The organism is Streptomyces sp. NPDC058373, from assembly GCF_042723275.1.
Taxonomy (GTDB): domain Bacteria; phylum Actinomycetota; class Actinomycetes; order Streptomycetales; family Streptomycetaceae; genus Streptomyces.
The window spans coordinates 37,847-94,674 of record NZ_JBHXJE010000012.1 but is presented as its reverse complement, the minus strand read 5'-3'; the positions used below and the strand labels follow the sequence as shown (position 1 = coordinate 94,674).

The 56,828-nt window shown below is 73.5% G+C and carries 47 protein-coding genes and 1 pseudogene (1 of these 48 cut by a window edge); 25 read left to right on the top strand and 23 right to left on the bottom strand.

Translation table 11 applies throughout. From position 1 onward, the window contains the following. The 3 genes from ACFWMZ_RS10665 to ACFWMZ_RS10655 all read right to left on the bottom strand — a co-directional run. Positions 1-588, bottom strand: the 5' portion of a protein-coding gene (locus ACFWMZ_RS10665; RefSeq protein WP_383177915.1) for a Rieske 2Fe-2S domain-containing protein. 465 nt of this gene lie to the left of the window's left edge; the window shows 588 of its 1,053 coding nt (coding positions 1-588); the start codon lies at positions 586-588; the stop codon falls past the left edge of the window. Further along, positions 585-1,394 (bottom strand): c-type cytochrome, encoded by an 810-nt coding sequence (locus tag ACFWMZ_RS10660; RefSeq protein WP_383177912.1) that lies wholly within the window; start codon positions 1,392-1,394, stop codon positions 585-587. The genes ACFWMZ_RS10665 and ACFWMZ_RS10660 overlap by 4 nt, the downstream gene beginning before the upstream one ends. Positions 1,395-1,468: 74 nt before the next feature. Further along, entirely contained in the window at positions 1,469-2,089 is a 621-nt protein-coding gene (locus ACFWMZ_RS10655; RefSeq protein WP_023419811.1) for a heme-copper oxidase subunit III, read from the bottom strand. 337 nt (positions 2,090-2,426) lie between these two features. Here ACFWMZ_RS10655 and ACFWMZ_RS10650 point away from each other — a divergent pair, with 337 nt between their 5' ends. Next, complete coding sequence (locus ACFWMZ_RS10650; protein WP_383177908.1) at positions 2,427-2,828, top strand: hypothetical protein; 402 nt, start codon at positions 2,427-2,429, stop codon at positions 2,826-2,828. Between the two features lie 127 nt (positions 2,829-2,955). On the opposite strand, the pseudogene ACFWMZ_RS10645 reads toward ACFWMZ_RS10650, so the two are convergent. The 4 genes and pseudogenes from ACFWMZ_RS10645 to coxB form a co-directional block, all read right to left on the bottom strand. Next, positions 2,956-4,215 (bottom strand): annotated as a pseudogene (locus ACFWMZ_RS10645) (Ig-like domain-containing protein); the annotation flags it as partial. 192 nt (positions 4,216-4,407) lie between these two features. Next, positions 4,408-4,806: a cytochrome c oxidase subunit 4 gene (locus ACFWMZ_RS10640; RefSeq protein WP_383177902.1), complete on the bottom strand. Its 399-nt coding sequence runs from the start codon at positions 4,804-4,806 to the stop codon at positions 4,408-4,410. Beyond that, a complete protein-coding gene (ctaD, locus tag ACFWMZ_RS10635) occupies positions 4,803-6,539 on the bottom strand; it encodes a cytochrome c oxidase subunit I (RefSeq protein WP_383177900.1) in 1,737 nt (578 codons plus the stop codon). The genes ACFWMZ_RS10640 and ctaD overlap by 4 nt, the downstream gene beginning before the upstream one ends. After that, the gene (coxB, locus tag ACFWMZ_RS10630) at positions 6,536-7,501 is read right to left on the bottom strand and encodes a cytochrome c oxidase subunit II (protein ID WP_383177897.1); all 966 of its coding nucleotides are present in this window, start codon (positions 7,499-7,501) and stop codon (positions 6,536-6,538) included. The genes ctaD and coxB overlap by 4 nt, the downstream gene beginning before the upstream one ends. 697 nt (positions 7,502-8,198) lie before the next feature. Between coxB and ACFWMZ_RS10625 the strand changes: the two genes are divergently transcribed. After that, positions 8,199-9,575, top strand: coding sequence for a cysteine desulfurase/sulfurtransferase TusA family protein (locus tag ACFWMZ_RS10625; RefSeq protein WP_383200775.1), 1,377 nt, complete (start codon positions 8,199-8,201; stop codon positions 9,573-9,575). A gap of 42 nt (positions 9,576-9,617) precedes the next feature. Here ACFWMZ_RS10625 and ACFWMZ_RS10620 read toward each other — a convergent pair whose 3' ends face one another. After that, complete coding sequence (locus tag ACFWMZ_RS10620; RefSeq protein WP_383177891.1) at positions 9,618-10,592, bottom strand: carbohydrate kinase family protein; 975 nt, start codon at positions 10,590-10,592, stop codon at positions 9,618-9,620. A gap of 176 nt (positions 10,593-10,768) precedes the next feature. Between ACFWMZ_RS10620 and ACFWMZ_RS10615 the strand changes: the two genes are divergently transcribed. From ACFWMZ_RS10615 to ACFWMZ_RS10605, 3 genes are all read left to right on the top strand, one after another. After that, positions 10,769-10,978, top strand: coding sequence for a hypothetical protein (locus tag ACFWMZ_RS10615; RefSeq protein ID WP_383177889.1), 210 nt, complete (start codon positions 10,769-10,771; stop codon positions 10,976-10,978). Positions 10,979-11,132: 154 nt separating this feature from the next. Then, positions 11,133-12,584 (top strand): hypothetical protein, encoded by a 1,452-nt coding sequence (locus tag ACFWMZ_RS10610; RefSeq protein ID WP_383200773.1) that lies wholly within the window; start codon positions 11,133-11,135, stop codon positions 12,582-12,584. Positions 12,585-12,788: 204 nt separating this feature from the next. Beyond that, the gene (locus ACFWMZ_RS10605; RefSeq protein WP_383177883.1) at positions 12,789-13,817 is read left to right on the top strand and encodes a sodium:calcium antiporter; all 1,029 of its coding nucleotides are present in this window, start codon (positions 12,789-12,791) and stop codon (positions 13,815-13,817) included. A gap of 158 nt (positions 13,818-13,975) precedes the next feature. Here ACFWMZ_RS10605 and ACFWMZ_RS10600 read toward each other — a convergent pair whose 3' ends face one another. After that, a complete protein-coding gene (locus ACFWMZ_RS10600; protein WP_003947659.1) occupies positions 13,976-14,332 on the bottom strand; it encodes an iron-sulfur cluster assembly accessory protein in 357 nt (118 codons plus the stop codon). 315 nt (positions 14,333-14,647) lie between these two features. On the opposite strand from ACFWMZ_RS10600, the gene nadA reads away from it, so the two are divergent. Then, positions 14,648-15,850, top strand: coding sequence for a quinolinate synthase NadA (gene nadA, locus ACFWMZ_RS10595; RefSeq protein WP_383177880.1), 1,203 nt, complete (start codon positions 14,648-14,650; stop codon positions 15,848-15,850). A gap of 241 nt (positions 15,851-16,091) precedes the next feature. Here nadA and ACFWMZ_RS10590 read toward each other — a convergent pair whose 3' ends face one another. The 5 genes from ACFWMZ_RS10590 to ACFWMZ_RS10570 all read right to left on the bottom strand — a co-directional run bounded on the left by ACFWMZ_RS10590 (position 16,092) and on the right by ACFWMZ_RS10570 (position 23,058). Continuing rightward, entirely contained in the window at positions 16,092-19,271 is a 3,180-nt protein-coding gene (locus ACFWMZ_RS10590; RefSeq protein WP_383200770.1) for an efflux RND transporter permease subunit, read from the bottom strand. Positions 19,272-19,556: 285 nt separating this feature from the next. After that, entirely contained in the window at positions 19,557-20,240 is a 684-nt protein-coding gene (locus tag ACFWMZ_RS10585) for a response regulator (protein WP_383177875.1), read from the bottom strand. Continuing rightward, positions 20,237-21,556 carry a sensor histidine kinase gene (locus ACFWMZ_RS10580; protein WP_383177872.1) on the bottom strand — a complete coding sequence of 440 codons (1,320 nt, stop codon included), beginning with the start codon at positions 21,554-21,556 and terminating at the stop codon, positions 20,237-20,239. The genes ACFWMZ_RS10585 and ACFWMZ_RS10580 overlap by 4 nt, the downstream gene beginning before the upstream one ends. Before the next feature lie 429 nt (positions 21,557-21,985). Further along, positions 21,986-22,264: a hypothetical protein gene (locus ACFWMZ_RS10575; protein WP_383177869.1), complete on the bottom strand. Its 279-nt coding sequence runs from the start codon at positions 22,262-22,264 to the stop codon at positions 21,986-21,988. Positions 22,265-22,281: 17 nt separating this feature from the next. Further along, the gene (locus ACFWMZ_RS10570; protein WP_383178027.1) at positions 22,282-23,058 is read right to left on the bottom strand and encodes a PspA/IM30 family protein; all 777 of its coding nucleotides are present in this window, start codon (positions 23,056-23,058) and stop codon (positions 22,282-22,284) included. A gap of 285 nt (positions 23,059-23,343) precedes the next feature. Here ACFWMZ_RS10570 and ACFWMZ_RS10565 point away from each other — a divergent pair, with 285 nt between their 5' ends. Together ACFWMZ_RS10565 and ACFWMZ_RS10560 are read left to right on the top strand one after the other, a co-directional pair. After that, the gene (locus tag ACFWMZ_RS10565; protein WP_383177866.1) at positions 23,344-23,964 is read left to right on the top strand and encodes a DUF3043 domain-containing protein; all 621 of its coding nucleotides are present in this window, start codon (positions 23,344-23,346) and stop codon (positions 23,962-23,964) included. Positions 23,965-24,149: 185 nt separating this feature from the next. Continuing rightward, complete coding sequence (locus ACFWMZ_RS10560; RefSeq protein ID WP_383178024.1) at positions 24,150-24,860, top strand: class I SAM-dependent methyltransferase; 711 nt, start codon at positions 24,150-24,152, stop codon at positions 24,858-24,860. 66 nt (positions 24,861-24,926) lie between these two features. On the opposite strand, the gene ACFWMZ_RS10555 is transcribed toward ACFWMZ_RS10560, so the two are convergent. Next, positions 24,927-25,142, bottom strand: coding sequence for a hypothetical protein (locus ACFWMZ_RS10555; protein ID WP_003947667.1), 216 nt, complete (start codon positions 25,140-25,142; stop codon positions 24,927-24,929). 156 nt (positions 25,143-25,298) lie between these two features. Between ACFWMZ_RS10555 and ACFWMZ_RS10550 the strand changes: the two genes are divergently transcribed. Beyond that, the gene (locus tag ACFWMZ_RS10550) at positions 25,299-26,552 is read left to right on the top strand and encodes a bifunctional adenosylcobinamide kinase/adenosylcobinamide-phosphate guanylyltransferase (RefSeq protein ID WP_383200767.1); all 1,254 of its coding nucleotides are present in this window, start codon (positions 25,299-25,301) and stop codon (positions 26,550-26,552) included. On the opposite strand, the gene ACFWMZ_RS10545 is transcribed toward ACFWMZ_RS10550, so the two are convergent. Then, positions 26,545-27,480 (bottom strand): methyltransferase domain-containing protein, encoded by a 936-nt coding sequence (locus ACFWMZ_RS10545; protein ID WP_383177860.1) that lies wholly within the window; start codon positions 27,478-27,480, stop codon positions 26,545-26,547. The genes ACFWMZ_RS10550 and ACFWMZ_RS10545 overlap by 8 nt on opposite strands. Before the next feature lie 624 nt (positions 27,481-28,104). On the opposite strand from ACFWMZ_RS10545, the gene cobT reads away from it, so the two are divergent. After that, on the top strand, positions 28,105-29,235 hold the full coding sequence (gene cobT / locus ACFWMZ_RS10540; RefSeq protein ID WP_383177858.1) for a nicotinate-nucleotide--dimethylbenzimidazole phosphoribosyltransferase: 1,131 nt from the start codon (positions 28,105-28,107) through the stop codon (positions 29,233-29,235). Between the two features lie 561 nt (positions 29,236-29,796). Here cobT and ACFWMZ_RS10535 read toward each other — a convergent pair. Further along, on the bottom strand, positions 29,797-30,567 hold the full coding sequence (locus tag ACFWMZ_RS10535; RefSeq protein WP_383200764.1) for a hypothetical protein: 771 nt from the start codon (positions 30,565-30,567) through the stop codon (positions 29,797-29,799). Positions 30,568-30,660: 93 nt separating this feature from the next. Here ACFWMZ_RS10535 and ACFWMZ_RS10530 point away from each other — a divergent pair, with 93 nt between their 5' ends. The 8 genes from ACFWMZ_RS10530 (at position 30,661) to ACFWMZ_RS10495 (ending at position 43,099) form a co-directional block, all read left to right on the top strand. Beyond that, positions 30,661-31,497 carry an adenosylcobinamide-GDP ribazoletransferase gene (locus ACFWMZ_RS10530; protein ID WP_383177852.1) on the top strand — a complete coding sequence of 279 codons (837 nt, stop codon included), beginning with the start codon at positions 30,661-30,663 and terminating at the stop codon, positions 31,495-31,497. 314 nt (positions 31,498-31,811) lie between these two features. Next, positions 31,812-33,347 (top strand): leucyl aminopeptidase, encoded by a 1,536-nt coding sequence (locus tag ACFWMZ_RS10525; protein ID WP_383177849.1) that lies wholly within the window; start codon positions 31,812-31,814, stop codon positions 33,345-33,347. 302 nt (positions 33,348-33,649) lie between these two features. Further along, positions 33,650-35,038, top strand: a complete 1,389-nt coding sequence (lpdA, locus tag ACFWMZ_RS10520; RefSeq protein ID WP_383177846.1) for a dihydrolipoyl dehydrogenase — start codon at positions 33,650-33,652, stop codon at positions 35,036-35,038. A 60-nt stretch (positions 35,039-35,098) separates the two neighbouring features. Further along, complete coding sequence (sucB, locus tag ACFWMZ_RS10515; RefSeq protein ID WP_383177843.1) at positions 35,099-36,901, top strand: 2-oxoglutarate dehydrogenase, E2 component, dihydrolipoamide succinyltransferase; 1,803 nt, start codon at positions 35,099-35,101, stop codon at positions 36,899-36,901. Between the two features lie 205 nt (positions 36,902-37,106). Further along, complete coding sequence (locus tag ACFWMZ_RS10510) at positions 37,107-37,730, top strand: GntR family transcriptional regulator (protein ID WP_383177840.1); 624 nt, start codon at positions 37,107-37,109, stop codon at positions 37,728-37,730. A gap of 567 nt (positions 37,731-38,297) precedes the next feature. Then, on the top strand, positions 38,298-41,003 hold the full coding sequence (gene aceE / locus ACFWMZ_RS10505) for a pyruvate dehydrogenase (acetyl-transferring), homodimeric type (RefSeq protein ID WP_383183855.1): 2,706 nt from the start codon (positions 38,298-38,300) through the stop codon (positions 41,001-41,003). A 252-nt stretch (positions 41,004-41,255) separates the two neighbouring features. Beyond that, complete coding sequence (locus ACFWMZ_RS10500) at positions 41,256-42,119, top strand: VOC family protein (RefSeq protein WP_383183857.1); 864 nt, start codon at positions 41,256-41,258, stop codon at positions 42,117-42,119. Further along, entirely contained in the window at positions 42,119-43,099 is a 981-nt protein-coding gene (locus tag ACFWMZ_RS10495; RefSeq protein ID WP_383183858.1) for a helix-turn-helix transcriptional regulator, read from the top strand. Before ACFWMZ_RS10500 ends, ACFWMZ_RS10495 begins: the two co-directional genes overlap by 1 nt. A 36-nt stretch (positions 43,100-43,135) precedes the next feature. Here the strand turns inward: ACFWMZ_RS10495 and ACFWMZ_RS10490 are convergent, their stop codons facing one another. Further along, on the bottom strand, positions 43,136-44,080 hold the full coding sequence (locus tag ACFWMZ_RS10490) for an SDR family oxidoreductase (RefSeq protein ID WP_383183860.1): 945 nt from the start codon (positions 44,078-44,080) through the stop codon (positions 43,136-43,138). 146 nt (positions 44,081-44,226) lie between these two features. Between ACFWMZ_RS10490 and ACFWMZ_RS10485 the strand changes: the two genes are divergently transcribed. Next, on the top strand, positions 44,227-44,745 hold the full coding sequence (locus tag ACFWMZ_RS10485; RefSeq protein ID WP_383183880.1) for a DUF4240 domain-containing protein: 519 nt from the start codon (positions 44,227-44,229) through the stop codon (positions 44,743-44,745). 46 nt (positions 44,746-44,791) lie between these two features. On the opposite strand, the gene ACFWMZ_RS10480 is transcribed toward ACFWMZ_RS10485, so the two are convergent. From ACFWMZ_RS10480 to ACFWMZ_RS10470, 3 genes are all read right to left on the bottom strand, one after another. Next, positions 44,792-46,012, bottom strand: a complete 1,221-nt coding sequence (locus ACFWMZ_RS10480) for a PP2C family protein-serine/threonine phosphatase (protein ID WP_383183882.1) — start codon at positions 46,010-46,012, stop codon at positions 44,792-44,794. A 151-nt stretch (positions 46,013-46,163) separates the two neighbouring features. Beyond that, a complete protein-coding gene (locus tag ACFWMZ_RS10475) occupies positions 46,164-47,498 on the bottom strand; it encodes an NAD(P)/FAD-dependent oxidoreductase (RefSeq protein ID WP_383200761.1) in 1,335 nt (444 codons plus the stop codon). A gap of 185 nt (positions 47,499-47,683) precedes the next feature. Further along, positions 47,684-48,574: a TIGR01777 family oxidoreductase gene (locus tag ACFWMZ_RS10470; protein ID WP_383200759.1), complete on the bottom strand. Its 891-nt coding sequence runs from the start codon at positions 48,572-48,574 to the stop codon at positions 47,684-47,686. 59 nt (positions 48,575-48,633) lie between these two features. Here ACFWMZ_RS10470 and ACFWMZ_RS10465 point away from each other — a divergent pair, with 59 nt between their 5' ends. Beyond that, positions 48,634-49,119, top strand: coding sequence for a GNAT family N-acetyltransferase (locus ACFWMZ_RS10465; RefSeq protein ID WP_383183866.1), 486 nt, complete (start codon positions 48,634-48,636; stop codon positions 49,117-49,119). 208 nt (positions 49,120-49,327) lie between these two features. On the opposite strand, the gene ACFWMZ_RS10460 is transcribed toward ACFWMZ_RS10465, so the two are convergent. Then, positions 49,328-50,806, bottom strand: a complete 1,479-nt coding sequence (locus tag ACFWMZ_RS10460) for a regulator (RefSeq protein ID WP_383183868.1) — start codon at positions 50,804-50,806, stop codon at positions 49,328-49,330. A 203-nt stretch (positions 50,807-51,009) separates the two neighbouring features. Here ACFWMZ_RS10460 and lipB point away from each other — a divergent pair, with 203 nt between their 5' ends. The 4 genes from lipB (at position 51,010) to ACFWMZ_RS10440 (ending at position 54,374) form a co-directional block, all read left to right on the top strand. Then, positions 51,010-51,840 carry a lipoyl(octanoyl) transferase LipB gene (lipB, locus tag ACFWMZ_RS10455; protein ID WP_383183884.1) on the top strand — a complete coding sequence of 277 codons (831 nt, stop codon included), beginning with the start codon at positions 51,010-51,012 and terminating at the stop codon, positions 51,838-51,840. Between the two features lie 172 nt (positions 51,841-52,012). Beyond that, positions 52,013-52,993 (top strand): lipoyl synthase, encoded by a 981-nt coding sequence (locus tag ACFWMZ_RS10450; RefSeq protein WP_383183870.1) that lies wholly within the window; start codon positions 52,013-52,015, stop codon positions 52,991-52,993. Positions 52,994-53,327: 334 nt separating this feature from the next. Next, the gene (locus ACFWMZ_RS10445) at positions 53,328-53,561 is read left to right on the top strand and encodes a hypothetical protein (RefSeq protein ID WP_383200755.1); all 234 of its coding nucleotides are present in this window, start codon (positions 53,328-53,330) and stop codon (positions 53,559-53,561) included. A gap of 114 nt (positions 53,562-53,675) precedes the next feature. Then, positions 53,676-54,374 carry a DUF4191 domain-containing protein gene (locus ACFWMZ_RS10440; RefSeq protein ID WP_383183874.1) on the top strand — a complete coding sequence of 233 codons (699 nt, stop codon included), beginning with the start codon at positions 53,676-53,678 and terminating at the stop codon, positions 54,372-54,374. Positions 54,375-54,540: 166 nt separating this feature from the next. On the opposite strand, the gene ACFWMZ_RS10435 is transcribed toward ACFWMZ_RS10440, so the two are convergent. Then, positions 54,541-55,008, bottom strand: a complete 468-nt coding sequence (locus ACFWMZ_RS10435; RefSeq protein ID WP_383183876.1) for an RDD family protein — start codon at positions 55,006-55,008, stop codon at positions 54,541-54,543. Between the two features lie 279 nt (positions 55,009-55,287). Here ACFWMZ_RS10435 and glnA point away from each other — a divergent pair, with 279 nt between their 5' ends. Further along, complete coding sequence (gene glnA / locus ACFWMZ_RS10430) at positions 55,288-56,697, top strand: type I glutamate--ammonia ligase (RefSeq protein ID WP_383183878.1); 1,410 nt, start codon at positions 55,288-55,290, stop codon at positions 56,695-56,697. The last annotated feature ends 131 nt before the right edge of the window (positions 56,698-56,828 follow it).

The window sequence follows — 56,828 nt, the reverse complement described above, 5'->3', positions numbered from 1 at the left end:
CAGGGTGTGGCGCAGCTTGTCCTCCGGGAGCGGACCGAGGTCGCGCAGGAGGACGATGCCGGAGAGCGGGACCATGGCCAGCGCGCCGAACATGGTGTTGCGGATGAGCTTGCGCCGGCCGAGCACCGACTCCTCGCCGCCCTGCTTGAAGTCGGCCAGGACCTTGGCCTTGACCTCGGGGGCCGCCTCGATCGGGTGCCGTTCGTCGGCGATCTCCACGTCCGACATCAGGGTGCGCGCCCAGTGGACGGCGCCCGCGCCGATGCAGAAGAGCGCCACCGCCAGGGTCAGACCCAGGGAGATGTTGAGGGCGCTGACCTTGCCGATCGGCCAGATGTGGACGATCTTCTCGACCGGGAAGATCACGAAGCACGCGATGAACGCGACAGTCGCGAGCATCGACACCGTGAAGAGCAGGGCCACGGTGCGCTCGGACCGCTTGGCGGTCCGCTCGTCCAGGTCCTGCTGGCGGGCCTCGTGAGGGGGCAGGCCGGGGTCGGCGAACGGGTCGTCCGCCACGGCCACCGCGCCGTGCTCGGGGTCCTGCGTCGTCGGCAGGTTCTCTTCGGGATTCTCTTGGCTGCTCATGACTTCTTGGCCTTTGCGGTCCGGGCGGCGACCCAGATGGCCACGGCGATCAGGGTGCCGAGGCCGAAGATCCACGCGAAGAGTCCTTCGGCGACCGGGCCGATACCGCCCAGCTTCAGACCACCGGGGTTCTCGGACTCGTCGCTGTTGACCGTCTGGAGGTACGCGATGACGTCCTTCTTCTCCTGCTCGGGCAGGACCGTGTCGGGGAAGGACGGCATGTTCTGCGGGCCGGTCTGCATGGCCTCGTAGATGTGCTTGGGATCCACGTCCGTGAGGTCGGGCGCGTACTTGCCGTTGGTGAGCGCACCGCCCTCGCCGGTGAAGTTGTGGCACTGGGCGCAGTTGTTGCGGAACAGCGTGCCGCCGTTGGCGATGTCGGCGCCCTCGGGGCTGTACTGCTTGGCGGTCGGCGTCGTGGGGCCCGCACCGAGCGAGGCGATGTAGGCCGCCATCTGGTCGATCTCGGCCTGGGTGTAGACGGCCGGCTTGTCCGGTGCCTGGGCGCCGGGCTGCTGGAGCGGCATGCGGCCGGTACCGACCTGGAAGTCGACCGCGGCCGATCCCACGCCGACCAGACTCGGACCGTCAGAGCTGCCCTGACCGCCGGTGCCGTGGCAGCTGGAGCAGCCGACGGCGTAGAGCTTCTTGCCCTCCTCGATGGCGAGGGACTGGGCGGTTTCTTCGGCCTGCGCCTTGTCCGCGGGTGCGAACGCGGTGTACAGCCCCCCGGTGGCCGCCAGCGCGAGGAGTAGGACGACGAACGCCGCCAGCGGATGGCGTCGTCGTGCGGAGAGCTTTTTCACGGATTACCCCGGTGTCAGGATCTTCTGCGTCGATGCTTCTGGGCAGTGGACTTCGTACGAAGTACGAGACCGAATTACTTGATCATGTAGATCGTGGCGAAGAGGCCGATCCAGACGACATCGACGAAGTGCCAGTAGTAGGACACGACGATGGCGGACGTGGCCTGTTCGTGGGTGAACCTCCTGGCCGCGTAGGTGCGGCCGAGGACGGCAAGGAAGGCGAACAAACCGCCCAGCACATGCAGTCCGTGGAAGCCGGTGGTCAGGTAGAACACGGAGCCGTACGGGTCCGAGGAGATGGTGAGCCCCTCGTGCTTGACCAGCTCGGTGTACTCAAGGACCTGACCGCCGATGAAGATCGCACCCATGATGAAGGTCACGATGAACCACATCCGGAGCTTCTTCACGTCCCCGCGCTCGGCGGCGAAGACGCCGAGCTGGCAGGTCACGGAGGAGAGCACCAGGATGGAGGTGTTGGTGAGCGAGAACGGGAAGTTCAGGCTGTCCGCCATTTCCTTCCAGTGCTCCGGCCCGGTCACCGATCGCAGGGTGAAGTACATCGCGAAGAGGGCCGCGAAGAACATCAGCTCGGAACTCAACCAGATGATGGTGCCCACACTGGTGAGGTTCGGCCGATTGACCGTCGGGTGCGCGTGCCCTGTTTCTACTGTCGTTGCTGTCGCCACGACCGACATTATGTCGGTCCCTTATCCCGCCCTCACTCCGGGGGGTGCCGTTCGGAGTGTCAGCCCTCCCTGTCCAGCTCGAACAGCCCATCGCCGGGCCCGTCGCACCGGTGTTGACGAGGGGTCGGACGGAGTAGCATCCGCGCATCGGCCCCGCCCGTCGGGCGGCCCCCGGGCGAGCCCGGCGCGGCCCAGGGGCGGGCCGGTGCCGCACGGCCTCCGGCACGGCCCCGTACGGAGCGCGGGCGGCGGTTCGCGGGCCCCGGGCCCCACCGCCCCCGGGCACGGCGCCCGCCGGGGGTGGCAAGACCGCAGGGCCCGAAGACACCGACGTCACGGAGGAACCATGCAGGCGACCGCCACGGTGCTGGTCTACAGCGACAATTCCGCCACCCGCGAGCAGGTCCGGCTGGCGGCGGGCCGCAGGCCGGCGGCGGACGTCCCCCCCGTGCGGTTCGTGGAGTGCGCGACGCTCCCGGCCGTCCTCAAGGAACTGGAGCAGGGCGGCGTGGACGCCTGCGTGCTGGACGGTGAGACCGCCCCGGCCGGGGGCATGGGCGTGTGCAGGCAGCTCAAGGACGAGATCTTCCAGTGCCCGCCGGTGCTGCTGCTGATGGGGCGCCCGCAGGACGCCTGGCTGGCCACCTGGAGCCGGGCCGACGCCGCCGTGACGCTGCCGGTGGAGCCGGTGGAGTTCGCCGCGGCGCTGGCGGCCCTGCTGCGGCCCCGCAAGCCCGTCTCGGCCTGACCCCGTCCGGCGCGGAGCCACTCGTACGAGTGATCTTCCTCGCTTCGGGCAGTGCGCCGCCGCCGCGAGGGGCGGCCCCGCGAATACCGGCCGCCCCCCCCCGCCAGGGGGGGCCGGCACCCGCACAGATCCCGGGGCCGTGGCGGTCGGCGGGTCCGGGGGCCTTGCCGGGCGGCGCCTCGGGCGCGTTGGCGCTGCCGGCCTTCCAGTCGGCCCAGTCGACGTTCCAGTCGCCGTAGCCGTTGCCGAACGGGTCCATCTCCTCGCCGATGCTGTTGACCACGCGGACCAGGTCGCCCTCGCGGATCGTCTCGAAGAACCAGGCGGCGTTGCGGGTGCTCATCCCGACGCAGCCGTGGCTGACGTTGGCCGCGCCGTGCGAGCCGACCGACCAGGGCGCGGCGTGCACGTACTCGCCGCTCCAGGTGACCCGGGTCGCGTAGTACACCGGCAGGTCGTACGACTCCGAGGTGCCGGCGGCGATGCCGACGGAGGTGCCGCGCATCCGGACGAAGTACTCCTTGCCGAGCACCACCTTGACGCCGTTGCGAGTGGCGAAGCCGGGCTTGCCGGTGGTGACCGGGAGGGTGGTGAGCTCCTCGCCGTCCTTGAACACCGTCATCACGTGGGCCGAGGCGTCGACGACGGCCTCCATCTTGCTGCCCGTGCGGATCGTCAGGGGCGCGCCTGCGGCCCCGCGGACCTTGTCGGCGACCCGGACGCCCGCCAGTTCGCTGCGGGCCGTCACGGTGGCGTCGGCGGGCCAGTACTCCTTGGGCCGGTAGTGCAGCGTCTTGCTGTCCACCCAGTACCAGCCGCCCTTCTCGACGGCCGGCTCGGAGGTGACCTTCAGCGAGTTCTCGACGATCGCGCGGGCCTTGCGGTCCTCGACGGGGGCGCTGAGCTCGGCGACGATCGGCTGGCCGACGCCGTAGGTGCCCTTCTCCGGGCCGAAGGTGACCTTGAGGCGGGCGTCCTTGCCCTTGCCCTGCGCGGCCGTGTCGAAGGTCGTCGTGCGCCGTCCGGGGCCGCCCTCGCCGTTCTCCGTGGAGGCGGTGACGGTGTAGCGGGCTCCGGCGGCGAGCGGGCCCGTGGTGCGCCAGCGCGTCCCGTCGGCGGAGAGCTCGCCCGCGACACGGCGCCCCGAGGCGTCCACGGCGATCACGTCGGTCAGCCGCCCCTTGCCCGTGGAGGTGACCTCCAGGGGCTTGTCCGGGTCGGCCTTGGTGCGGCCGCCCGCGCTGACGGTGACCTCCTGGGCCGCGTCGTACGGCGCGGCCGCGAGCGGGTGGGTCTCGGAACTCCCGCATGCCGTGGCCCCGGCCCCGAGGGCGACCACCAGCACGGTGCAGCTCAGAACCGTACGGATTCGCGGAGTGTGGCTCATGTCCACACCGTAGGAACGGATTCGGCGCTCGGCCCGGTGGGTTGAGCCGTTCGGGGCGGAGGCGGCCGCGGCTCTGCGGGCCGGTGGAGAGGGCCGCGGACCCCGTGCCGTGCCCGAACGCCGTCAGGCCCGGCGCCTCCGAGGGAGGGCCGGGCCTGACGGGCCGCCAAGGCGGCGGGGTTCAGCGAGGTGTCACTGGTTCTGGTTCTCGCCGCGGTAGTACTCGTAGATCCATCCCCAGAGGCCGATGAGCAGCATCGGGGCGGAGAAGAACAGCAGCCACCAGTCGAAGACGACACCCAGGAAGGCGAGGGAGCCGCCGATGCCCAGCGAGAGCGGCTGCCAGCTGTGCGGGCTGAAGAAGCCCACCTCGCCGGCCTCGTCCGCGACCTCCGCCTCCTTGTCGTCCTGGGCCATCGCGTCGACCCGCCGGGCGGTGAACGCCAGGTAGAAGCCGATCATGATGGAGAGGCCGAAGGCGAGGAAGAGCGCCGTCGTACCGACGGGCTCCCGCGACCAGAGGCCGTACACCACGGCGATGAGCAGGATGAAGGCGCTCAGCCAGATGAACATCTTGCCCTGGATCTTCACTTGCCTGCCTCCTTGGTGCCCGCGACGGCCTTGGGCTGCGGGTCGTGGTCCTCAAGGTGGTCCATGGTGGCGATCTCAGGGTGGTGCAGGTCGAACGCCGGGGATTCCGAGCGGATGCGCGGCAGCGTGAGGAAGTTGTGCCGCGGCGGCGGGCAGGAGGTCGCCCACTCCAGCGAGCGGCCGTAGCCCCACGGGTCGTCGACCTCGACCTTCTTGCCGTACTTGGCGGTCTTCCAGACGTTGTAGAAGAACGGCAGCAGCGACAGGCCGAGCAGGAACGAGCTGATCGTCGAGACCGTGTTCAGGGCGGTGAAGCCGTCGGCGGCCAGGTAGTCCGGGTACCGGCGGGGCATGCCCTCGGCGCCCAGCCAGTGCTGGACCAGGAAGGTGCCGTGGAAGCCGATGAACAGCGTCCAGAAGGTGATCTTGCCGAGTCGCTCGTCGAGCATCTTGCCGGTGAACTTCGGCCACCAGAAGTGGAATCCGGCGAACATCGCGAAGACCACGGTGCCGAAGACGACGTAGTGGAAGTGGGCGACGACGAAGTACGAGTCCGAGACGTGGAAGTCCAGCGGCGGGGAGGCCAGGATGACGCCGGTCAGGCCACCGAAGAGGAAGGTGACCAGGAAGCCGACCGACCACAGCATCGGGTTCTCGAAGGACAAGGAGCCCTTCCACATGGTGCCGATCCAGTTGAAGAACTTCACACCGGTCGGTACCGCGATCAGGAAGGTCATGAAGGAGAAGAACGGCAGCAGCACGCCGCCGGTGACGTACATGTGGTGCGCCCACACCGTCACAGACAGACCGGCGATCGCGATGGTCGCGCCGACCAGACCCATGTAGCCGAAGATCGGCTTCCGCGAGAACACCGGGATGATCTCGGAGACGATGCCGAAGAACGGCAGGGCGATGATGTACACCTCTGGATGCCCGAAGAACCAGAAGAGGTGCTGCCAGAGCAGTGCTCCGCCGTTCTCCGGACTGAAGACCTGTGCCCCGAACTTGCGGTCCGCCTCCAGGGCGAACAGCGCGGCGGCCAGGACGGGGAAGGCCAGCAGCACCAGGACACCGGTGAGCAGGACGTTCCAGGTGAAGATCGGCATGCGGAACATCGTCATGCCGGGGGCGCGCATGCAGATGATCGTGGTGATGAAGTTGACCGAGCCGAGGATCGTGCCGAAGCCGGAGAGGGCCAGGCCCATGATCCACATGTCGGCGCCGACGCCCGGCGAGCGGACCGCGTCCGACAGCGGGGAGTAGGCGAACCAGCCGAAGTCGGCCGCACCCTGCGGGGTGAGGAAGCCGGCCACCGCGATCAGCGAGCCGAAGAGGTACAGCCAGTAGGCGAACATGTTCAGCCGCGGGAACGCCACGTCGGGCGCACCGATCTGGAGCGGCATGATCCAGTTCGCGAAACCGTTGAAGAGGGGCGTCGCGAACATCAGCAGCATGATCGTGCCGTGCATCGTGAACGCCTGGTTGAACTGCTCGTTCGAGATCAGCTGCGTACCGGGCCTGGCCAGCTCGGCGCGCATCACCAGGGCCATCAGGCCACCGATGCAGAAGAAGGCGAACGAGCTGACCAGGTACAGCGTGCCGATCGTCTTGTGATCGGTGGTGGTCAGCCACTTCACGACGACGTTGCCCGGCTGCTTGCGGCGAACCGGCAGCTCGTTCTCGTACGAGTCGTCAGCTGCGGCGTCACCCTGGGGTTCGTTGAGGATGCTCACAGTTGGTTCTTCTCCGAGTTCCTGGCCGGGTCCGTCTGCTCAATGCCGGCCGGGACGTACCCGGTCTGGCCCTTCTCCCGGAGCTCTTCCAGGTGCTGCTGGTAGCGCTCGGGGGAGACGACCTTCACGTTGAAGAGCATGCGGGAGTGGTCTACGCCGCAGAGCTCGGCGCACTTGCCCTTGAAGGTGCCCTCCTTGCTGGGGGTCACCTCGAAGGAGTTGGTGTGGCCGGGGATGACGTCCTGCTTCATCAGGAACGGAACCACCCAGAACGAGTGGATGACGTCCCGCGAGGTCAGCACGAAGCGGACCTTCTCGCCCTTGGGGAGCCACAGGGTCGGGCCCGGGTTGCCGTTCTGCGGGTTGCGCTCGCCGGGGGTACCGACGGCGTGGACGCCCTCGGCTCCCTCGGGGAACGCGACCTTGAAGCGGTCCGGGATGGCCCGGAGGTCCTTGTCCTTCTTCGCGTCACCGGTGGAGGCGTCGCCGTCCACGTCCTCGACGTAGTTGAAGGCCCAGCTCCACTGGAAGCCGACCACGTTCACGGTGTGGGCGGGCTCGTCGGAGAGCTGGAGGAGCTTCGACTCGTCGCGGGCGGTGAAGAAGAAGAACACCGAGACGATGAGGACGGGGACCACGGTGTACAGCGCCTCGAGGGGCATGTTGTACCGGGTCTGCGGAGGTACCTCGATCTTGGTGCGGGTCCGCCGGTAGGCGAAGCAGGCCCAGATGATCAACGCCCAGACGAGGACACCCGTGACGAGCGCCGCCGCCCAGGAGCCCTGCCAGAGGGAGAGGATGATCGGTGCCTCTTCGGTCACCGGAGTGGGCATACCAAGACGGGGGAAGTCCTCGTATGTGCAACCGGTGGCGGTTGCAAGGATCAGGCCCGCAGTCAGCACCTGCGGCAGCTTCCGCCGCATCGGGCGCCGCGACGAGCGGTCGGAGCCGTTGGGACTCACGTAGCGCCTTCCCGAGAGTCTCGCCCGCGCGGTCGGGTGCGGCCTCCACGCTGGTCGGTCGCCGGCCCTGCGGCGGGCAGGGGATTGGATGTTTATGCGGACCAAACCCTACTGGACTCAATTTGGGGTCGCGCGGGGAGGGTGCCCAACGCGCCGGGCCGCACCCCGAAGGGGTGGAATCCGGGCGGAATCCCGCCGCTTTCCCCTCATCTGACGCCCCTTCCGCCCACCCCCCACCCGGCAGCACCTCCGTTTGGTCCGCGCGTGCGCGCGTGAGCATCACTCGGCTCGCGCGTACGCGCGGGCACCACGCGGCCCGCACGCCGGCGCCACCCGGTCTGCGCGCGGGCACTACCCGGCCTGCGGAAGGCCGCCTCGGGCCCGGCCGTCGTCCGAGCCCGGTCGAGCCAATCCCAGCCCGGCCGGCGCTTGAGGCCACCCCACCTCACGCCCCCGAGCCGAGGGGGCAATCCCGGCAGAACCCAAACCAAGCCCGGCCGGCGCTTGAGGCCACGAGCCGAGGGGGGACCCCAGCAGAACCCCGATACAGCCCGGCCGGCGCCCGAGGCCATTCCGGGAGCGGAGCCCCGCAACGTCACCCGAGCAGCCCCCGCCCGCCCCTCGTCGCCCAAGGCGGCGATCCCACCCCCTCGTGGCCCAAGGCGGCGAGCCGACCCCTCGGGGTTAGCGTGGCCGCGTGCCCTACTTCGACGCGGCGTCGGCCGCCCCCCTGCATCCGACGGCTCGCCAGGCGCTCCTGGCCTCCCTCGACGAGGGCTGGGCCGACCCGGCCCGCCTCTACCGGGAGGGGCGACGCGCCCGGATGCTGCTGGACGCCGCCCGGGAGAGCGCGGCCGAGTCGGTGGGCTGCCGCCCGGACGAGCTGGTTTTCACTCCTTCGGGGACGCAGGCGGTTCACGCCGGCATCGCGGGCGCCCTGGCCGGGCGCCGCCGGATCGGCCGCCACCTGGTCGTCTCCGAGGTCGAGCACTCCTCGGTGCTGCACGCGGCCGAGACCTTCGAGGCGGCGGGCGGCGAGGCCGGCCGGGTCGGCGTGGAGAGCACCGGCCGGGTCCCCGCCCAGGCGTTCGCCGCCGCCCTGCGCGCCGACACCGCCCTCGCCTGCCTCCAGTCGGCCAACCACGAGGTGGGCACCGTCCAGCCGGTCGAGGAGGTGGCCGAGGCGTGCCGGGCGGCCACGGTGCCGCTGCTGGTGGACGCCGCGCAGTCGCTGCCGTGGGGCCCGGTGGCGGGCCCGTGGTCCCTGCTGACGGGCAGCGCCCACAAGTGGGGCGGGCCGCCCGGGGTGGGGCTGCTGGCGGTGCGCAAGGGGGTGCGGTTCGCGCCGCAGGGCCCGGCGGACGAGCGGGAGTCGGGCCGCGCCCCGGGATTCGGCAACCTCCCGGCGGTGGTCGCGGCGGCTGCCTCGCTGCGGGCGGTACGCGCCGAGGCGGAGGCTGAAGGGGTGCGACTGCGGGAGCTGGTGGACCGGATCCGGCTGCGGCTGCCGGAGCTGGTCGGGGACGTGGAGGTGGTCGGCGACCCGGTGCACCGGCTGCCGCACCTGGTCACCTTCTCCTGCCTCTACGTCGACGGCGAGGCGCTCCTGCACGAGCTGGACCGGGCCGGGTTCGCCGTCTCGTCCGGTTCGTCCTGCACCTCCTCGACGCTGACGCCCAGCCATGTGCTGCGGGCGATGGGCGTGCTGAGCGAGGGCAACGTCCGGGTGTCACTGCCGCACGGGACGCCCGCGACCGACGTGGACCACTTCCTCACGGCGCTCCCCGAGGCGGTCCGCGCCGTGCGGGCCCGGCTGGGCGCGCCCGGCGCCGAACCGGCGGCCACCGCCGAGGAGCTGGTGGTCGACGCGCTGGGCCGCCGCTGCCCGATCCCGGTGATCGAGCTGGCCAAGGTCATCGAGCGGGTCCCGGTCGGCGGCACGGTGACGGTGCTGAGCGACGACGAGGCGGCCCGGCTGGACATCCCGGCCTGGTGCCGGATGCGCGAGCAGGAGTACGTCGGCGAGGAGTCGGCCGGGCGGGGCACCGCCTACCGGGTGCGGCGGCTGGTCTGAGGCGGGGCCGGGCGGCGGCGCGGGCCGCCCGGCCCGAGCGGCTCAGGCCAGGTGGGCCTGGACCTCGGCGGCGGCCTCGTGGCCGTACGCCTTGGTGAAGCGGTCCATGAAGGGGACCCGGCCGAGGGCGTACTCCTGGGTGCCGACGGTCTCGATGACCAGGGTGGCGAGCATGCAGCCGACCTGGGCGGCGCGCTCCAGGGAGACGCCCCACGACAGGCCCGAGAGGAAACCGGCGCGGAAGGCGTCGCCGACACCGGTCGGGTCGGCCTTGGTGTCCTCCTCGGGCACGCCGACCTCGACCGGGTCCGCGCCGGCGCGCTCGATGCGTACGCCCCGGGAGCCGAGGGTGGTGACGCGGTGGCCGACGCGGCCGAGGATCTCCTCGTCGCTCCAGCCGGTCTTCGACTCGATGAGGCCCTTCTCGTACTCGTTGGAGAAGAGGTAGGTGGCGCCGTCGAGCAGGGTGCGGATCTCCTCGCCGTCCATCCGCGCGATCTGCTGGGAGAAGTCGGCGGCGAACGGGATGTTCCGGCTGCGGCACTCCTCGGTGTGGCGGAGCATCGCCTCGGGGTCGTCGGCGCCGATGAGGACGAGGTCGAGGCCGCCGACCCGCTCGGCGACGGCCTGGAGCTCGATGAGGCGGGCCTCGCTCATGGCGCCGGTGTAGAAGGAGCCGATCTGGTTGTGGTCGGCGTCGGTGGTGCAGACGAAGCGCGCGGTGTGCAGCACCTCGGAGATGCGGACCGAGCCGGTGTCGACGCCGTGCCGGTCGAGCCAGGCCCGGTACTCGTCGAAGTCGGAGCCGGCGGCGCCGACCAGGACGGGGGCGGTGCCGAGCTGGCCCATGCCGAAGCAGATGTTGGCCGCGACCCCGCCGCGCCGGACGTCGAGCTGGTCGACGAGGAAGGAGAGCGAGACCGTGTGGAGCTGGTCGGCGACGAGCTGGTCCGCGAAGCGGCCGGGGAAGGTCATCAGGTGGTCGGTGGCGATGGAGCCGGTGACAGCGATACGCACGGCGGGTCTGCTCCCTGCGAGGGGTGGGGGCGGCGGGCGCCCGGGCGGGTGACTCGGAGATTCGGTCGGTTTCACGCTATCCGCTGGCCCGTCCCGCGCCCAAGGCGACGCGAATCGGCGAAACTACCCGATAGTAGGGCTTTCCTCGCCGGGGAAGACGTGCCTACGGTGCGAACATGTCGAAGCAGAGCGTCAAGGACGCCGGCCCTCTCGAACTGGACCACGGTTTCGAAGTACTGCGTGGCGACTGCGCCCGCATGTCCAAGGACTGGCCCGTCCCGCACGGCCGTCCCCGTGGGAGCGTCCTCCCGTCCTCCATCCACGGCGTACGCGTCGCCCCCGCCTCGGTCCGCCTGATCGACGGCATGTCGGAGTACGGCGACTAGGGAACGCCCCCTCCCGCACCGGGGGCTTCGGGCTCCCGGGAACCAGCTCCGCTTCCGTTCCGTCCCACCGGCGTCCCCCATCGAGGGGACACCGGTGACGGCCGGCCCTCCCCCGGGCAGGCCGTGAGGACAGTCCAGACGAAGGAGCGATGCGGTGAGCACCGAGCGATCCGACCAGGAGCAGGAACGGCCCAGGCGGCGTTCCCCGATGGCCGTTGCCTCGGTGGCGGCAGCCGTCCTGATCGTCGGCGGCGGAGGCGCGTACCTGGTGACCGCGGCCGCCTCGGGCGATGCGACGGACGGCGGGCAGCGGGCCGGCGCGGGCGCGAGCGACGGCACCCCTCCCCCGCTGGAGCTGGACGGCCACACCCGGGGCGTGGCCCCCGGTGAGCCGGACCCGGGCGGCGGTGTCTACCGGGCGCAGGTGAAGCTGCCCGAGGGCCCGGGGTCGGCCGCCGTCCACCAGTTCGAGGCAGGACCGCGCAAGGCGGACGTGGCGAAGCTGGCGAAGGCGCTCGGCGTGCCGGGAGAGCCGCGCGCCGAGGCGGGGAGCTGGCTGGTCGGTACGGCCAAGGACGGGCAGGGCCCGCTGCTGCGGGTCAACAAGAAGGCGCCGGGCACCTGGAGCTTCCAGGGCCACGCCCCGGCGGGCGGCGACGACTGCCCGAAGGGCAAGATGTGCGCCAACGCCCCGGACGGCGCCGAGGGTTCCGACCCGGTGGGCGAGAAGGCGGCCAAGAGCGCGGCCGCGCCGGTGCTGAAGGCGCTCGGCCAGGACGACGCCAAGCTCGACGCGGACCAGGTCTCGGGCGGCGTGCGGGTGGTCAACGCCCAGCCGGTGGTGGACGGCCTGCCGACGTACGGCTGGAACACCGGCGTGCGCGTGGCGCCCGACGGCTCCCTCATCGGCGGCAGCGGGCAGCTCTCCGAGCCGGTGAAGGGCGACACCTACCCGGTGCTGACCGCCAAGAAGGCACTCGACCAGCTCAACGGCGCCTCGAAGGGCGACGGCAAGGTCGGCATCGGCGGCTGCGCCGGCCCGGCACCGCTGGAGGGCGCCGAGTCCGCCGACGGCTCGACGCCGCCCGAGGACCCGTGCGCGCCGGGCGCCAAGGAGCCGGAGCGCAAGCCGGTGGCGGTGCGCGGCGCGGTCTTCGGCCTCTCCGCGCAGTTCGTCTCCGGGCGCCAGGCGCTGGTGCCGTCGTGGCTCTTCGAGGTACGGCCCGAAGGCCACGACCGGTCGTTCACGGTGACCCGCCCGGCGGTCGACCCCGAGTACCTGGCCCCGGCGCCGACACCGGAGAAGCCCGGCACGAAGCCCGGCGGCACCCCTGACGAGGACCGGAAGCTCACCGAGGCCGAGTCGTACCGCGCGGACGGCCGGGAGCTGACCGTCCGCTTCTGGGGCGGGGTCTGCGAGAAGTACACGGCCGAGGCCGAGGAGAAGGACGGCAGCGTCACGGTCCGGATCACCGGCGAGCCGCAGGAGCCCGGCAAGGCCTGCGTGAAGATCGCCAAGCAGCTCACGGCGAAGGTGACCCTGGACAAGCCGCTCGGCGACCGCAAGGTCGTCAGCGAGGACGGCTCGACGGTCCCGCGCGACTAGGGGAGATCGCCGGGAGCGGGCGCCACGCGGGGCGGTCCGGGGGTACGACACCTCCGGACCGCCCCGCGTCGTGTGGTGCCATGGGGCCCCTTAGGCCGCACCGGTGAACCCTCGCCCCTTCGGTGTACCGCCCGCCCGGCGCCGGGCAGCCAGTGAGGAAGCGGGCGTCGATCATGCGGGCGGGACGGGGCGAGGGTGCCGGACATGCTGGCCGGGCAGTGGCCACTGGGCTGGAGCGTCGCCGTGGTGTGCCTGGCCGGTGCCCTGACCGTGGTGTGCAGTGTGCGGCTGGCGGGGCTCGGGGACGTGCTGGCCGACCGTACGGGCTGGGGGGAGGCGCTCTTCGGGGCGGTGCTGTTCGGCCTGGTGACCTCGCTCTCCGGCATCGTGATGACGGCGGTGAGCGCGGCCGACGCCGAGCCGGAACTGGCGTACAGCAACGCGGTGGGCGGTATCGCGGCGCAGACCCTGGCGGTGGTCGCGGCCGACGCCTTCTACCGCAGGGTCAACCTGGAGCACGCCGCCGCCTCGCTGCAGAACCTCTTCTTCGGCTGCCTGCTGATCGGCCTGCTGGGGCTGGCGCTGATGGCCTCGTTCAGCCCCGAGGTGACGGTGGCCGGGGTGCACCCCGCCTCGCCCCTGCTGATCCTCTTCTACCTGGGCGGTCTGCACCTGATCCACAAGAACACCGAGCCGATGTGGCGGGCGGTGGGCACCCGGGAGACCGTCTGGGACGTGCCGCGGAGCGACGGGGCGTTCGCGCGGCGGTCGACGCCGCGGCTGTGGGGCGAGTTCACTCTCATCGCCGGGACCGTGGTGGTCGCCGGGTGGGCCGTCACCCGGGCCGCCGAGGGCATCCTGTCGGCGACCACCCTGCGCGCCGGTTTCGTCGGCGCGGGCATCCTCGGCGTCATCAACGCCCTCCCGGAGGCGGTCACCTCGGTCGCCGCCGTCCGCCGGGGCGCCATCACCCTCGCCTTCGCCGCGATCATCGGTGGCAACTCCCTCGACGTCCTCAACCTCGCGGTGGGCGACATCGCCTACCGCGACGGCTCCCTCTACCACGCGGCCGGGAACGACGAACTCTTCCTGACCAGCGCCGCCCTGGTCATGACCACCGTCGTCCTCGCCGGCCTCCTCTTCCGCCAGGAGCGCGGCTGGTTCCGCCTCGGCTTCGACGGCGCTCTCCTGGTCCTCATCTACGCCGCCACCATGACCATCCTGGCCTTCTGACCAGCCCCCACCTCAGCCACACCCAGCCCGGCCGGCGCTTGAGGCCACACCCAGCCCGGCCGGCGCTTGAGGCCACATCCAGCCCGGCCGGCGCGTGAGGCCGACAAAAAACGGTGCCCCACCGAAGTGGGGCACCGCTTGCCGGCGAAGCGCTTCGCTCAGCTGAAGGAGTCACCGCAGGCGCAGGAGCCCGTGGCGTTGGGGTTGTCGATGGTGAACCCCTGCTTCTCGATGGTGTCGACGAAGTCGATGGAGGCCCCGCCGAGGTACGGAGCGCTCATCCGGTCGGTCACGACCTTGACCCCGCCGAAGTCCTTGACGACATCCCCGTCGAGCGACCGCTCGTCGAAGAAAAGCTGGTAGCGAAGGCCGGAGCACCCACCGGGCTGAACCGCCACACGCAGCGCCAGGTCCTCACGACCTTCCTGGTCGAGCAGGGCCTTGACCTTGGCCGCGGCGGCGTCGGACAGGAGAATGCCGTCGCTCACGGTGGTCTTCTCGTCCTGAACGGACATCTACATCGCTCCCGGGTTGTACGGACTGCTTGCCGACTATGGGCAACTGCCGGTGAGGCCGGAACATTCCGTCTCCGGCCTGTTTGTTTTCCGGCGCGTGCCGTGCGGGCTCGGTGCGCCCGGCCACGGCGGGGGTCCGGCCGGTCTCTTCATGCTCGCACACGGGCCGGGCCCGCGACACGGGGCAGGGGCCCGGGAGGCGGGGGATGCGTCACAGTGACGCGAGCGGCATCGTCAAAGTGACATTATGCGGTTATGATAGATAACGTCAATTAGACGAAAAGGCTCGTCTGCAGAACAGAAAGGGTGCGTGACGTGACCACCGCCCAGCCCCGCACGGACCTCGACGTGCAGCCGACGCCCCTCGCTCTGCTGCTGCTCGGCCGTGAGGCCGACCCCGCGAGCGAGCGCGGCGTCGACTGCCCCGGGGACCTGCCCTCCCCGTCCGACCCCGACCTGGTGGCGCGCGCCCGCGCGGCCAAGGAGAAGCTCGGGGACAAGGTCTTCGTCCTCGGTCACCACTACCAGCGCGACGAGGTCATCCAGTTCGCCGACGTCACGGGTGACTCCTTCAAGCTCGCCCGGGACGCCGCCGCGCGGCCCGAGGCGGAGTACATCGTCTTCTGCGGCGTGCACTTCATGGCCGAGTCGGCGGACATCCTCACCTCCGACGAGCAGAAGGTGGTCCTCCCCGACCTGGCGGCGGGCTGCTCGATGGCCGACATGGCCACGGCCGAGCAGGTCGCCGAGTGCTGGGACGTGCTGAGCGAGGCGGGCGTCGCGGACCAGGTGGTCCCGGTCGCGTACATGAACTCCTCGGCGGACATCAAGGCGTTCACCGGCAAGCACGGCGGCACCATCTGCACCTCCTCCAACGCCAAGCGGGCGCTGGAGTGGGCCTTCGAGCAGGGCCAGGACCCGGCCACCACCAAGATCCTCTTCCTGCCCGACCAGCACCTCGGGCGCAACACCGCCGTCCGCGACCTGGGCATGTCCCTGGAGGACTGCGTCGTCTACAACCCGCACAAGCCGAACGGCGGCCTCACCGCCGAGCAGCTGCGGGACGCGCGGATGATCCTGTGGCGCGGCCACTGCTCGGTGCACGGCCGGTTCTCGCTGGAGTCGGTCGAGGACGTACGCGCCCGGGTCCCCGGGGTCAACGTCCTGGTACACCCCGAGTGCAAGCACGAGGTGGTGGCCGCCGCCGACCTGGTCGGTTCGACGGAGTACATCATCAAGGCCCTGGAGGCGGCTCCGCGCGGTTCCAAGTGGGCGATCGGGACCGAGCTGAACCTGGTCCAGCGGCTGGCCAACCGGTTCGCCGAGGAGGACAAGGAGATCGTCTTCCTCGACCGCACGGTCTGCTTCTGCTCGACCATGAACCGGATCGACCTGCCGCACCTGGTCTGGACCCTGGAGTCGCTGGCCGAGGGGACCCTGGTCAACCGCATCGAGGTGGACAAGGAGACCGAGGACTTCGCCAAGCTGGCGCTGGAGCGGATGCTCGCGTTGCCGTAGGCGCGCCTGGTTCCTGGTTTGCCGGAGCCCCCCTTGCCTCATGGGTGAGAGGGGCTCCGGCTTGCGCCGGGCCAGGGGGGGCGTCGTTCTGGTGCCGCCGCCCTGACCGTTGCGGTCACTGATCGGCCTCAAATGCCGGCCGGGCTGAGACCGAGCCGGTGCCTGGGCTGGAAGGCCAGGGAGGACGCGCCCGAGGGCGCCCCCTGTGCGGGGACGCCCTCGGGACGGTGTGCGGGACGGGTCAGGATGTGGCGGATTCCGGGGTTTGCTCCTCGGCCGGGGCCTCGGACTGCTCGGGGACGCCTGCCTTGCCGGCGCGGTCCGCGGCCTTCTTGGCGGCCCGGCGTTCCTTGCGGAGCTCGACCATGGCGTACAGGGTCGGGACCAGGACCAGGGTGAGGACCGTGGAGGTGATCAGGCCGCCGATGACCACCACGGCCAGGGGCTGGGCGATGAAGCCGCCTTCGCCGGTGACGCCGAGGGCCATCGGGACCAGGGCGAAGATCGTCGCCAGGGCCGTCATGAGGATGGGGCGGAAGCGGTGGCGGCCGCCCTCGATGACGGCCTCGATGATGCCGTACCCCTTGTCGCGGTACTGGTTGATCAGGTCGATCAGCACGATCGCGTTGGTGACCACGATGCCGATGAGCATCAGCATGCCGATCATCGCCGGGACGCCCATGGGGGTGCCGGTTGCGATGAGCAGACCGACCGCGCCCGTCGCCGCGAACGGGATGGAGACCAGCAGGATCAGCGGCTGGACCAGGGAGCGGAAGGTGGCGACCAGGAGCATGAAGACGATCGCGATGGCGGCCAGCATCGCCAGGCCCAGCTGGCCGAACGCCTCGTCCTGGTCGGCGGAGACGCCGCCGATGGTGGCGGTGGCGCCCTCCGGGAGGTCCAGCGCGTCGATCTTCGTCTGGAGCGCGGCGGTGACCGCGCCGGTGTTGTCGGCGGTGGGCCGGGCGGTCACGGTGGCGGCCCGGGAGCCGTCGATCCGGGTCATCGAGACCGGGCCGTCGACCAGTTCCACATCGGCGATCTGACCGAGCTTCACCGGGCCGAGGGGCAGCGCCCGCAGTTCGGCGAGGGTCTCGGCGGGCTTCGCGGACTTCACCACGATGTCCCGCTCGGCGTCGTCCAGGGCGACCTGGCCGGCGGTGGTGCCGCGGACCGACTGGGCGACGGCCTGGCCGAGGCTCGCGTCGGTGAATCCGGCCGCGGCGGCCTTCTCGTCGGCGCGCACCGAGATCCGCGGGACGCTCTGGGAGAGGTCGCTCTGGACGTCGGTGACGTCGTCCAGCTCCGCGACCTCCTTGCGCACCTGCTCGGCGGCCTTGGCGAGGACGTCGGCCTCGGAGGCCTTGACCACGACGCTGAGATCCTGGCCGGCGAAGCCGTCACCGGCCGACACACGGGTGTCGCCGATGCCGTCCAGGACCGCGAGGCCCTTGTCGAGGGCGTTCTGCACGGTCTCGGAGGAGGCCGAGTCCGCCAGCTTGATCTGGTACGACGCCTGGTTGGTGTCGGTACCGCCGCCGAAGGCGGCCATGAAGCCGGAGGAGCCGATGGTGACCTGGTAGTCCTCGACGCCGTCGGTCTTCTTCAGCAGCGCCTCGACCTTCTGCGCGGCCTCGTCGGTCGCGGCGAGGCTGGTGCCGGGGGCCAGCTCCTGCTTGACGGAGAGGACCTCCTGCTCGCCCTGGTCGAAGAAGTTGGTCTTCAGCAGCGGCGCCATGCCGAAGGTGCCCAGCAGGACCGCGACGGCGATGGCGAGGCTGGTGAGGCGGCGCCGGGTGGCGAACTTCAGGATCGGTACGTAGAGGCGCTGGAGGCGGCTCTTCGCCTCCTTCTCCTCGGCCGCGGCGCGGGCCGCCTCGGCGTCCTCCGGGGTGCCCTTGGGGGCGCGCAGGAACCAGAACGAGAGGACCGGGACCACGGTCAGCGAGACCAGCAGCGAGGCGAGCAGCGCGGCGGTGACGGTGAGCGAGAAGGAGCCGAACAGCTCGCCGACCATGCCGCCGACCAGGCCGATCGGCAGGAAGACGGCAACGGTGGTGAGCGTCGCGGAGGTGACCGCTCCGGCGACCTCCTTGACGGCGGTGAGGATCGCCTCCCTGCGCTCCTCGCCGTAGCCGAGGTGCCGCTTGATGTTCTCCAGGACCACGATCGAGTCGTCGACGACGCGGCCGATGGCGATGGTGAGCGCGCCCAGCGTCAGCATGTTGAGCGACAGGTCGCGGGTCCACAGCACGATCAGCGCGAGCACCACGGAGAGCGGGATGGAGACCGCGGTGACCAGCGTGGAGCGGACCGAGGCGAGGAAGATCAGGATGATCACGACGGCGAAGACCAGGCCGAGGGCGCCCTCGGTGGTGAGCCCCTCGATGGACTTGGCGACGGCCGGGCCCTGGTCGCTGACGACGGTCAGCTCCGAGGAGCCGCCGAGGTCGGCGCGGAGCTCGGGCAGCTTCTCCTGGACGGCGTCGGAGATGGCGACGGCGCTGCCGTCGCGGTCCATGGTGACGACGACGGCGAGGCTGGGCTGACCGTTGGTGCGGGTCAGCGAGGTCGGCGTGGCCTGCTGCTGGGCGACCTTCGCGACCGAGGCGAGGCGGACGGGGACGGGTGCCTGGTCCCCGCCGCCGGGACCCGCCTGGGCGCCCTGGCCGCCGGCGGCGGGGGCGATGCGGAGCTCTTCGATCTGCTTCACGGAGGTGAAGCCGCCGCCGACCTGGACGGTGCGGTTCTCGCCCTTCTCGTCGAAGGAGCCGGCCGGCATGGTCGCCCCGGCGGCCTGGAGGGCCTGGACGAGGTCGGCGCTGCTCAGGCCCGCTTTGGCGAGGTCGGCGTCGTCGGGGGTGACGGTGACCTGGAGTTCGCGGACGCCGTCCACGGAGACCTGGCCGACGCCGTCGACCGATTCGAGGGAGGGGACGACGGTCCGCTCCAGCTGTCCGGCGAGGGCCTGCTGGTCCTTGTCGGAGGTGACGGCGAGGACCACGGTCGGGATGTCGTCGGTGGAACCGGCGACGACCTGCGGGTCGACGTCGTCCGGGAGCATCGCGCGGGAGCGGTTGACGGCCTGCTGGATGTCGGCGACCAGCTGCTGGGAGTCGGCCGAGCCGAAGTCGAACTGGGCCATGAGGACGGCGTTGCCCTCGCTGGCGGTGGCGGTGATGCCCGTGATGCCCTCGACCGCGTCGATGGACTTCTCCAGCGGCTCCACGACCTGCTTCTCGACCACGTCGGGCGAGGCGCCGGGGTAGGGCGCGAGGACGGACACCATGGGCAGTTCGATGGAGGGGAGCAGCTGCTGCTTGAGCTGCGGGATCGCTATCGCGCCGAAGAGCAGCGCGATGATCGACATCAGACCTGTCAGGGCCCGTTGTGCGAGGCTGAGCCTGGACAGCCAGGACATGGGTGGTGTCGCTCCTCAAGTGGCGTGCTGGGCAACGGCGTCCGGGAAGGGCCGTCCGCGAGCGGCCTCGCGGACGCGCCGGCGAGGGCCGCGACCGCGTCCCCCGCTCCACGATGGGCGACCGCGGCGGGCGGTCCGGCCGCTTCCGGTCGGATTTCTCGGCCGCCTCGTACTGCGTGCGCAGTACGAGGGGTACACCTCGGGGTTTATCCACGGCTCGGCGCGCCCCGGCGGCGGGGTGGGGCGGCGAGGGCGTGCGGACCGGTCGGGGCGGGCGGCCCGGGCTCAGGTGGTGCGGGGGCGGACCAGGCCCGTCTCGTAGGCGGTGACCACGAGTTGGGCGCGGTCGCGGGCGCCGAGCTTGGCCATGGCGCGGTTGACGTGGGTCTTGACGGTGAGCGGGCTGACCTGGAGCCGGGCGGCTATCTCGTCGTTGGAGAGGCCCCCCGCGACGTGGACGAGGACTTCCCGCTCGCGGCCGGTGAGCGTGGCGAGGCGCTCCTCGCGTGCGCCGTGCCGCTCGTCGGCGCCGTGGTCGGACTGGGCGAGGAAGGTGGCGATGAGGCCCTTGGTGGCGGCCGGGGAGAGCAGGGCCTCTCCGGCGTGGGCGACGCGGATGGCGCCGAGGAGTTCGGCGGGCTCGGAGCCCTTGCCGAGGAAGCCGGAGGCACCGGCGCGCAGCGAGCGGACCACGTACTCGTCGACCTCGAAGGTGGTCAGCATGACCACCCGCACCCCGTCCAGGGCGGGGTCGGCGCTGATCAGCTGGGTGGCGGCGAGGCCGTCGGTGCCGGGCATCCGGATGTCCATGAGGACGACGTCGGGGCGGGTGGTGCGGGCCAGTTCGACGGCCTGTGCGCCGTCGGCGGCCTCGCCGACGACCTCCATGTCGGGTTCGGAGTCGACCAGCACGCGAAAGGCGCTGCGCAGCAGGGCCTGGTCGTCGGCGAGCAGCACCCTGATGGTCATCGGCCGTCCTTCGGGGGTTGGGTCCGCGGCGGCGGCACGGGGGCGGGCGTGCGGGCGGCGGGGGCCGCGCCCTGGGCGGGCAGGATCGCATGGACGCGGAAGCCGCCGCCGAAGCGGGGCCCCGCCGTGCAGGTGCCTCCGAGGGCGGTGACGCGCTCGCGCATGCCGAGCAGGCCGTGGCCGCCACCGGAGGGCGGGCCGGCGGCGGCCGTGGCGTGCTGGGGCCCGGTGCCGGGGCCGCCGTCGAGGACGGTGATCTCGATGTGCCGCTCGACGGGGACGACGCTGACCTCGGCGCGGGCGCCGGGCCCGGCGTGCTTGTGGACGTTGGTGAGGGCTTCCTGTACGACGCGGTACGCGGCGAGGTCGACGGCGGCGGGCAGCGGATCGGCCGGGTCGGGGCAGGCGATCTCGACCGGCAGTCCGGCGTTGCGGAACCGTTCGGCGAGGTCGTCCAGGCGGGCGAGGCCGGGCGCGGGCTCGGTGGGCGCCTCGGGGTCGCCGCTCTGGCGGAGCAGGCCGACGGTGGCCCGCAGTTCGTCGAGGGCGGAGCGGCTGGCCTCGCGGACGTGGGCCAGCGCCTCCTTGGCCTGGTCGGGCCTGCGGTCCATGACATGGGCGGCGACGCCCGCCTGGACGTTGACCAGGGCGATGTGGTGGGCGACGACGTCGTGCAGGTCGCGGGCGATCCGCAGCCGCTCCTCGGCGACGCGGCGGCGGGCCTCCTCCTCGCGGGTGCGTTCGGCGCGGTCGGCCCGCTCGTGGATGGCGCTGATGTAGGCCCGCCTGCTGCGCACGGCGTCCCCGGCGGCCGCGGCGAGGCCGGTCCAGGCGAAGATGCCGAAGTTCTCCTGCGCGTACCAGGGCAGATTGCCGCAGAGCATGGCGCCGGCGGTGAGCCCGGCCGAGGTGAGCAGGCCGATCCGCCAGGTGGTGGGCCGGTCGGTGCGGGCGGCGACGGTGTAGAGCGCGACGGCGGCGCTCATCACGACCGGGGTGCGCGGGTCGCTGGAGACCAGGACCGCCAGCGAGGCGGCGGAGGTCGCGGCGAGCACGGTACGCGGTGCCCGGCGGCGCAGGACGAGCGCGGCGGCCCCGAGAGCCATCAGGACGAAACCGGCGGTGCCGGGCGGCGCGGCCCGCCAGGTGGGGCCGTCCGGGTGGTGCGGGTCGGTCAGCGACGACGCCAGCATGCAGACCAGCACACCGGCCGCGAGAACCGCGTCGAGCAGTCGGGGATGCGCGCGGGCCTGTCGGCGGAGGCGGGCGGCGGCACGCCGAGGCGGCGCCGCGGGGGTGGCGGTGGTCGGGCTCACGGGCCCCTCCGGGGTGCGCTGGCGGTACCGCTCGGCCCGGCTGGACCGTCTCCCCCGGGCCGGACGTACCGCTCGCGGCCGGGCGCCGGGGCGTGCTTCATTCTGCCTGAACGGGGAGCGGGGCCGTTCAGGGCGGACCGGGGCGGAGCGGGGTGAGCAGGGTGAGCGGTCGGCGGGGATCTCGGCGGTGGGCCAGGGAGGGCAGTGGCCCTGCGGACCCGACGGGGCGGGGCACGGGCTTCCGGGGCGTGGGGGCGGGCGCGCGCAGCTCGCCAGGCCGCCACCCGGCTGCCCGGCGCGGCTCACCGCCGAAAACCGCCCCTGCCCCGCCGGTCCCACGCCGAAGCCCCCGGCCAGGCAGGCCAGGGGCTTGGGCGGTGCGGAGTCGCGGGCGCGGGGTCCGCGCCCGGCTCGCCGAGGTGGTGGTGTTCAGCCGGGGATGAGGCCGTCGTCGCTGAGGAGTTCGCGGACCTCTTCGAGGCTGGCCTCGGGGGACGGGAGGATCAGCTCCGACGGCTCCAGGGAGTCGTCGGGCAGCGGGGTGCCCAGCTCGCGGACCTTGTCCAGGAGCGCGGTGAGGGTGGCGCGGAAGCCCGGGCCGTCGCCGCTCTCCATCTCGGCGAGCAGCTCGTCGTCCAACGCGTTCAGCTCGGCGAAGTGGCTGTCCGCCAGCTTGACCTGCCCCTCGCCCATGATCCGTACGATCACGACGCCCTCCTCGGCGCTCAGTTCTTCTCGAAGCGGGGCGTGTCCTCCGGCTGCTGCTGGGGCTGCTCGCCCTGGGCACCGCCCTCGATGGCCTGCTGGCCGCCCGACGGACCTCCGGCCAGCTCGGCCTTCATCCGCTGGAGCTCCAGCTCCACATCACTACCACCGGAGAGGCGGTCCAGCTCCAGCTGGATGTCGTCCTTCTGGAGGCCGGACTGGTCGTCGAGGACACCGGAGGCGAGCAGCTCGTCGATAGCGCCGGAGCGGGCCTGGAGCTGCGCCGTCTTGTCCTCGGCGCGCTGGATGGCGACGCCGACGTCGCTCATCTCCTCGGAGATGCCCGAGAAGGACTCCGCGATCCGGGTCTGCGCCTGGGCCGCGGTGTACGTCGCCTTGATCGTCTCCTTCTTGGTGCGGAAGGCGTCGACCTTGGCCTGGAGCCGCTGGGCCGCCAGAGTGAGCTTCTCCTCCTCGCCCTGGAGCGTCTGGTGCTGCGTCTCCAGGTCGGTGATCTGCCCCTGGAGCGCGGCGCGGCGGGAGAGGGCCTCGCGGGCGAGGTCCTCCCGGCCCAGCGCCAGCGCCTTGCGGCCCTGGCCCTCCAGGTCGGTGGACTTCTTCTGGAGCTGGTTGAGCTGCAGCTCCAGGCGCTTGCGCGAGGTCGCCACGTCGGCGACGCCGCGGCGGACCTTCTGGAGCAGCTCCAGCTGCTTCTGGTACGAGTAGTCGAGGGTCTCGCGCGGGTCCTCGGCCCGGTCAAGGGCCTTGTTCGCCTTCGCGCGGAAGATCATCCCCATACGCTTCATGACACCGCTCATGGGCTTCGCGCGCCCCCTTCTGACGGACTCCAGCTCAGAACACCAACAGAACCCACCCTACGGGCCCTGCCTCCATTACCGCACTGTCCGAGCGCCGATGCGCTCCTCCGCAAGGACGAGTGCGGGCCGCGACGCTCCGGCGCGAGGAGTAGCGGCGGGCTCCCGCACCCCGGGCAAAGCACCGGCAAACCACCGGCACGTCCCCGTACGCCCCAAATCAGGGCGCGGTGTGTTGCGGGATCGTTCCCCGGACCCCTGGGGTCCATGCGCCCGCACACCGTACGCTTGGGTTTTGTGTTCCGTAGCCGTGCGAATAGCGAGAAGGCGCCCGCCACGCAGGCGGCCCCCTCCACAGAGCCCCGTGACCCGCAGGCCCCCAAGGGCCGCCCGACCCCCAAGCGTGCGCAGGCCCAGTCCCAGCGGCGCAGCGTGACCAACACGCAGATGTCCCGCAAGGAGGCGGCGCGCAAGCAGCGCGACGCCCGGCGGGCCGAGATGGCACGCCAGCGCGAGGCGCTGAACAACGGCGACGAGCGGTATCTGCCCGCCCGCGACAAGGGGCCGGTGCGCAAGTTCGCCCGGAACTACGTCGACTCGCGGTTCGCCGTGGCCGAGTTCTTCCTGCCGTTCGCGGTGGTCATCCTGGTCCTCAGCATGATCCGGGTGCCGCAGCTGCAGAACATCGCGCTGCTGCTGTGGATGGCGCTGATCGTGCTGATCGTGATCGACTCCGTCGTCACCAGCATGAAGCTGAAGCGCGCGCTGCGGGAGCGGTTCGAGGGCCAGCCGATGAAGGGCGCCGTCATGTACGCCCTGATGCGCACCCTGCAGATGCGCCGTCTGCGCCTGCCGAAGCCGATGGTCAAGCGCGGGGAGCAGCCCTGAGCACCCACACCGCGGAGCCGCCCGGCGGCCCTGGTGTGCCGCCGTCCGGGTCCTCCGCCCACGACGACCCGCGCCGGGTCCTGGCGCGGCTCTCGGCCGTCCCGGCGCAGGCCACCCCGGAGCGGCTCGGCGACGGCCTGTCCCGGCCGGCCGCGGAGGGGCTGCGGGAGCGGGTCCGCCGCGAGCTGGTCGCCCGCCAGCTGGACGAGCAGCTGGCGGCGCGGTTCGCCGTGGGCCGCAGGCTGCGCGTCCTGGACGTCGGCATGGGCGAGGGCCGGCAGGCACTGCGGCTGGCCCGCCTGGGCCACCAGGTCACCGGTGTGGAGTCGGACCCGCTGCTGGTCGAGGCGGCCAGGGAGGCGCTGGCCGGTCAGCCCGAGGGCATCCGTGAGCGGTTCCGGCTGGTGGTGGGCGACGGCCACGACACCGGCGTGCACTTCCTGCCGGGCAGCTTCGACGTGGTGCTCTGCCACGGTGTGCTGATGCACGTCGAGTCGCCGGACGCGCTCCTCGCGGGTCTCGGCCGGATGCTCGCCCCCGGCGGCCTGCTCTCCCTGCTGGTGTGCAACGCGGAGGCGCTGGCGCTCCGCCCGGGCCTCGCCGGTGACTGGCGGGGCGCGCTCGACGCCTTCGACGCGGAGACCGGCCCCGAGGGCCCCGGCCGCCCGGTCCGCGCGGACCGGCTCGGCTCCCTCACCTCGGCGCTGGCGGGGATCGGCGCGCCGCTGGAGCGGTGGTACGGGGTGCGGGTGCTGGCCGCGCGCGCCTCGGACGGCCCGGTGCCGACGGACGACGCCGAGCTCCAGGCGCTGCTGGCCGCCGAGGAGCGGGCCGGACGCACGGACCCGTACCGCTCGGTGGCTGCCCTGCTGCACCTGTGCGGCGTACGCGGCTGACGCCTTCCGTACGCACCGCGGCCCGCCACCCCCTTGCCGGGGTGGCGGGCCGCGGTGCGTACACCCTCAGGCCGTCTGCGCCTCGCTGAGGCTCATCGGGCCGTAGATCTCGGTGGTGTCCTCGAAGAGGCGGACCTGTTCGACGCCGCCTTCGAGGAGTTCCTTCCAGTACTCGCCGAGCCACGACTCGGCGTCGCCCTGCGTGCTGAACTCGTCGGGCTCCACGGAGGGGCTGACCTCCGTCCCGTCGGCCTTCTCGAACCGCCATGTCCACGGCACCATGTTCTGCCTCCCGAGCGTCCGGTTGTCCGGGCAGCGTAGACGAGCGGGGGCGGGTGCGGGTGGTGTACGCACGGTGTACGCCTGCCAGGGGTGGCGTCGTCCACGTCACAGGGGCGGGACATGCGGCGCGGCGGCGAACACGGCAGGATCGGGGCCGTGGAACTGACTCTGCTCGGCACCGGGGCGCCCGAGGGCCTGCCCCGCCCGGACTGCCCGTGCGCCGTGTGCGCGACCGCTCTCGGCGACCAGGCCCGCGCGGCGACCGCGCTGCTGGTCGACGGGTCGCTGCTGCTGGACCTCACCCCGGGCATCGCCTTCGCCGCCGCCCGTGCCGGGCAGAGCCTCGGCCAGGTCCGGCAGGTGCTGCTCTCGCACCCGCACGACGGGCCCGCGATGGAGATCCCGGCCGGGCTGCCGCAACCCGCGCGGGTGCCCGACGGGCGGGAGCTGACGCTGATCAGCGGGCAGCGGGTGCGGGCGGTGGCCATGGACGCGCCCGGCACCGGCTACGAGGTGACGGGCCACGACGGGGAGCGGCTGCTGTACCTGCCGCCGGGGGCGGCGCCCGCCGGGACGGGAGGCCTCGACGGGGCCGCCGCCGCGCCGTACGACACGGTCCTGGCGGACGTCGTCGGGCGGCCGGACGCGCTGGCCAGGCTGCGGGAGACCGGTGCGGTCACCCCCCACACCGATGTCCTCGCCGTCCACCTCGGCCACGACGTGCCCGCGGGCCGGGAGACGGTCCGCCGGCTGACCGCGGCCGGTGCCCGCGCGGTGCCCGACGGCACCCGGCTCACCGTCGGCCCGCCGCCCGCGCCCGGCGTACGCGGCCTCGCCTCCGGCAGTGGCCCCGGCCCGGTCCGGCCGCCCCTCCCCCGGCGGACGCTGGTGCTGGGCGGGGCGCGCTCGGGCAAGTCCCTGGAGGCCGAGCGGCGGCTGGCCGCCTGGCCCGACGTGCTGTACGTGGCGACCGGCGGCACCCGCGACGGGGACCGGGAGTGGGCCGCGCGGGTCGCGCTCCACCGCGACCGGCGGCCCGGCTCGTGGCGGACGGCGGAGACCTGCGACCTGGTGCCGCTGCTCGCCGAGGACGGGCCGCCGCTGCTGCTGGACTGCCTGTCGCTGTGGCTGACGGACGCCATGGACCAGGTCGACGCGTGGGACGACGCGGCCTGGGCGGGCGGCGGCGAACGTGAACTGCGGGCCCGCTGCGCCGCGTTGGCCGACGCCGTCCGCACCACCCGGCGGACCCTGGTCGCCGTCTCCAACGAGGTCGGCTCCGGCATCGTCCCGGCGACGGCCGCCGGACGCCGCTACCGCGACGAACTGGGCCGCCTCAACGCGGCCGTCGCCGCCGAGTGCGAACACGTCCTGCTGGTCGTGGCGGGCCAGCCGCTCCCGCTCAAGTAGACGTGTCCGCCGGGCGCCGGGCCACGATGCGGTAGGCGTTGGCGAAGCCGGTACGGCGCAGCAGCGGCGCGAGCAGGCGGTCGGCGGTGCGGGCGGCCCGCTCTCCCGGCAGCCCGGCCGCCGCCCGCAGCGCGTCCAGGGTGCGCGGGACGTGCGCGGCGACCCGGTCCACCGCGAGGAGCTCGAACTCCAGTCCGGCGAGCAGCTCCAGCACCGCTTCGGGGGCGAGCGCGGGCCGGGCCGCGCAGTGCGGCAGGCACCAGGGGCCGAGCAGCGCCGCCGTACGGCACGCGGGGTCGGGCGCCTCCACGAGCAGCAGGCCGCCGGGGCGCAGCGCCGCCCGGGCCGCCGCGAGTTCGGCCTGAGGGTCGGGGCAGCCGCCGAGCTGGTGCAGCAGCCCCACCACGTCGTACCGCCCGGCCAGCTCCCCCGCCAGCAGCGGCAGCGCCCCCCGGTACGCCTCGTCCAGCGCCCCGGCCGCCCGCGCCCGCACCACCTCCGCACCGAGCCCGGTCCCGTCGAAGGCGGTGTACGGCAGGACCCGCCGCGCCGCCGCCGCGAACCGCCCGTCCCCCGCGTCCACGTCGAGCCAGCTCTCCGGCTCCCGGTACGCCGCCACGGCCCGCACCACCTGCCGCACCCGCCGCGCCTCCCGCACCGCGCTCCAGCCCCGCGCGGCGCACTCGGGGTGCGGAGGTCTGCGCTGCTCGGCCTCCCAGGCCGCATCCTCCGCAGGGGCGCCGCCCGCGACCGGCCCCGTCCCGGGCGGCCGGGCGCCCGGGACGGGCTGGGGATCGTCGGCCAGGACGACGCGGTCGGCCGGGATCAGGAGCCCCATGGGGTCGCCCAGGCCACCGGGCGGGGCGGCTTCTCCGGCGGGCGCGTCAGGGGTGGGGCGCTCCTCCGGCGAGGTGGGGAGGGATGGCATACCCCTCTGGGCTGAAGCGGCAGCGGAGGCCGTGGGGTGGGCGGAGCCGGTGGCCCCGGACCGGGGGGGCGCCTGGGCACTCCCCCGCGCTGCCGGGGAGGAGGGCCGGCTGGCGAACGCGGCACCGGCGGCTCCGGGGTCCGTGCGGTCGGTGCTCGCCGGCAGCGTCGCCGCCCGGTCGGCCGGGGCCGCGCCCCGCGCCGGCGCGTCCGCCGCGCCCGCCCTCTCGGCGGCCGGGACGCCCCGGCGGACCTCGCCCGCGGCCCCCGGAGCCGCCGCGGGCAGAACCGCTCCCTCCGGCCCCCAGGGCGCTTCCACCGCCGGGCCCAGCAGGCCCACGAGGTCGCCCCAGTCGTCCGTCGGATGGTCTGCGGAGTCCAGGCCGCGGGACGCGGAGGCGGGGAGCGGAGGGAGCGGCATGGGCGGGTGCCTTCCATGGGGGTGGGCGGTGGGGCGCACCCCGTGCCGGACCTGGGGTACGAACGCTCCCATTCCGGCGTGAAAGGGGCGCCGCCGCCCACCCTTCCGCGCGCGTCGGCCCAGTGCAACGACCCGCCGGGGGAGGGTCGCGGGGAGTCGTCCCGGCCGCCCGCGCCACGGTCCCCTGCCGGTACTGTTCGGCGAATGAGCGCGCTGAATCTCGACGACTTCTCCGACCTGATCAAGCGTCCCGACAGCACGGTCCGCCGCGCCGCCGAGGAGCGCCGGGAGCGGCTGGCGGTGCCGCCCGGTGCCCTGGGGCGGCTGGACGAGCTGGGCGAGTGGCTGGCGGCGGCCCGCGGCACGGTGCCGGTGGCGCCGGTCGAGCGGCCCCGCGTGGTGCTGTTCGCCGGTGACCACGGGGTGGCGGAGCTGGCGGTGTCGGCCCGTCCCGCGGGCGGTACCGAGGCGCTGGTGCGCGCGGTGCTGGCGGGCGAGGCCCCGGTGGCGGTCCTCGCCGACCAACTGGGCGTGCCGGTACGGGTGGTGGACGTGGCGGTGGAGTGCGACCCGGAGACGCTCCCCGCCGAGGTGGTGCGCCACCGGGTCCGCCGGGGCTCCGGGGTGATCGACCGCGAGGACGCGCTGAGCGCCGAGGAGGCCGAGCGGGCCTTCCTCGCGGGGGTGGCCGTCGCCGACGAGGAGGCGGACGCCGGGACGGACCTGGTGGTCCTCGGTGACCTGAGCGTCGGCGGGACGACGGCCGCCGCGACGCTGATCGCCGCGCTCTGCGGCACGGACGCCTCCGTGGTGACCGGCCGGGGCGGTCTGCCCATCGACGACCTGGCGTGGATGCGCAAGTGCGCGGCGATCCGGGACGCCCTGCGGCGGGCCCGCCCGGTCCTCGGTGACCAGCTCGAACTGCTGGCCGCGGTGGGCGGTGCCGACCTCGCGGCGCTCACCGGCTTCCTCCTCCAGAGCGCGGTCCGCCGCACGCCGGTGATCCTGGACGGCGTGGTCTCGGCGGCGGCCGCGCTGGTCGCCCAGCGGGTGGCGTTCCGGGCCCCCGACTGGTGGGTGGCCGGTCAGGTCTCCGGCGAGCCCGGCCAGGCCAAGGCGCTGGACCGGCTGGCCATGGACCCCCTGCTCGACCAGGGCGTACGGGCCGGCGAAGGGCTCGGCGCGCTGCTGGCGCTGCCCCTCGTCCAGTCCGCGGCGGCGCTCTGCGGCACCCTGCCGGAGCAGCCCCAGGCCCCGGCCGGGGAGCCGGAGGTGGAAGAGGCCACTCCGGAGGCGGGCGGGCAGGACGGGCTCCTGAAGAAGGCCGAGGGCTGAGAGCCGTGGCCGGGGACCGACCCCGGCCCGGCTCCCCCCGGGGGAGCCGGTCAGGTCGGCGGCAGGGCGGCGGGCCGTGCAGCTGCGCCGGGGCCCCGGGCGGTGTCGCTTCCCGCCGTCGTCACGGTGCGCGGATGCCCCGCAGGGTGCCGCACACGTGCGTCCAGGTCGCCGGTGAACTGGCCGGACGGGCCGGTGTCAGCACGCGCGCCCGGCGCTACTACGAGGGGCAGGGGCGCCCGTGTCCCGAGCGCACGGGCGGCGGCCAGCGCGTCCGCCCGGAGTCGGCCGTGGGCCGGGTCGGCCTGACCCGGCGGCTGTCCGCAGCCGGCGGACCCCCGGCCGGCCGCGGGTGCCCGCGAGGTCGGGCTCCAGCCGCCTGCGGGAGGAGCGCGGCCGCGTCCGGGCGAGGGCCACGGAGGTGCGGGAGGCGGCGGGCCGACGGCTCGACGCGCAGACCGTGGGCTCACCTCCCACCCCGGGACGCAGACGTGCCTCTCCTCGCTCGGCCCGGAGACGGCCCGGGAGCCCGCCCCGGCCCGACGCCCCGGTCCGGACCGCTCAGCCGCGCGGGCCCGCCCCCGGCCCCGCGGCCGTCGGGTCCGGCGCGCCGCCGATGAGGTTCTCCAGGCGGCGGCGCGGCCCGGCCCAGCGGCGGTCGCGACGGTAGTAGCGCAGGGTCGCCCGGGCCCGGGCGCGGTGGCGGTCGCCGTAGAAGCGACGGGCCCAGAGGGAGCCGGGCCGGGCCAGGCGCAGGGCGCCGACGAGGGCCACCAGGGGGACGAGGACGCCGAGTACCGCCATCCGGGGCTTGCCCTTGAGCAGGGCGAGGACGACGAAGCAGAAGTTGACGAGGACGCCGACGACGACGCCGGTACGGCCCTCGTGCTCCTCGGGGCCGACGTCGGCGACGCCGAGCGGGGAGAAGCCGCCGAGGACCAGCAGGCCGAGGGCGGCGGCGAGGACGACGACCTCGACGCTCTGCCGCCCCTGCTCGGTCCAGTACACGTCGGAGAGGTGCAGGATCAGCGCGAACTCGTCCAGCACCAGCCCGGCGCCCACCCCGAAGACGACCGCGGCGCCCCCGGCCCCGACACCGTGCCGCCCGCTGCCGACCGCGCAGAAGCCGCCCACCACCATGAGGATCACGCCGGGCACCGCGTGGTGGATGTGCAGGCCGCCGGGCGTCACGTCGCGGAACGGGCCCTTGCCCGCCCGGATCAGCCGGGTGACCGTGCGGACCACCACGAAGGCCAGGATGAAGGCGGCCAGCGCCAGCAGCAGCGGCAGCTTCCCCGGATCGATGATGTTCCGGTCCCACCAGGACCCCATGCCGCTCCCTTCCGGCCGGCCCGGCCCCGGCCCGCGCGGCGGCGGACCGAGCGCCTGCCCCTCGGTCTACCGCACCCGGCTACGCTTCGCGCGATGAGCGAGACCCCCATCCCCCCGCCCCCCGGCCGTCCCCCTCCCCCGGCGCTCCCGCCGCGCGCCTCCGCCGCCGACGGGCTGCGCTTCGCCTTCGGCACGCTCACCGCGCTGCCGGTGCGGGTCGACCGCTGGGACCGGGCCGCCGCCCGCGCCGGGATGGCCGCGGCGCCGCTGGCGGGGCTGGTCCTGGCGCTGGCGGCGGCGGCGCTCGCCTGGCCGCTGCTGCGGCTCGGGGCGGGGCCGCTGCTGGTGGCGGTGGTGAGCGTGGCGGTGCCCGCCGCGCTCACCCGGGGCCTGCACCTGGACGGCCTCGCCGACACCGCCGACGGCCTGGGCAGCGGCCGCCCGCCCGAAGGGGCGCTGGCGGTCATGAAGCGGTCCGACATCGGGCCGTTCGGCGTGGTCACGCTGGTGCTGACGCTGCTCGCGCAGGTGGCGGCGGTGGCACAGCTGTACGCGGGCGGCTGGGTGGCCGGTGCCACCGGCACGGCCGTCGCCGCCCTCACCGGCCGCCTCGCCCTCACCCTCGCCTCGCGCCCCTCGGTGCCACCCGCCCGCCCTGAGGGGCTCGGGGCGGCCGTCGCCGGGACGGTCCCGGCCGGCGCGGCCGTCGCCGTGGCCGGCGCGGTGCTGGCGGCGGCGGTCCTCTCCGGGCTGCCGGACGGGGTGCTCGGCGCGGTGCGGGCGGGGCTGGCGGTGGCCGTGGGCCTGGCGGCCGCCGAGGTACTGCTGCGGCACACGGTGCGGCGGTTCGGGGGCGTGACGGGCGACGTGTTCGGCGCGTTGGAGGAGACGGCGCTGACGGCCGCGCTCCTCGTCCTGACCTTCGGCTGACCGGCGGGTCCGGCCTCCGGGCCTCCCGATCCTGGCACCGCCCTGACCTGCCGTCACCGAAACAGGCCGATATGCCGCCTGTCGCGACCTTCGTCACGGAGCGTAGGCTCAGGCCCGGGCCGTGGCCGGTCCGCCTGGGCGCCGTGTCGGGCCCGGGCCCCGCCGTCGCGCTCCCTGCCGTACCCCGCCGTCCGCCCGCGCGGGCGGCGCCGTGTGCCGGGCAGGGGTCCGGTGGTGGCGCCTAGGATGCGCCCCGGTCCGGCCGAACCGACCTCTTCGGCCCTGGAACTCAACGGAAGCGAGATTTCACCACCGTGACTGCTCTCACTCTCAGCTCCTCCGGCGCGGCGACGCTGCGCGCCGACGTCCTCGTCGTGGGTGTGGCCAAGGGCCCCGACGGTCCTGTCCCCGCCCCCGGCTCGGAGGCCGTCTCCGAGGCGTTCGACGGCGGGCTCGCCACCGTGCTGGAGACCCTGGGCGCGACCGGCGCCGAGGGCGAGACCACCAAGCTGGCCGTCTCCGGCATGAAGGCCCCGCTGGTCCTCGCCGTGGGCATCGGCCCGGTGGCCGAGGACGGCGAGGAGTACGACGCCGAGGCGCTGCGCCGCGCCGCGGGCACCGCCGCCCGTGCGCTGAGCGGCACCAAGAAGGCCGGGTTCGCGCTGCCGCTGGCCTCCGCCGAGGCCGTCGCCGCCGTCGCGGAGGGCGCACTGCTCGGCGCGTACGCCTTCACGGCGTACAAGAGCGACGACGCCAAGGGCGGCAAGGGCGCGAAGAAGGAGGCCGGGAAGGGCCCGCTGGGCGAGGTGGCGCTGCTCGGCGCCAAGCCCCGGGACAAGGCGGCCAAGGCGGCCGCCGAGCGTGCCGTCGCCCTCGCCGAGGAGATGAACCGCGCCCGCGACCTGGTCAACACCCCGCCGAACGACCTCTACCCGGAGTCCTTCGCCGCCGTGGCCACCGCCGCCGGCAAGGAGCACGGCGTCAAGGTCCAGGTCATCGACGAGAAGGCGCTCGTCAAGGGCGGCTTCGGCGGTCTCGTCGGCGTCGGCCAGGGCTCGGCCCACGGCCCGCGCCTGGTGAAGCTCTCCTACACCCACCCGAAGGCCGAGAAGAGCCTCGCCTACGTCGGCAAGGGCATCACCTACGACTCGGGCGGCATCTCGCTCAAGCCGGCCGGTCACAACGAGACCATGAAGTGCGACATGGCCGGTGCCGCCGCCGTCTTCGCCGCCGTGCTCACCGCGGCCCGGCTCGGCCTGAAGGTCAACGTCACCGGCTGGCTGGCGCTGGCCGAGAACATGCCCTCGGGCACCGCCACCCGCCCCGGCGACGTGCTGCGGATGTACGGCGGCAAGACCGTCGAGGTGCTCAACACCGACGCCGAGGGGCGCCTGGTGCTGGCCGACGCGATCACCAAGGCCTCCGAGGAGAAGCCGGACGCGATCGTGGACGTGGCGACGCTGACCGGCGCCATGGTGGTGGCGCTCGGCAACCGCACCTTCGGCGTGATGGGCAACGACGAGGCGTTCCGCACCGCCGTCCACGAGCTGGCCGAGGAGGCGGGCGAGCCGGCCTGGCCGATGCCGTTCCCCGAGGAGCTGCGCAAGGGCCTGGACTCGTCGGTGGCCGACATGGCCAACGTCGGCGGCCGGATGGGCGGCGGCATGGCGGCCGGCGTCTTCCTCAACGAGTTCGTCGGCGAGGGCATCACCTGGGCCCACCTCGACATCGCCGGCCCGGCCTTCAACGAGGCCGGGCCCTTCGGCTACACGCCCAAGGGCGCCACCGGCTCCGCGATCCGCACCCTGGTGTCGCTGGCCGAGTGGACCGCCTCCGGCGAGCTGGGCTGACCCGCGCCGGGGCCGGGCGGACCGCCCGGCCCCGGTTCCCGCTCCCCCCTCCCGTACCGCCGGCGGATTGCGGACGGCCCGGGAGGGAAGGGGCGTACGGGGCGGACGTGAGACGTGCGACAACCGGGTCCCAGGCCGGGCCCCGCGTCCCGTCACCCCTCAACAAGTGCGAAGATGGGTTCTCGGCAGGACAGGGCCCCACCACAGGGCCGTCAGACAAGCGGCCGAACACGAGCCGGGCCGCCGGTTCACACCCCGGGCACGGGGACCGGCACACGGCGCATATGCATGGAGGACGTGACGTGGCGAACGACGCCAGCACCGTTTTCGACCTAGTGATCCTCGGCGGCGGTAGCGGCGGTTACGCCGCGGCTCTGCGCGCCTCCCAGCTGGGTCTTGACGTCGCCCTGATCGAGAAGGGCAAGGTCGGCGGCACCTGCCTGCACAACGGCTGCATCCCCACGAAGGCCCTGCTGCACGCCGGCGAGGTCGCCGACCAGACCCGCGAGTCGGCGCAGTTCGGCGTGAAGGCCACCTTCGAGGGCATCGACATCGAGGCCGTCCACACGTACAAGGACGACGTGATCTCGGGCCTTTACAAGGGCCTCCAGGGACTCATCGCCTCGCGGAAGGTCACCTACATCGAGGGCGAGGGCCGGCTCTCCTCGCCGACCTCCGTCGACGTGGACGGCCGCCGGGTCGAGGGCCGCCACGTGCTGCTCGCGACGGGCTCCGTCCCGAAGTCGGTGCCGGGCCTGGACATCGACGGCGACCGCATCATCTCCTCGGACCACGCGCTGAAGCTGAACCGCGTGCCGAAGTCGGCGATCATCCTGGGCGGCGGCGTCATCGGCGTCGAGTTCGCCTCGGCGTGGAAGTCGTTCGGCACCGAGGTCACCGTGATCGAGGGGCTCAAGCACCTGGTCCCCGCCGAGGACGAGAACAGCTCGAAGCTGCTGGAGCGGGCGTTCCGCAAGCGCGGCATCAAGTTCAACCTCGGCACCTTCTTCGACAAGGCCGAGTACACCCAGGACGGCGTGCGGGTCACCCTCGCCGACGGCAAGGCCTTCGAGGCGGAGGTCCTGCTGGTCGCCATCGGCCGCGGCCCGGTCTCGCAGGGCCTGGGGTACGAGGAGGCCGGCGTCGCCATGGACCGCGGCTACGTCCTGGTCGACGAGTACATGCGCACCAACGTCGAGACCATCTCGGCCGTCGGTGACCTGGTCCCCACCCTCCAGCTCGCGCACGTCGGCTTCGCCGAGGGCATCCTGGTGGCGGAGCGCCTCGCGGGCGAGCGGCCCGTGCCGATCGACTACGACGGCGTGCCGCGGGTGACGTACTGCCACCCCGAGGTCGCCTCCGTGGGCATCACCGAGGCCAAGGCCAAGGAGATCTACGGCGCGGACAAGGTCGTCGCCCTCAAGTACAACCTGGCGGGCAACGGCAAGAGCAAGATCCTGAAGACCGCGGGCGAGATCAAGCTCGTCCAGGTCAAGGACGGTGCCGTGGTCGGCGTCCACATGGTCGGCGACCGCATGGGCGAGCAGGTCGGCGAGGCTCAGCTGATCTACAACTGGGAGGCGCTCCCCGCCGAGGTCGCCCAGCTCATCCACGCCCACCCGACGCAGAACGAGGCGCTCGGCGAAGCGCACCTGGCCCTCGCGGGCAAGCCGCTGCACTCGCACGACTGATCGCGTCCGGGCGCGAGACGACCACAGACTTCCGCACATTCGTAAGGAGCACCTGAAACCATGGCGGTTTCCGTAACCCTTCCGGCGCTCGGCGAGAGCGTCACCGAGGGCACTGTCACCCGCTGGCTCAAGGCCGAGGGCGAGCGCGTCGAGGTCGACGAGCCGCTGCTGGAGGTGTCGACCGACAAGGTCGACACCGAGATCCCCTCGCCCTCCGCCGGTGTCCTCTCCTCCATCAAGGTCGCCGAGGACGAGACGGTCGAGGTCGGCGCCGAGCTGGCCGTCATCGACGACGGCTCCGGCGACACCGAGGCCGGCCAGGAGCCCGCTCCGGCCCAGCAGGAGGCCCCGGCCCCCGAGCCGCAGGAGCCGGCCGCCGCCGCGCCCTCCACCGAGGCCGAGGCCCCCGCCCCCGCCCCGACCGCCGAGTCCGCCCAGGGCGGCGGCTCGGCCGAGGGCACCGACGTGACCCTGCCGGCGCTCGGCGAGTCCGTCACCGAGGGCACCGTCACCCGCTGGCTCAAGGAGGTCGGCGACTCCGTCGACGTCGACGAGCCGCTGCTGGAGGTCTCGACCGACAAGGTCGACACCGAGATCCCCGCCCCCGTCGCCGGTGTCCTCCTGGAGATCACCGTCGGAGAGGACGAGACCGCCGAGGTCGGCGCCAAGCTCGCCGTCATCGGCGCGCCCGGTGCCTCCGCCCCGGCCGCCGAGAAGACCGAGGAGAAGCCGGCCGAGGCTCCCGCCCCGGCCGAGACCCCGGCGCCGGCCCAGCCCGCAGCCCCGGCCGCGCCCACCGAGGCGCCGGCCGAGACCGAGAAGCCCGCCCCGGCCGCCGAGGCCCCGGCTCCCGCTCCGGCGAAGCCCGCCCCGGCTCCGGCCCAGCCCGCCGCGCCCGCTCCCGCCCCGGCCTCCGGTGGCGAGGGCGCGTACGTGACGCCCCTGGTCCGCAAGCTGGCCGCGGAGAACAACGTCGACCTGGCCTCGGTCAAGGGCACCGGCGTCGGTGGCCGCATCCGCAAGCAGGACGTCGTCGCCGCCGCCGAGGCCGCCAAGGCTCCCGCTCCGGCCGCCCCGGCCGCCCCGGCCGCCCCGGCCGCTCCGGCCGCCGCCAAGGCGCCGAAGCTGGAGACGTCCCCGCTGCGCGGCCAGACGGTCAAGATGACCCGCATGCGCAAGGTCATCGGCGACAACATGATGAAGGCGCTGCACTCGCAGGCCCAGCTCACCACGGTGGTCGAGGTCGACATCACCCGCCTGATGAAGCTGCGCGCCCAGGCCAAGGAGACCTTCGCCGCCCGTGAGGGCGTCAAGCTGTCCCCGATGCCGTTCTTCGTCAAGGCCGCCGCCCAGGCGCTGAAGGCCCACCCGGTCGTCAACGCCCGGATCAACGACGACGAAGGCACCATCACGTACTTCGACTCGGAGAACATCGGCATCGCCGTGGACGCCGAGAAGGGTCTGATGACGCCGGTCATCAAGGGTGCGGGCGACCTGAACATCGCCGGTATCGCGAAGAAGACCGCCGAGCTGGCCGGCAAGGCCCGCTCCGGTGGCCTGACCCCGGACGACATGTCCGGCGCCACCTTCACGATCAGCAACACCGGCTCGCGCGGTGCCCTGTTCGACACGGTCATCGTGCCGCCGAACCAGGCCGCCATCCTGGGCATCGGTGCCACCGTCAAGCGCCCCGTGGTCATCGACCACCCGGAGCTGGGCGAGACGATCGCGGTGCGCAACATGACGTACCTGTCGCTCTCCTACGACCACCGTCTGGTGGACGGCGCGGACGCCGCCCGCTACCTGACCTCGGTCAAGGCGATCCTGGAGGCCGGCGAGTTCGAGGTCGACCTGGGTCTGTGACCCTCTGGGGCCCCCGCGGTCCCACCAGGTGGACAACGGGTGTAAGGCTCGTCTCACCTGCGCGTACGCCCCCGTCCGGAGTCTTCCGGGCGGGGGCGCCGCCGTATTGTCATAGGGTCAACGCCCCTTGGGGCCGTGTCCGCGAGGGGACTCGTGCGCGACACCGTCCCCCGGGGACGGCACACCCTGCCGAAGGAGTCCCCCCATGACCGCACCCGTCGTCCACAGCTTGCGCGAGCAGATCCGCGAGCACATCGTCGACGGGATCGTCAGTGGCCGCTGGAAGCCCGGCGAGCGCATCGTGGAACGCCGGATCGCGGCCGAGCTGGAGGTCAGCCAGACGCCGGTACGGGAGGCGCTGCGGGAGCTGGAGACGCTGCGGCTCATCGAGTCCGCGCCCAACAAGGGCGTGCGCGTCCGCGACCTGACCGCCGCCGACCTGGAGGAGATCTACCCGGTACGGGCCGGCCTGGAGCAGATCGCGGCGGAGCTGGCGGCGCCCCGGCTGGCGGCGGACGTCTCGCTGCTGGAGCCCTCCGTGGCGGCGCTGTACGAGGCGGACCGGCTGGCCGACGGGGAGAGCCAGGTGCGGCACACCGTCGCCTTCCACCGGGAGCTGGTGCGGGCGGCCGGGAACAGCGTGCTGCTGCACACCTGGGAGGGGCTGGGCATCGAGGTCTTCACCGCCCTCTCCATCCGCTGGCTGGGCACCCGCCAGCAGTCGTACGCCGAGGAGCACCAGGCGCTCGTCGACGCGTTCCGCGCGCAGGACCCGGACATCGGGCACTTGGTGAAGTCCCACGTCCTGGGCTGCGCGCCCCGCGCTTAAGGCGGGGGCTCCCTTCTTTTGGGCGGCCTTCGCCGCCGGGGCGCCGCATGTCGTTGTCGAGACACCCGACGTGCTCGTCCGCTTCGCTCCCTGTGCGCGACGGGTGTCTCGACAACGACGCGCCCCTTTGGCTCAGGCCGCGGGCCAGTCGGAGTGGAGGGCGGCCTGGAGGTCGAGCCGCAGCCGCAGCGAAGTGCCCTGTGGCGCCCCCGTCTTGGCGGGGCCGTTTCGCGTGCCGTGCACTGGTGTGCGTTCGTCCCGCGCCGGAGCGGCGCTCTGCTGGCACCGTGCGCCCCCTTCTCCTTCTCGCTCCCGCTCTCACCTGCGAAAACAAGGCACGGCGTGCCTTGAACATGGGCACTCGATGCCAATTTCTTGGTTCTGAGAAGTTTTTCCCTTCAACCCTTTGATCGATCATCGATCAGCGGATTACAGTTCCCTCGGATCCCTACCGGGATCCGCCTGCCCTGTCCTGCCAAAGACCTTGGGCACCCCCACCCAACCCCTTACCGACAAGGGACCCTCCTGCCCCCGCGGGAGCGCCCTTCGACTCCGGAAGGCGGCGACATGACCGACCCCCGCACCCTCCAGCCGAGCGAGCTCGACCAGCTCCCGGACCGCGACCCGCAGGAGACCAGCGAATGGCTGGACTCCCTGAAGGCGGTCACCGACGCCGCCGGACCGCACCGCGCCGCCTACCTGATGCGGCGCACCCTGGAGGGCGCCGAGGGCGCGGGCGTCTCGCTGCCCAAGCTCCTGGAGACCGACTACGTCAACACCATCCCCACCTCGGCCGAGCCGGAGTTCGCTCCCGGCACGGACGAGGCGATGGAGCGCCGCATCGCCGCCTGGAACCGGTGGAACGCGGCCGCGATGGTCACCCGCGGCTCGAAGTACGGCGTCGGCGGCCACATCGCCACCTTCGCCTCGGCCGCCTGGCTCTACGAGACGGGCTTCAACCACTTCTTCCGCGGCAAGGAGGCGGACGGCTCCGGCGACCAGCTCTACATCCAGGGCCACGCCTCCCCCGGCATCTACGCCCGCGCCTTCCTCGACGGCCGGATCGACGAGACCCAGCTCGACAACTTCCGCCGCGAGTCCGGGGGCAACGGCCTCCCGTCGTACCCGCACCCGCGCCGCCTGCCGTGGCTCTGGGAGTTCCCGACGGTCTCCATGGGCCTCGGCCCGCTCTCCGCGATCTACCAGGCGCGGTTCAACCGCTACCTGACCAGCCGCGGCATCAAGGACGTCTCCGACTCCCACGTGTGGGCGTTCCTCGGTGACGGCGAGATGGACGAGCCCGAGTCGACGGCGGCCCTGGCGCTCGCCTCCCGCGAGGGCCTGGACAACCTCACCTTCGTCATCAACTGCAACCTGCAGCGCCTCGACGGCCCGGTCCGCGCCAACTTCAAGATCGTGCAGGAGCTGGAGGCCCAGTTCCGCGGCGCCGGCTGGAACGTCGTGAAGTCGCTGTGGGGCTCCGCCTGGGACGAGCTGTTCCAGCTCGACGTCACCGGCGCGCTCGTACGCCGCCTGCGCGAGGTACCGGACGCGCAGTTCCAGACGTACCAGACGCGGGACGCGGCCTACATCCGCGACCACTTCTTCGGCGCCGAGCCGGCCCTGGTCGAGCTGGCCAAGCTGATCAGCGACGACAAGATCAGCGAGTGTTTCCACCGCTCGCGCGGCGGCCACGAGCCCCGCAAGGTCTACGCGGCGTACCGCGCGGCCCTCGCCCACAAGGGCGCGCCGACGGTGATCCTCGCCCAGACCGTCAAGGGCTTCACCCTCGGCAAGGGCTTCGAGTCCAAGAACGCCAACCACCAGATGAAGAAGCTGACGGTGGACGAGTTCAAGGACATGCGGGACCTGCTGGAGCTGCCGATCCCGGACAGCGCCTTCGCCGACGGCCAGGTGCCGTACGGCCACCCGGGCGCCGACTCCCCCGAGGTCCGCTACCTCACCGAGCGCCGCGCGGCCCTCGGCGGCCCGGCCCCGGCCCGCCGCACGCAGCCGCTCGCGCCGCTGCCCGCCCCGGCCGACAAGGCGTTCGCCGCCTTCGACAAGGGCTCCGGCTCGCAGGCGGTCGCCACCACCATGGCCTTCGTCCGCCTCGTCAAGGACCTGGTCCGCGACAAGGAGAGCGGCAAGCGCTGGGTGCCGATCGTCCCCGACGAGGCGCGCACCTTCGGCATGGAGTCGCTCTTCCCGTCCCTCGGCATCTACTCGCCGAAGGGCCAGACGTACGAGCCGGTCGACCGCGACCAGCTCATGTACTACAAGGAAGCGGTCAACGGCCAGATCCTCAACGAGGGCATCACCGAGGCCGGTTCGATGGCGGACTTCATCGCCGCCGCCTCGGCGTACGCCACGCACGGCGAGCCGATGATCCCCTTCTACATCTTCTACTCGATGTTCGGCTGGCAGCGGACCGCCGACCAGATGTGGCAGCTCGCCGACCAGCTCGGCCGCGGCTTCCTCGTCGGCGCGACCGCCGGGCGCACCACCCTGACCGGTGAGGGCCTCCAGCACGCCGACGGCCACTCGCCGGTGATCGCCGCCACCAACCCGGCCGCGCTCACCTACGACCCGGCCTTCGCCTACGAGGTCGCCGCGATCGTCAAGGAGGGGCTGCGCCGCATGTACGGCGAGGCCACCCCCGAGGAGGACCGCAACGTCTTCTACTACCTGACGGTCTACAACGAGCCGATGCCGCAGCCGGCCAAGCCCGCCGGTGTCGACGAGGGCATCCTGCGCGGCCTGTACCGCTTCAACACGGCCGAGTCGGCCGGGGTGCAGGTGGCCGCGGCCAACGCCCCGCGCATCCAGCTGCTCGGCTCCGGCACCGCCATCCACTGGACGCTCCAGGCGCAGAAGATGCTGGCCGAGGAGTGGGGCGTGGCCGCCGACGTCTGGTCCGCGACCTCCTTCACGGAGCTGCGCCGCGACGCCCTGGCGGCCGACGAGGCGCTGCTCCGCGGCGAGCAGCGTGAGCCGTACCTCCGCCAGGTGCTGGCCGACGCGGAGGGCCCGGTCCTCGCGGTCACCGACTACATGCGCCAGGTCCCCGACCAGATCGCGCAGTGGGTCGAGCAGGACTGGTCTTCGCTGGGCGCGGACGGCTTCGGCCTCTCCGACACCCGTGAGGGTGCCCGCCGCCACTTCGGCGTCGACGCCGAGTCGGTCGTGGTGGCCGCGCTGGCCCAGCTGGCCCGCCGCGGCGATGTCCCGGCCCGCTCGGTCAAGGAGGCCCGCGAGCGGTACGGTCTCTGACCTGCGTGAACGGTGAGGGCGGCATCCCGGGAGGACCCGGGGTGCCGCCCTTCGGCGTACCCGGGGTGTCCCCTAGATCCTTTTGCCGGTCGGCGCGGCGCGTGCGTGAATGAACCGGAAGACGCCACGGCACCCGGACCGCACGTCGGGCACCTCGGCCGGTCCGGACGCCGCCTGATCCAGGCGCGCGACCGGCCGCACCGGCCGTCAGGCCCCGGCGGGGAAGGCCGCCCACCTGAGGGGTTCACCACCATGAAGACCTGGAACGTCCCGTCGGCCCCCTGCTGGGCCGACCTCTCCGCGGCGGACCCCCGGGCCGCCGCCCGCTTCTACGGAAGCCTCTTCGGCTGGGAGCTGGGCGAGGTACCCGGCCTCGACGGCTACCACGCCTTCCTCAGCGAGGGCCGGACCGTCGGTGGGCTGGGGCCACGCCGGGGTGGGCGCCGCTCGCCCGTCTGGCAGCCGTACTTCCTGGTCGAGGAGGCCGAGGCCGAGCCGGGCGCCGCGGCGGACGGCCCCGAGGAGACCCCGGCCGAGCGGGTCGCCCTCGCCCGCGGCCAGGTGCTGGGCGAGCCGGTCGAGGTGCCCGGTGTGTGCCGCGCGACGCTCTGCGCGGACAGCTCGGGCGCGGTCTTCGGGCTGTGGAAGCCGGACGGGCACCGGGGTTTCGACACGGTGAACGCGCCGGGTTCGGCCGCCTGGTTCGGCCTGACCACCACCGACCCGGACGGGGCGCGGGGCTTCTACGGCGAGGTCTTCGGCTGGCAGGCCCGGCGGGCCGCCCCGGGCGCGGGGTTCCCGTACACCGAGTGGAGTCTCGGTGGTCAGCCGTTCGGCGGCATGACGCCGGTCACGGAGGCGTTCCCGGCGGGGATGCGGCCGCGGTGGCTGGTCTACGTCTCGGTCCGCGACTGCGACGCGGCGGCCGCGCGCGGGGCGCGGCTCGGTGCCAACGTGCTGCTGCCGCCGACCACCATCGAGCCGGGCCGCTTCAGCGTCCTCGCCGACCCGCAGGGGGCGATGTTCGCGGTGATCGCGCTGGCCCGGGAGGACGTGGGCCCCGGCGGGGGACGCCCGGCGGCCGGCGGTGAGCGCGAGGCGGCCATGATGGGCTGATGCGTGCCGCCCGCCTGATCCGTATGGTCCTGCTGCTCCAGTCCCGCCCCCGGATGACCGCCGCCGAGCTGGCCGGGGAGCTGGAGGTGAGCGAGCGTACGGTCGCCCGGGACGCGGAGGCGCTCTCGCAGGCGGGCGTCCCGGTCTACGCGGAGCGGGGCCGTGCGGGCGGGTACGCGCTGGTCGGCGGGTACCGGACGGGGCTGACCGGGCTGGCTCCCGAGGAGGCGCAGGCGCTGTTCCTGTCGGGGGTGCCGGGGGCGCTGCGGGAGATGGGGCTCGGTGAGGCGGCGTCGGCGGCGCGGCTGAAGGTGTCGGCGGCGCTGGCCCCGCCGGTGCGGGAGGCGTCGCGGGCGGTCGGCGGGCGGTTTCATCTGGACGCGCCCGCCTGGTACACCCGGCCCGAGGCGCCCGAGCTGCTGGCGCCGCTGGCGGAGGCGGTCTGGGACGACCGGCGGGTGGCCGCGGCGTACCGGCGCTCCGACCGCGAGGTGCGCCGCGAGCTGGAGCCGTACGGCCTGGTCCTGAAGGCGGGCGTCTGGTACCTGTGCGCGCGGGCCGCCCGGAGCGGGCAGGCGCGGGTCTACCGGGTGGACCGGTTCACCGAGGTACGGGATCTGGGCACGCGGTTCGAGCGGGACACCGGTTTCGACCTGGCGGAGTTCTGGCGGGAGCGGGCGGCGGAGTTCGCCCGCTCGCTGCTGCGCACGGAGATCAGGCTGCGGCTGAGCCCGGCGGGGGCCCGGCTGCTGCCGCGGGCGACCGACCCGGAGGCGGCCCGGGAGGCGCTGGCGGCGGCCGGGTGGGAGGCGGACGGCGGCGGGGGCTGGGTGGAGGACGTGGTGCTGCCCGTGGAGTCGCTGGAGGTGGCGTACGACCAGGTGCTGGGGCTCGGCCCGGAGGCGGAGGTGGTGGCCCCGCCGGAGCTGCGGGAGCGGCTGCGGGGGGCGGCGGGGCGGATGGCGGGGCTGTACGGCTGAGCGGGGCGGGCCCGCGTGGCCGGACAGCCCCGTGGCTCAGCGGTAGCTCTCGGGGCCGGCCTCCTTGCCGCCGAAGACGACCTCCTCGAAGTAGCGCCAGCCGTCGGGCGAGGTGCCGTCGGTGTCGGTGAAGCCGTACTCCCGGGCGAGGGTGCCGCTGGTCACGGAGGAGCCGTTCCAGCGGGCGCGGTCGGGGTCGGCGGCGAGGGCGACGACGCCCCGGGCGACGTAGGCGGGCGACTCGGCGACGGCGAAGTGCGGCTCCTGGGCGAGGGCGTCGCGCCAGTTCTCCTCGCGGACCCCGAAGCCGTCGAGCATCTGCTCGGAGCGGAGGAAGCCGGGGGTGACGCAGACGGCGGTGGAGCCGTGCGGCTCCAGGTCGCGGGCGAGGCCGAGGGCGATCCGGATGGGGGCGTACTTGGCCAGGTCGAAGAAGACGTTCTCGCGGAAGCGGCGATTGGTCTCGGCGCTGCCGTCGGTGACCTCGACGTGCAGGCCGCCGGGGTGGCGGATGAGCAGCGGCAGCAGCAGGGAGGCGGTGATGAGGTGGGAGCGGACGCCTAGGTCGAGCATCCGCAGCCCCTCGTCGAGCGGGGTGTCCCACAGGGCGCGGCCGAAGGGGATGAGGTGTTCGCCGCCCCAGGTGTTGTCGACGAGGACGTCGAGCCGTCCGTGGCCCTCTTCGACGCGTGCGGCGAGGCGGCGGACCTGCTCGGGGTCGAGGTGGTCGGTGGGGACGGCGATGCCCTCGCCGCCGGCCTCGGTGACCAGGGCGGCGGTCCCCTCGATGGTCTCGGTGGCGCGGCCGACCTCGGAGACCTTGTCGCGTGTGGTGCGCCCGGTGACGTAGACGGTGGCCCCGGCGGAGCCGAGTTCCACGGCGAAGGCGCGGCCCGCGCCCCGGGTGGCTCCGGCGACGAGGGCGACGCGTCCGGCGAGGGCCGTCGGCGAGGCGGCGGGTACGGATGCGGTGGGGTTCATGGGTCCGACCCTGGCACGCAAAGGCGACACCCTCCGTCGGGTTTTCGCCCGTACGGCGGTGCGTCGCGCCCCTGTTCACCACGCCCGGGGGAACGACGCCGTCCGGACGTGCGGCGCGCGGCTCCAGGGACGATGCTGGAGCCGTGATGGACGAGACGGAGTTCTGGGAGATCATCGACACGACGCGGGAGCGCGCCGGCGGCGATCCGCAGGCCCACGCGGAGCTGCTGGTGGAACGGCTGCTCGGCGCGGACCCGGAGGCCGTCCTGGACTTCGCGCGGCACTTCGAGGCCCGCTACAACCGGTCCTACACCTGGGAGCTCTGGGGTGCGGCGTGGGTGCTGCTGGACGGCGCGAGCGACGACGCCTTCGACTACTTCCGGTGCTGGCTGATCGGGCAGGGCCGGGAGGTCTTCGAGGGCGCGCTGCACGAACCGGACGTCCTGGCGGACCTGCTGGGTCCCTTCGACGACGAGATCGACGGGGACGGCGAGGAGCTGGGGTACGCGGCCGACGAGGCGTACGAGCAGCTCACCGGCGCGCAGACGCCGGACCTGGGGATCGCCCCGGCGCCGGTCGACCCGTCGGGCACGCCGATCGACCTGGAGGACGACGACGCGCTGGCGGCCCGCTTCCCCCGGCTGTGGGACCGCTTCACGGCGTGAGGGGCGGTACGGGCTCCCGTACCCGTACCCGGCGGCCCGGTGGGTGTCAGCTCTCGCCGCGGGCCTCCTTGGCGACGCCCTCCCGGATCTCCAGCACCTCGCCGGTGACGGTGCCCGTGTCGGGCTCCTCGCCCTCGGGGTCGGGGGCGAAGACCAGCAGGGCGACGTCGTCGTCGATGGTGCGGGCGTAGCCGACGAGGTCGCGCCAGATGGCGGCGATCAGCTCCCCGGGGTCGTCGGCGGCGAGCTGGGCAGCCCGGTCGACCAGCGGGTAGAAGACGTCGGCGTCGTTGCGGGCCTCGGTGACGCCGTCGGTGACGGCGAGGACGCGGTCGCCCGGCCGGAGCGGGAGAGCGCGTTCGACGGGCGGGTCGGCTCCGGCGATACCGAGGCCGAGCGGCGGCGCGGGCTGCACCTCGATCTCGTGGGCGGTGGTGCCGCGCAGCAGGACCGGCGCGGGGTGGCCGCAGGAGACCACGCCGACCTCGCCGGAGCCGGGGCGGAACTCCAGCAGCAGCGCGGTGGCGAAGAGTTCGCCGGAGGTCGGGTCGGAGCGCTGCCCCTCGGGCGGCTCGCCGAGGACGCTGTCGGGGTCGCCCTCGGGGACCCGGGCGACGGTGAGGGCCCCGGCCGCGGCGTCGGCGGCGTCCACCACCAGCCGGCGGTCGAGCCGGGCCGCCACCCCGGAGAGCTCCTCCTCGTCGAGGACGGCCTCACGGAAGGCGCCGAGGATCGAGGTGACGGTGCCGACGGCGGCGATGCCGTGGCCCTGCACATCACCGACGAGGGCGCGGACGCCGTAGGGGCCGCGCCGTACGTCGAAGAGGTCGCCGCCGACCAGGGTGCCGCGCTGGGCCGGGCGGTACAGGCCCGCGCAGCGGACCCCGTCGACGCGGGGCGGCAGCGGGGGCAGCACGGCGAGCTGGGCGGCCTCGGCGACGGTGCGGATGGTGGTGAGCTGGGCGGCGCGGCGTTGGCGCATCCAGGAGATGGCGACGCTGAGGACCGCCACGAAGGTGACGGCGATGATGTCGCCCTGGCCGGGCCGGTCCAGGTTGATGGCGGAGATGTTGAGCAGCACCAGCACGGCGGCGGAGAAGCCGGCGGTGGCGAGCGGGCCGTAGGCGAGGGTGGCCAGCGGCGGGATGGCGCCGAGGAGGAAGCCGAGGTCGACGGGCCGGTCCACCAGCAGTTGCAGCAGCGGGATGAGGACGAGCAGCCCCACCGGCAGCCACCGCAGCCAGGAGGGCGCGGGCGCTCCGCTCAGCCACCGGGGTTCGTCTCCCCGGCGGCTCCACACGGCGGTCCTCGCCACCTCGGCACTCCCCGGCTTCGGCCTCCTGGGCCAAGCGGCCCGGCTTACAGCGTTCTACGCCCGGGGCCGGGCCGCAAACGGCGGGGCGTACCGGAGTGGCGGCTCAGGCGGCCGCATGGGTGACGTCGGCGCCGGGGGCGGGCGGCAGGAGACCGAAGTCGGTGAGGATCTCCCGGGCCGCGCGGTGGGCCGAGGTGAGGGCGCCGTGCACCGAGCTGGTGTCGCGGTGGTCGCCGCAGACGTACAGCCCGTCCAGCACCCGCACGGGCCGACGGGCGTCGTGCGGCGGGGTCATCGCCGGGACCGCCTCGGCGTCGTGGTGGGCGGCGAGCAGCTCCCAGCCGGTGGTGGAGGTGCCGTACATGCGGGCGAGCTGGGCCCGGACCTCGGCGTCGAGGCCGTCCGGGGGCGCGTCGAGCACCGTCGAGGAGATCAGCGCGCGCCCGCGCGGGGCACGCGTCGGGTCGACCTCGCTGAGCGCGGCGGACCAGGCGACGGGCCCGCTCCGGTCGGCGTCCAGCACCAGGGCGCTGCCGGTGGGCGGCGGCTCGGGCGCGGTGTGGTGGAGCACGGTCACCGAGTGGAAGCGGGGCACCCGCAGCCCGGGCAGCAGCTCGGCGGCGGCGCGGGCGCCGGTGGCCAGCAGCAGGGCGCGGCAGCCGAAGGTGCCGTGCTCCTTGGTGGTGACGGAGTCGATGGAGGCGGCGGTGACGTGCACACCGGTACGGACGGTGCCCGCGGGCAGGGCGTCGGCGAGGTACTGGGGCAGCGCGGCGGCGCCGCCCGCGGGGACGCCGAGGCGGCCGCGGGCGTAGCCGCGCAGGGCGAGGTCGGCGACGCGGCTGGAGGTGGTGAGGCCGGGGTCGCCGAGGAGGGCGGTGAGCAGGGGGCGGACGAAGCCGTCGACGGTACGGGCGGAGAGGCCGCGCAGGGCGAGCGCCTCGGCGGCGGTGCGCTCGGGCCGGGCGGCGAGGCGTTCGTCGGAGGTGGCGGCGAGGCGGGCGAGGGCGGAGCCGAGCAGCGCACCGTCGACCGCGGTGGAGACGCGCCGCCGGTCGGGGCCGCTCTGCCGGGGCACCCGCCTTTGGGCGTCGGCGCGGGCGCGCGCGGCACTGAGTGCGCCCCTCGCACTCCCGGGCTCGCCGGTGCGGGTCCGCTGCCCCTGGCTGTGGACGAGTACGCCGGGGGCGAAGCTCCGCATCGGCAGGCCGTCGAGGAGCGTGGCCGCCTCCTCGGGCCAGGTGGTGAGCAGCGGCTGCCCGAACCGGTCCAGCCGGTAGCCGTCCATCGCCTCCGTGGCCATCCTGCCGCCCACCCGTGTGGCGGCCTCCAGCACCGTGACACCGACTCCGGCGCTGGTCAGCGCATGGGCGGCGGCGAGTCCCGCGACCCCCGCGCCCACGATCACGACGTCCGCTTCCTGTCCGGGCTCACTCACGTGCCCTCCCCGAGATTGGGCGATCCGTGGGAGGCTCATGCCCCCGACGCGCCTTGGGAATACCCGAGTGCGAGGTTCGAGCGTAGAAGCGGTCCGGGGCCCCGGGCAGAGGCGCACACGGCGGGCACGGTCGTACGCCGGTCGCACACCGCGTGCCGCGGGCGCCCCCTGGTGAGACGGGAGGGTCAGCGGAGGGCGGCCCGCAGGGTGGCGTCGATGCCGGGGTGGGCGAAGGCGAATCCCGACTCCAGCAGCCGGGTGGGCACCACCCGCTGGCTGGCCAGCACGTCCCCGGCAAGTTCGCCGAGGACCACCTTGAGCGCGGCGGCGGGGACGGGGAACGGCGTGGGGCGGCGCAGCACCCGGCCCATCGCGGTGGTCACCTCGCGGTTGGTCAGCGGGCGCGGCGCGGTGAGGTTGACCGGGCCGGAGAGCTCCTCGGTGTCGATGAGGTGGCGCAGGGCGGCCACGTGGTCGTGGAGCGAGATGTAGCTCCAGTACTGCAGGCCGCTGCCGACCCGCCCGCCGAGCCCGGCCTTGAAGAGGGGGAAGAGCTTGGCCCAGGCGCCGCCCTCGGCCGACACCACGAGGCCGGTGCGGGGGAAGACGGTGCGCACCCCGGCCTCCTCGGCCGCGGCCGCCGCCTCTTCCCACTCCACGCAGAGGGTCGGCAGGAAGCCGAACCCGGGCGGGGCGGTCTCGTCGACGGCCCGGTCGCCGGTGTCGCCGTAGAAGCCGATGGCGCTGGCGTTGACGAAGACGTCGGGCGGGGCGTCCAGGGAGGCGAGGGCCTCGGCGAGGGTGGCGGTGCCGTAGACGCGGCTGTCGCGGATCTCGCGCTTGTAGGCGTCGGTCCAGCGGTGGTCGGCGATCCCGGCGCCCGCGAGGTTGACGACGGCGGAGCAGCCGACCAGGCCCGCCGTCTCGACCCGCCCCTCCTTCGGGTCCCACTGCACCTCGCCCGCGTCCCGGGCGGGGCGGCGCACCAGCCGCACCACCTCGTGACCGTCCGCCCGCAGGGAGCTGGTGAGCGCTGTTCCGATGAGGCCGGACGAGCCGGCGACCGCGATCCGCATACGCCTCATCATGACCACCGGACCCGCCCGTCACACCGACGACATGGCAGAGTGCGGCCATGCGGCCACTCATACGCCTCGCGCGTCCCGCCGACGGGGAGGCGCTCGCCGGGATCGACTTCACCACCTGGTCCCCGCTGCACGCCGTCACCGAGCGGCCCGAGGCGCCCGCGTCCCCCTTCTTCGACGGCCACCGGGACCCGAGCGACCACCTGGTCGCGCAGAGCGGCCCCGAGATCCTCGGCTACGCCGTTCTCCGGTGCCCGGTCCCGCTCCCCGCCTTCGCCCACGTCCGCCAGATCCAGGGGCTCGCCGTCCGCGAGGAGGCCCGCGGCCAGGGTGTCGCCCGCGCCCTGCTGCGGGCCTGCGCCGCCGACGCCCGCCGCCAGGGCGCCCGCCGCCTCACCCTCCGCGTCCTCGGCCACAACACCCCCGCCCGCACCCTCTACGCCTCCGAGGGCTTCCGCGTGGAAGGCGTCCTGCCGGGCGAGGTCTTCGTGGGCGGGGAGTACGTGGACGACGTGCTGATGGGGATGGGGCTCTGACCGTCCCCCGGGGCCCGTACCGAACGGACGCCGGCGCGGCGCGGGCGCGGCGTCCGCACGTCCGTGGCGAGGACGTGTGCGTGTACCTCCCTGAACCGGGCGCGATGCTCGTCCGGCGTCTCGGCGACGGCCGCGGTGAAGCGCCCGGGGCCGGCCTCGGCGGAGGCGGCCCCGGTGGGGGGAGGCGGCTCCCCCCACCTGCCCCGCCTCAGTGCAACGCCGCCACCCGGTCCCGGTACCCCCGGACCGCCGCCGCGTCCCGGTACGGCTCCAGGCGGCGTTCGAAGTCGCGGACGTACTCGACGGCGCGGGCCGAGCGCATCTCCGCGGCGTGCTGGGCCGCCTCCGCGCCCAGCGCGCAAGCCTGGTCCAGCTCGCCGAGGCCCAGCCGGGCGGAGGCGAGGACGACGCGGCAGAAGAGGCGGCTGCGGGCGTAGCCGTGCGGGCGGAGCTGGAGCGAGCGCTCCGCGTGCTGGGCGCTGTGCCGGTACTGCTGGAGATCGCGGTAGCAGTGCGCGAACTCGTCGGCGAGCTGCGCCTCGTCGAAGAACTGCGCCCAGTGCGGCACGTCGTCCCCCGGCCGCGCCGACTCCAGCGCCCGCTCGGCCCGCCCCAGCGACGCCTGGCAGGCCCGGCCCTCCCCCAGCACCCCGTGCCCGCGCGCCTCGACCGCGTGCAGCAGCGCCTGCACCACCGGCGGCGCCGTCGTCCCGACGCCCTGCTGGGCGACCCGGGCGAGCTGCACCGCCTCCCGCCCGTGGTGCAGGTAGACCGCCTGCCGGCTCATGGTGACCAGCACGTAACTCCCGTACGCCCGGTCGGCCGCCGCCTGCGAGAGCCTGAGCGCCTGCACGAAGTACCGCTGGGCCAGGCCGTGCGCCCCGATGTCGTACGAGGTCCAGCCGGCCAGCCGGGTCAGGTCGGCGGCGGCGGCGAAGAGGCGCCGGCCGGTCGCCTCGCCGTACCGGCCGCGCAGCATCGGCTCGGCCTCGTGCTCCAGGTAGCGGACGAGGGCCTGCCGGGCGTGGCCGCCGCCGTAGGCGTGGTCGAGGGAGCGGAAGAGGTCGGCGACCGAGCGGAGCGCGGCGACGTCGCCCGCCGACACGCGCTGGCCGGGGCCGCGCTCGGTCTGGTGCCGGGTGCGCGGGGCGACGGTGACCGCCCGGGCGCCGGCCTGGACGGGGCGCCCCTGCGCGGGGATGCGCACGGTGGCCGGGACGGGGGTGGGGTCGCCGCGCCCGACCCGGTCGTCGGCCCGGCCGATCAGCCAGTCGCGGCTGGGGACGACCAGCCCGGCCGGGGTGAAGGCGATCTTCCGCAGTTCGGTGTGGCTGCCGGAGTCCTTGCGCCACAGACCGCTGACGATGTCGACGGCCTCCTCCGGGGTGGCCGCGAACTCCAGCCCGGCGTAGACCGGCGCGCACGCGTCGAGGCCGAGGTCCTGGGCGGTCAGCCGCCGCCCCAGCCGCCGGGTGAAGACCTCGGCGATCAGGGCCGGGGTGGTTCCCCTGGGCTGCTGGCCGCGCAGCCACCGGGTCACCGAGGTCTTGTCGTATCTGAGGTCGAGTCCGTGTTCGAGACCGAGCTGGTCGACGCGGCGGGCCAGCCCGGCATGGGAGAACCCGGCCTCCGCGATGAGTGCGGCGAGCTGGCGGTTGGGGGTGCGCTGAGGGGGTCGTTCCGTCATCTGCGGTGCGGTCTCCTGCCTTCCGGGCCCGTGAAGCAGCCCTCATGGAACGGCGTGAATGTAACGGCCCGCGCGGCCCGCGCAGTGAGCTGCGCCACACATTCATCCGATCGTGTGAGTATCGGGCGGACGCCTGACTTCCGGCGGCGGGTCGTACAGTGGCCCAGATGCGCGGTGTGCGCGCGAACGAGGAGGTGCGAGCCGTGGGTGACGTGCAGTTCGTCCGGCTGGGATTCGGTGCGGACGCGGTCGAGTACCAGCAGGCGTGGGACGAGCAGCGCCGGGTGCACGCCGCCCGGTTCGCCGACGACATCCCGGACACCTGCCTGCTCCTGGAGCACCCGCCGGTGTACACGGCGGGGCGGCGCACCGAGGAGAGCGAGCGGCCTCTGGACGGCACGCCCGTCATCGACGTGGACCGCGGCGGCAAGATCACCTGGCACGGCCCGGGCCAGCTGATCGGCTACCCGATCCTCAAGCTGCCCCGCCCGGTCGACGTGGTCGCCCATGTCCGGCGCCTGGAGGAGGCCCTGATCCGCGCCTGCGCCGAGCTGGGCCTGGCGACCACCCGGGTCGAGGGCCGCAGCGGCGTCTGGGTCCTCGGCGCCCCGGTGGAGGAGCGCGCGGCCCTCGGCGGCCTCTCGCTCGACCTCGACCCCCGCCTCGGCGGCGACGACGAGTTCGACCCGCGCCTGGCCGGCCCCGAGTACGCCCCCTCCAACGCGGGCCAGCGCCACGAGGACCGCAAGCTCGCCGCGATCGGCATCCGCGTCGCCAAGGGCGTCACCATGCACGGCTTCTCGCTCAACGTGAACCCGGACAACACCTGGTTCGACCGGATCGTGCCGTGCGGCATCCGGGACGCGGGCGTCGCCTCGCTCGCCCAGGAGCTGGGCCGCGAGGTCACCATCGCCGAGGTGCTCCCGGTCGTCGAGCGGCACCTCGCCGAGGTGCTGGGCGAGGCCGTGCCGCTCCCCCGGCAGCCCGAGGCGGAACCTGCCGCGCCGCCCGCCTCCGAGCCCGCCACGGCCTGAACAAGGGCCTTGGCGGCCCCTTCTCCGACTGGGCCGAACGGGGGGAGCCGCCCCCATCCCGGAGGCGGACCGGGGTAGGCACCCCGCACTTCGCGGGGCGTACCCTGATGTACGCCGAAGAATCGACGTCGCACCCCGTGACGCGAGCCACGCAAACCAACAGGGAGCCGGTGTGTCCGCAGTCGCACCCGACGGACGCAAGATGCTGCGCCTGGAGGTCCGCAACAGCCAGACCCCCATCGAGCGCAAGCCCGAGTGGATCAAGACCCGCGCCAAAATGGGTCCCGAGTACAACGAGCTCCAGAAGCTGGTCAAGAGCGAGGGCCTGCACACGGTCTGCCAGGAGGCCGGCTGCCCCAACATCTACGAGTGCTGGGAGGACCGTGAGGCCACGTTCCTCATCGGCGGCGACCAGTGCACCCGGCGCTGCGACTTCTGCCAGATCGACACCGGCAAGCCGCAGGCGCTCGACCGCGACGAGCCCCGCCGCGTCGGCGAGTCCGTCGTCACGATGGACCTGAACTACGCCACCATCACCGGCGTCGCCCGCGACGACCTGGAGGACGGCGGAGCCTGGCTCTACGCCGAGACGGTCCGCCAGATCCACGCGATGACCGCCGAGCGCGAGGGCGGCCACACCAAGGTCGAGCTGCTCATCCCCGACTTCAACGCCGACCCCGAGCAGCTCGCCGAGGTCTTCTCCTCGCGCCCCGAGGTGCTGGCGCACAACGTCGAGACGGTGCCGCGCATCTTCAAGCGCATCCGCCCCGGCTTCCGCTTCGAGCGCTCGCTCGAGGTCATCACCCGCGCCCGCGAGGCAGGGCTGATCACCAAGTCCAACCTGATCCTGGGCATGGGCGAGGAGCGCGCCGAGGTCAGCGAGGCCCTCCAGCGGCTGTACGACGCGGGCTGCGAGCTCATCACCATCACGCAGTACCTGCGCCCCTCCGTGCGCCACCACCCGGTGGAGCGCTGGGTGAAGCCGCACGAGTTCGTGGAGCTGAAGGAGGAGGCCGAGGAGATGGGCTACTCCGGCGTCATGTCGGGCCCGCTGGTCCGCTCCTCGTACCGCGCCGGGCGCCTCTTCCAGCAGGCGATGGACCGCCGCTCCGGCGCCACCGCCGAGACCGCTCCGGCGGCCCGCGCGCTCTGACCGCGCCTCGGCGGGCACGGCCCGGCGGCCGGGCCCGGGGCTGTGAATCCCCGCACACCCGGCCCCGGCCCACGTACCTGTCATCCGGCGGCCTCCGTACGATCCCGCAGTTCGCGGGCGTGCGGGGGCCGCTTCGGCCGTCCCGGGGTGCGGGGCCGGCGCGGCGAGGGTTTCATGGGTGTTTGACCCGCAGGTCACGCCCTGGTAACACCAGTCGGTGACGCTGTACGTACGCCGTGCTCCAGGTCCGGGGCGGACCTCCCCTCGACCGACGGGCACGGGCGCCGCGTTCCCGTCACCGCGCCACTTCGCCGCTCTCCGAGGGGATCTTCAGATGCAGGCCGCGCCCGTCACCCGGCTCCGGACCACCACCACCCGTCCTGCCGCGTGGCCCTCGGTCACCGGCGCGCTGCGCGCCGTCGAGTCGGTGCTGATGCGCTCCGGCCAGCGCACCGCCCGCCGCAACGCGTGGACCTCGGTCCTGGAGGACCGCCGCCGCGCCCAGGACCGGGTGGAGGCCCAGGCGGTCCTGGAGGCGGCCGCCGCCCCCGGTTCGCAGACCTCCTGAAACCGGACGCACTGAACCGTTCCGGCACCCGCGGGCGCCCCCGGGAGGGACGGGCGGCGGCTGATACCCCGCCCGCACGACGCCGACGCATCAGGGACACGTAAACTTCGTTACATGGCGAGCAAGGACAACGCAGCGAGTTCTGCGAACCCGGGGCGGATCAAGCAGATCGCCCAGACGTACAAGATGGCAAAGCGTGTCGATCCGAAGATCGGCCTGGTCATCGCCGCTGTGGGGATCGTCACCTTCGGTGTCTTCCTTGCGATCGGTTTCCTCGTCGGCCACCCGGTCTACCTCGGCATCCTCGGCTTCGTGCTCGCCTTCCTCGCGATGGCGATCATCTTCGGCCGCCGTGCCGAGAAGGCCGCGTTCAGCCAGATGGAAGGCCAGCCCGGAGCGGCGGCGGCGGTCCTCGACAACATCGGGCGCGGCTGGACCACGACTCCGGCGGTGGCGGTCAACCGCAGCCAGGACGTCGTGCACCGCGCCGTCGGCAAGGCGGGCATCGTCCTCGTCGCCGAGGGCAACCCGAACCGGGTGAAGGGCCTGCTGGCGGCGGAGAAGAAGAAGATGGCCCGCATCGTCGTGGACGTGCCCGTGCACGACATCGTGGTGGGCACCGGCGAGGGCCAGACCCCGCTGAAGAAGGTCCGCACCACGATGCTCAAGTTCCCGCGCGTCCTCACCGGCCCCCAGGTCACCGCGACCAACGACCGGCTCCGCGCCCTCGGCGACCTGATGAGCAACATGCCGGTCCCGAAGGGGCCCATGCCGAAGGGCGCCCGGATGCCGCGCGGCCCGAAGATGCGCTGACCGCGCCCCGACCCGTACGCGAGAGGGCGGTACCGGAACCTCAGGGTTCCGGTACCGCCCTCTCGCCTGTTCGGCGGCCTGGTGAGCAACACGCCTGCGCCCCTGTGGGGCCCGTGCCGCAGGGCGCCCCCGGCGCCCGACGGTCCCCGTCATACGCCGCGATCGCTCAGATCCGGATCTGCACCGCGCGCCCCAGCCGGTCGTGGAGGCCGCGCGAGTCGCGGTCCCAGACCAGGGCGGGTACGGCGAGGCAGAGGAGCACGCTGCGGGCCACCGCCCAGCCGAAGCCCAGGCGGCCGCCCCTCTCCGAGATCACCCGCAGGCGCAGCAGAAGCTTGCCCGGGGTGCAGCCGACGGTGCCGACGGTGAGGATGTTCATCACCAGCAGGACGCCGAGGGCCCAGTTCCCCGTGGACTGGGCGTCACCACCGGAGAGCAGGCCGTATGCGATGAGCATGCAGAGAGCCCAGTCGATGGCGAGGGCCCCGAACCGGCGCCCCACCGGGGCCACCGAACCGGGTCCGTGCTCGGGAAGACCGAGCCGCTCCCCGCGGTGGCCGAAGTCGGCGCCCATCTCCTCCGCGGCCGCGCGCGGGCCGGAGAGCCACGATCCGATTGCTTGCCTGTTGTCCACGGAAACACGGTACTGCGGCGGGGTACCCGGCCTGCCGCCGGGATCGGTACGAGACGGCATGAGGCCGGTCACTCGGGGCGGCGACCGGGTGAGCACGGAGCCGATGAGGCCCAGGTCACACGGCTCGCGCGGGTCCGTCCGATTAACGTCGGCGAAACAAGTGGGTCATGCTTGAGAAATCCCCTGTCCCTAGGGTCAGGTCCACCGTGTGCCACCGCACTGGCCGCACGACCGAGCTACCACCCCGCCCCTCCCCGGGTCGGGAGTAGGAGGAGTTGGATGTTCCAGAACGCCGACGACGCGAAGAAGTTCATCGCCGACGAGGACGTCAAGTTCGTTGACGTCCGCTTCTGCGACCTCCCGGGTGTGATGCAGCACTTCACGATCCCGGCGAAGGCGTTCGACGCGGAGGAGGAGCTGGCCTTCGACGGATCGTCGATCCGCGGCTTCCAGGCCATCCACGAGTCCGACATGGCACTCCGCCCGGACCTGTCGACCGCGCGCGTGGACCCCTTCCGCCGCGACAAGACACTGAACATCAACTTCTTCATCCACGACCCGATCACCGGCGAGCAGTACAGCCGGGACCCGCGCAACATCGCGAAGAAGGCCGAGGCGTACCTCGCCTCCACCGGCATCGCCGACACCGCGTACTTCGGCCCCGAGGCCGAGTTCTACGTCTTCGACTCGGTGCGCTTCGAGACCTCCGCGAACCAGGGCTTCTACCACATCGACTCCGAGGCCGGCGCCTGGAACACCGGCTCCGAGACCGAGAACCGCGGCTACAAGGTCCGCTACAAGGGCGGTTACTTCCCGGCCCCGCCGGTCGACCACTTCGCCGACCTGCGCGCCGAGATCTCCCTGGAGCTGGAGCAGGCCGGCCTCGAGGTCGAGCGCCAGCACCACGAGGTGGGCACCGCCGGCCAGGCCGAGATCAACTACAAGTTCAACACGCTGCTCGCCGCCGCCGACGACCTGATGCTCTTCAAGTACATCGTGAAGAACGTCGCCTGGCGCAACGGCAAGACCGCGACCTTCATGCCCAAGCCGATCTTCGGCGACAACGGCTCGGGCATGCACGTCCACCAGTCCCTGTGGACCGGCGGCACCCCCCTCTTCTACGACGAGCAGGGCTACGCCGGCCTCTCGGACACCGCCCGCTACTACATCGGCGGCATCCTCAAGCACGCCCCGTCGCTGCTCGCCTTCACCAACCCGACGGTGAACTCCTACCACCGCCTGGTCCCCGGCTTCGAAGCCCCGGTCAACCTGGTGTACTCGCAGCGGAACCGTTCCGCCGCGATGCGCATCCCGATCACCGGCTCCAACCCGAAGGCCAAGCGCGTCGAGTTCCGCGCCCCGGACCCGTCCTCCAACCCGTACCTGGCCTTCTCGGCCCTCCTCCTCGCGGGCCTGGACGGCGTCAAGAACAAGATCGAGCCCGCCGAGCCGATCGACAAGGACCTCTACGAGCTGGCCCCCGAGGAGCACGCGGGCGTCCCCCAGGTCCCGACCTCCCTCCCGGCCGTCCTCGACGCCCTCGAGGCCGACAACGAGTACCTCCAGGCCGGCGGCGTCTTCACCCCCGACCTGATCGAGACCTGGATCGACTACAAGCGCACCCAGGAGATCGCCCCCATCCAGCTGCGCCCGCACCCGCACGAGTTCGAGCTGTACTTCGACCTCTAGGGAGACCGCGGATCGGGGCAGCGCTTCCCCGGTCCGGACCGGCTGTGAGCCCGGGGGGGGGGGGGGGCAGGGGGGGGCGCGCGACCCCCCCCCCCCGCCGGAGGTCGGGGCGGGGGGGGGGGGGGCGGCCC

Bases quoted from the DNA above. Each gene is read 5' to 3' on its own strand.
- ACFWMZ_RS10565 (WP_383177866.1), top strand. From the start codon at position 23,344: ATGCGCCCGCACACCGTACGCTTGGGTTTTGTGTTCCGTAGCCGTGCG.
- ACFWMZ_RS10545 (WP_383177860.1), bottom strand. From the start codon at position 27,480: ATGCCATCCCTCCCCACCTCGCCGGAGGAGCGCCCCACCCCTGACGCG.
- ACFWMZ_RS10510 (WP_383177840.1), top strand. From the start codon at position 37,107: ATGACCGCACCCGTCGTCCACAGCTTGCGCGAGCAGATCCGCGAGCAC.
- cobT (WP_383177858.1), top strand. From the start codon at position 28,105: ATGAGCGCGCTGAATCTCGACGACTTCTCCGACCTGATCAAGCGTCCC.
- ACFWMZ_RS10570 (WP_383178027.1), bottom strand. From the start codon at position 23,058: ATGGGGATGATCTTCCGCGCGAAGGCGAACAAGGCCCTTGACCGGGCC.
- ACFWMZ_RS10530 (WP_383177852.1), top strand. From the start codon at position 30,661: ATGAGCGAGACCCCCATCCCCCCGCCCCCCGGCCGTCCCCCTCCCCCG.
- glnA (WP_383183878.1), top strand. From the start codon at position 55,288: ATGTTCCAGAACGCCGACGACGCGAAGAAGTTCATCGCCGACGAGGAC.
- ACFWMZ_RS10500 (WP_383183857.1), top strand. From the start codon at position 41,256: ATGAAGACCTGGAACGTCCCGTCGGCCCCCTGCTGGGCCGACCTCTCC.
- ACFWMZ_RS10655 (WP_023419811.1), bottom strand. From the start codon at position 2,089: ATGTCGGTCGTGGCGACAGCAACGACAGTAGAAACAGGGCACGCGCAC.
- ACFWMZ_RS10555 (WP_003947667.1), bottom strand. From the start codon at position 25,142: ATGGTGCCGTGGACATGGCGGTTCGAGAAGGCCGACGGGACGGAGGTC.
- ACFWMZ_RS10495 (WP_383183858.1), top strand. From the start codon at position 42,119: ATGCGTGCCGCCCGCCTGATCCGTATGGTCCTGCTGCTCCAGTCCCGC.
- ACFWMZ_RS10605 (WP_383177883.1), top strand. From the start codon at position 12,789: ATGCTGGCCGGGCAGTGGCCACTGGGCTGGAGCGTCGCCGTGGTGTGC.
- aceE (WP_383183855.1), top strand. From the start codon at position 38,298: ATGACCGACCCCCGCACCCTCCAGCCGAGCGAGCTCGACCAGCTCCCG.
- ACFWMZ_RS10465 (WP_383183866.1), top strand. From the start codon at position 48,634: ATGCGGCCACTCATACGCCTCGCGCGTCCCGCCGACGGGGAGGCGCTC.
- ACFWMZ_RS10440 (WP_383183874.1), top strand. From the start codon at position 53,676: ATGGCGAGCAAGGACAACGCAGCGAGTTCTGCGAACCCGGGGCGGATC.
- ACFWMZ_RS10485 (WP_383183880.1), top strand. From the start codon at position 44,227: ATGGACGAGACGGAGTTCTGGGAGATCATCGACACGACGCGGGAGCGC.
- ACFWMZ_RS10460 (WP_383183868.1), bottom strand. From the start codon at position 50,806: ATGACGGAACGACCCCCTCAGCGCACCCCCAACCGCCAGCTCGCCGCA.
- ACFWMZ_RS10535 (WP_383200764.1), bottom strand. From the start codon at position 30,567: ATGGGGTCCTGGTGGGACCGGAACATCATCGATCCGGGGAAGCTGCCG.
- ACFWMZ_RS10490 (WP_383183860.1), bottom strand. From the start codon at position 44,080: ATGAACCCCACCGCATCCGTACCCGCCGCCTCGCCGACGGCCCTCGCC.
- ACFWMZ_RS10585 (WP_383177875.1), bottom strand. From the start codon at position 20,240: ATGACCATCAGGGTGCTGCTCGCCGACGACCAGGCCCTGCTGCGCAGC.
- ACFWMZ_RS10650 (WP_383177908.1), top strand. From the start codon at position 2,427: ATGCAGGCGACCGCCACGGTGCTGGTCTACAGCGACAATTCCGCCACC.
- ACFWMZ_RS10615 (WP_383177889.1), top strand. From the start codon at position 10,769: ATGTCGAAGCAGAGCGTCAAGGACGCCGGCCCTCTCGAACTGGACCAC.
- ACFWMZ_RS10445 (WP_383200755.1), top strand. From the start codon at position 53,328: ATGCAGGCCGCGCCCGTCACCCGGCTCCGGACCACCACCACCCGTCCT.
- ACFWMZ_RS10600 (WP_003947659.1), bottom strand. From the start codon at position 14,332: ATGTCCGTTCAGGACGAGAAGACCACCGTGAGCGACGGCATTCTCCTG.
- ACFWMZ_RS10590 (WP_383200770.1), bottom strand. From the start codon at position 19,271: ATGTCCTGGCTGTCCAGGCTCAGCCTCGCACAACGGGCCCTGACAGGT.
- sucB (WP_383177843.1), top strand. From the start codon at position 35,099: ATGGCGGTTTCCGTAACCCTTCCGGCGCTCGGCGAGAGCGTCACCGAG.
- ACFWMZ_RS10470 (WP_383200759.1), bottom strand. From the start codon at position 48,574: ATGCGGATCGCGGTCGCCGGCTCGTCCGGCCTCATCGGAACAGCGCTC.